This window comes from Mycetohabitans sp. B8, assembly GCF_021991875.1.
Taxonomy (GTDB): Bacteria; Pseudomonadota; Gammaproteobacteria; order Burkholderiales; family Burkholderiaceae; genus Mycetohabitans.
Map to the genome: position 1 here is coordinate 1 of NZ_JAHLKR010000003.1, position 56,511 is coordinate 56,511.

The window sequence follows — 56,511 nt, forward strand, 5'->3', positions numbered from 1 at the left end:
TCGACAGGCTATAACCTGCGCTGGCTGCTGCGCGCCATTACCCGATTGGGCATCAAGCCCGCCTTGTGCTTTGGTGGCTGCGCTCGCTTTGGCGCTGCGCCACTACCTGTTCTGTTTCACTTCCCTCGCACGGAACTTCTCATCCAAATTTTGAATTTTGAAGGGCCGACTACTTTATCCATTTCTCCCTCTACAGTGAAATCACAGTTAGCCGGTGACGTCCAGCGGCGTTTCGATTGTCGCTGACGAGGTTTCCTGCGGTAACCCGATGATTGGAGCCGCCGACAGGTGCGTGCACCCTGTCGAACGTTTTCCATCCCCCAAGCTCTTTGAGCACTCGCAGCAGCGTGTCGCACTGTACGTGTCAGCTTGTACACGTGTGCCGCAGAGTGTGCCACCGGAACTCGCAAATACCGGCCAAGTTGATTGTCGCCGTGCAGTCACTGCTATGAGAACGGCGGTCACGCCGGCTTTATTCTGTACGTGACCGATCCAGCACAGCATCAGGGCGATATCGACGACATGCGTGCGGCGTTCAAGAGCGCGAATTGTTTGCTTTACCTAAATTCAGGAGCAAGCCGGCTCTTTAATTGAAAGTTTCCCGTGTTGTTTTTTTCCCATTTATCGCTGTTACTGGCATCGAGCCTCATGGGTATCATTTGGTCTTCGTCGTCTGAGTCATAGTCGGAATCTGCCTTGAATCCCATTCTTTCGTAAGCAGCCGCGGCGTCCCTGTCCATCGCATTCAGCGTCAGAACGGGTTGACCGGTCATTTTCACCGCATGGTTCATAGCTTGTTGCATGAACGTACTTCCAACACCTCTCGTGCGGGGATCAGTCACCATCGCCATGACTTCCATGTCTCCATCTTTCTTTTTAGGCATTTTTAATCTCACCAGTCCCACATTTTGGTCATTCAGTTGATAGGAAAATGTCTCGGTGTTTTCTATCATTTTATTATTTTTAAAATAATCCACCATTTCATTAGTACCCAGCAAGCGAAGCGGGTCTGTTTGTGGGCTGGGTGCGAGATCGTTGAGCACTCTTTCCATGCTTGTGGCAATTGCTTCGGAATCGCGTACAGTGCTCATCCCGGGCAACAAGGCGGAGCCTAGCGTCATGGGCGTTTGCATTGAGCTAGGGCCGGCGATGGACTGCGTCGGACTCGGGGAACGAAATCGAGCCCGTGTCGTTGAAGGTTGGTGTTCAAGCGCCGACAAACTTCCAGGGCTCGCTTGCCGTTTTGGCTGTGTCAGCGTACGGGTTGAAGTTTCGGATGGATGGCGTGCCGGTTGAGTATCCGAGGGAGATCCTACTGGACTTGGGCTCGGGGAGCCAATTCGTGAGGTATCCATGATGCGCCTTGTTCAATGGTTCGGGGTGACCCGCGCTTATAGTGTTAGTGTAAAATTGCCTAACTATTGCGTCCGCATCCGAAGCTTCGTGATATTTTGCGAAGCGATTACGGCATCCGTTCCTGAGGGTGGCGTAGCAGCAGCATACGGGTGTCTATCGTCGCACGCTCTTGCTCCGTGAAGGGGTTGCGGTCCATAAAAGCGGTGACTTCGTTGACCGCATCTTGCCATTTTGGGGCTCTTAGCATGGCCCCCACCTTGCTTAGCACCTCCAGCAATGCTGTTGCGCTGCTGCCGTCAAGTAACTGCAACGCACGCTGCCACACGTGCTTCGAGAGCGCGTCGTCTAGCAGGAAGGTCCATTCCAGCAAGCCCTGTGCGACCTGCACGCGCTGCTCGGGCAACACGCGCAGCAAGGCTGGCTCCAGTAATTGGAGTTCGTGCGCGTGGTGCTCGCGCGGTAACATAATTAACCCGCGTGGCAGTTTACGCAGCGCAGCGCCAAGCTGCTCGTCCGGAAGCGATAGTGCTAGCTGTCGCAGCTCTGCATAGTGCGCTGCGCGCGCTTCTCTCGGTAGCCTTTCTATAGCGGCAGCTACCATGCCGACCGGCGCACCTTGTAGCGAGGGCGGCAGCGATCGTGCTTGCTGCCGCAAGGTCGCATGGGCCAAAAGCGTTTTGCTGCTGTCGGGATCCTCCAGAGGAGAGAAGCTCAGTTTCGGAGCCAATAGCGGAATCAGTTCGGCCTTCTGGGGCGCGTCCAGGTATGGCAGTTGGTTGAGCAATACTTGATAACGTTGAATATACCGCCGAGACGGCGTCCATACATTGACAAGCGCTTTGGCTAGTTCAGGCCAAAAATTCGCTTGATCGGGACGACGCCGTTCAGCCAGCGCAGAAGCAAAATCGAACATTCGAAGTCGCATGCTTTTCGAAATACCCCCTAGTGATGCAAGCATTGTTTTTTGTAACGGAAGACCTTGTTCCGGGAGGCGGTCGGCTGCTGCAAATAACAATTTAAAGGCCTCGATTTCGTGTTTTCTAGAGAGTCCCATTGATTGAGACTGTTTCCACAGAGCGGTGAGCGGTTCGGCTCGCAGATCCGGTTCGGCCTGAATCTGCTCAATTTCGCCTATCAGTTGTTGTAGCGACGCGAGATCGGAGACGCTGCTCGCGTGCTGGTAACAGCGCCACGCCCATCGTTGTTCCTCCATCAGAACATAGGTGTTGCGATTGACACGTGAAAACTCGGGGATATGATCCAATGGTAGGTAGCGTGCGACCTCCAGAATCACTCCGCTTGGCAAAGTGTCGTAGACTCTGCGCTTTTTGACGCGTGTGTCGAGTGTGGCGTGCGCTGATCGTTTCGCGCCTGTAGGCGGTGCAGCGCTCGACCCTTGGCCGGTTTGTTCATTTGTTGCATAAATAGCGATTGGGGCGGTATCCAATGCGTCGCTGAAGTCCATTGACAATTCCGAGAGTCAGGTATGGGCCATAAAGCGGCGATCAGGGCAGGGGGCCCCTGACGCCGAGGCCAGGATAAGCGTAGGGTGCAGCTGGGCACAGATGGTCGCCATGGAACGGACGAGACAGATCATACGGTGATTCACTGCCTGCTACGCAGCAGACTAGCAAAGAATGCATGCCTAAACGCGACTGCGACTGCGACTGCGATCGGCCATCGGCTAGTTTTGTGCCGGATAGCGGCTAATGCGAAGGTGTTTGAAGTTGACCCGCGAGAACGGACACCCAATGGGGCAAATATCGTACACCGCATTTTGAAGTTGCCGCAGATGCTCGAACAGCCATAACCTCGCTTGCCCGCTTCGCGTAATTGGGTGGTTTTAGTGCATCACGCCGCCCAACTCGCCAGTCCTTGTGGCGTGGTGTCCGGGAGTTTTGCGGTGCGCGGAAATATTACGTTTTGATGCAGCAACGTGCGAATCGTTGCGCTTACAGCAGATCAGTTTTTTTGAAGAGAGAGTCGCATGCAGTTTGACGACTTGGGTTCTTGACAAGCTGTTGATCTTTGTGTGGAGCGACATTTCTTTACTTTCTCCTGCTGAGACCGCCCTGCACAACTCGCGGATCCATTTTCCGGCCGATCTGATGGGCGGAGCGTTCACGCTCTACGTCACCGAAGACCCGGTCAACGGCGGCTTCATGTTCGAGCACTGGCTGTTCGCGCAGTGCTGCATCGCATTCACGCGGCCCGGTGGTGCGACTCGGCTTTGGAGGAATGCTGCCACGTGCAATGTGTAATGGTGCTTTCTTGACGAAGATTAAAGTGTGCCACCCGCGTTTGCCGCACACTGGCATTTTGGGCGCACTGCCGCCACCGTCGAGAGGTTTCAACCGTGCTTGTGCAAAATGTCGTATGCAAACGCTTCAAGATCAAGGGCCGGACACTGTTGCCGATCGTACAGGGAGGCATGGGCGTGGGCGTGTCTGCGCACCGTCTAGCGGGAACCGTCGCATCGCTCGGTGCGGTAGGCACGATCTCGAGTGTGGATTTGCGCCGCCATCATCCGGATTTGATGGAGCAAAGCCGGCGCTCGCGCGACCGGCAACTGATCGACTCGCTGAATCTGGAGGCACTGCGCCGGGAAGTGGTGGCCGCATTGCAGCTAGCTTCGGGCAATGGCCTGATTGCGGTCAACGTGATGCGCGCGGTGTCCTCATATGCATCGTACGTCACGCAGGCATGTGAAAGCGGCGCGGGCGCGGTCGTAGTCGGCGCGGGTCTACCGTTGGACCTGCCGGAGCTGACTGCTGACTTTTCGAACGTGGCGTTGATCCCGATTCTGTCGGATGCACGCGGTATCGGCCTGGTGTTAAAGAAGTGGATGCGCAGAAACCGGCTGCCGGACGCCATTGTGATCGAGAGCCCGCGTTATGCGGCCGGACATCTCGGCGCACCAACGCTCGATGGGCTGGACCATCCGAACTATGCGTTCCAGCAGGTGTTGGAAGGCGCGCACGAGTTGTTTAAGACGCTTGGGCTGGAGGCGGAGAACATCCCGTTGATTGTCGCGGGGGGGATTCACAGCCACGAGCAGGTTCGGCATCTGCTCGACCTCGGCGCCAGCGCCGTACAACTGGGAACCGCATTCGCGGTAACGGAAGAAGGCGACGCGCATCCGAATTTCAAAAAGGTGCTGGCCGAGGCGAAGCCAGAGGACATCGTGACGTTCATGAGCGTGGCCGGCTTGCCAGCGCGCGCCGTGCGCACGCCGTGGCTGGCCAGTTATCTCGAGAAGGAACAGAAGCTGCAGCAAGCCGCCAAGCCGCGGCGATGCACGCTCGGATTTGACTGCCTGCAGCAGTGCGGGCTGCGCGATGGCATTGGCAAGCATGGGCAGTTTTGCATTGATATGAGGCTGGCCCATGCGCTCTCAGGTGACGTCGAGCGCGGGTTGTTCTTTCGCGGCTCGGAAACATTGCCGTTCGGCCATGCAATCCGTCCGGTGCGAGCGCTACTCGATTATCTACTGGGCGGCGCGACACAGGCGCGCGCGCCGGCGACCGAGGATGCCATCCTTTGGGCATCGGCACGACAGTTCACCCGAACGGTTGCCTAACCCGGCGCTCGATGCGCGTCGCGTCGTTGCCATCTGAACTGGCGGCCGGTGCGCCGCGCCGGCCGCGCACAGCCCATGGGCTACAGCATCCGGTGCAGCGTCCTGTCCCGCAGCAGCACGTGACGGCCGATCGCGGCCAATGCATGTAATCCGATCACCCAGTAGAACAGGTTGCCGATGAACTCGTGCATTGCCTTGAGCAGTGGCCGTGCGACAGGATCTGCGCCGATCAGTCGGATGTCCAGCCCGATGATTGGCAGTGAGACTGGGTTACCGCCAGCGTTGACCATCAGGATGCCGAGCAGCGGCTGCGTGAAGATGAACAAGTACAGCGCCAAGTGCATGACGCGCGCGAGGAACGCCCATATGCGCGTCGACTCGACCTCCGCGGGCACCCCATGCCACAGGCGCCAGAGCAACCGCAGCGACGCGAGGGCCAGCACCAGCGAACCGGAACAGAAATGAATCGTATTCCAGAACGCACGGCTGTCGCTGCCTTTTGGGCCGCGGACCTCGATCGCGACATAAGCGAGTGCAACGAGCAGGAAAATCGCCCAGTGTAAAAAAATGGCGGGTTTGGAATAACGATCCGTCGCGAGTGTGGTGGGCATCTCGATATCCTCATACTGGTTGGGTGGCGGACCGGGCGTGCGACGAGCGGGACGTCATTGCGAGCGCTGCACGAACATGTGTATCGCCGAGCACCTCGGTGTGCACCGCCAAGTCGCGCTTAAAGCACTCGCTCTGCTCATACTCGCTTGCGGAAGATGAGTGTGCTTCCATGGGAGAACTCCGGTTTATGGACTTTTTTGGGATCGGCTCATAGCTTATGATGCATCGGTTGCCGCCGAGCGTAGCAAACGCGGATTGACTTTCCGAGCCCCATGTGATTAATATATTAATTACATGGGGCTCTGTGACGAGGATCGCCACGTGAAGCTAAATGTTGCAGCAGGCGCCAGGATACCCGGATCGGTCGAGGTTGGAACGGTTTATGGCGTGTTATTGAATTTCCGCGGCGTGCTGCAGGCGCTTGGCGACGCGGTGAACCAGCCGCCGTACCAGCGGCCGCCACAAGCCCCGGTCCTTTATATCAAGCCGGCCAATACGCTAGCCGGCGATGGCGACAGGGTGCAAGTGCCGCATGACGATGCCGGCGCTTGTGCGGCCGCGGTCGACTCACTGGAAATCGGTGCGTCGCTGGGCATCGTGTTCGCGCGCCGCACCACGCGCGTGAAAGAACGCGACGCGCTCGATGCGGTGCTCGGTTTCACAGTTGTCAACGACGTCAGCGTGCCACACGCGAGCCTGTACCGGCCCGCCGTGCGGTTCAACGCTCGCGACGGGTTCTGCCCCCTGGGTCCGGTCATCGTGCCCACCGGGCATGTTAGCGCACCCGACGCTTTGGACATCACGGTGCGGATCAATGGCCAAGTCCGCCAGCAGGCCAATACGCGCGATGCGATCCGCGGCGTGGCGCGCCTGATCGAGGAAATCAGTGCGTTCATGTCGTTCGAGCGCGGCGACGTGCTGCTGCTCGGCGTGCCGCCGCATGCGCCGCGTGCCCGGCCGGGGGATGCGGTGGAGATCGAGATCGAGTGCATCGGCGTACTGCATAACGGGTTCGTGACGGAGACTACAGCATGAAGACCGCCCGTGTTGCCGTCGATGGCACGATCCATTTCGCCACGCCGGGCGCTGGTGACACCGTGGTCCTAGACACCGGACGCACCGTCGCGTCCGGTGACGTGGTGTGGCTGCCGCCGATCGAGCCGCGCACGACGTTCGCGCTCGGGCTCAACTACGCGGACCATGCGAAGGAACTCGCGTTCAAGGCACCGGACGAGCCGCTGGTGTTCCTGAAAGGCGCCAATACATTCGTCGGCCATCGTGCCCGCACGGTGCGCCCCGCCAACGTTCAATACATGCACTATGAGTGCGAGCTTGCCGTGGTAATCGGGCGACGCGCGCGCCGCGTGCCGAAGGAGCAGGCGTACGACTATGTGCGCGGCTATATGGTCGCCAATGACTATGCGGTCCGAGACTACCTCGAAAACTACTATCGTCCCAACCTGCGCGTGAAGAACCGGGACACCTGCACGCCGCTTGGGCCGTGGCTGGTGGACCGTGACGACGTGCCCGACCCGTTGAACCTGACCCTGCGTACATTCGTGAACGGGCAGCAGACGCAGCAAGGCAGCACGCGAGACATGATCTTCGATATCCCGACGTTGATTGCATACCTGAGCCGCTTCATGACGCTGGATGCTGGCGATGTGATCCTGACCGGTACGCCGCACGGGTTGGCCGACACGCAGCCGGGCGATGAGGTGGTGACGCAGGTCGAGGGTATCGGCCGGTTGGTCAACACGATTGTCGATGAGCGGCACTATTACGGACGCGGCCAATAGCGGCTGGATGCCGCGGCATGAAGCGCGGCGGTAACGATGTGGCGCCGCGTGAACGCGCCCGCCACGCTGGAGAGAAGACGGATGACAATCAAGCATTGGATTGGCGGCAAACAGGTCGAGAGTGTGCACACGTTCGTGACGAGCAATCCGGCCACCGGCGAGCCGATCGATGCGGTCTGCGCAGGTGGCGAGCGTGAGGTTGCGCTGGCGGTGGCCGCGGCTAAGGCCGCGTTTCCGAAGTGGGCCAATACGCCCGCCAAGGAGCGTGCGCGACTGATGCGCAGGCTGGGCGAGCTGATCGAGCAGAACGTGCCGCGATTGGCGCAACTGGAGACCCGCGACACAGGCTTGCCGATCGCGCAGACCCGCAAGCAGCTGATTCCACGCGCGTCGGAAAACTTCAATTTCTTTGCCGAGGTCTGCGTGCGGATGAACGGGCGCACCTATCCGGTTGATGATCAAATGCTGAACTACACGCTGTACCAACCGGTCGGCGTTTGCGCGTTGATCTCGCCGTGGAACGTGCCGTTCATGACCGCGACGTGGAAGACTGCGCCGTGTTTGGCGCTGGGCAATACCGCAGTGCTGAAAATGTCGGAACTCTCGCCGCTGACTGCGGACCAGCTCGGTTTGCTGGCTTGCGAAGCGGGTATCCCGGCCGGTGTGTTCAATGTGGTGCAGGGCTACGGCGCGAGCGTGGGCGATGCGTTGGTGCGCCACCCCGACGTGCGCGCCGTGTCGTTCACTGGCGGTACCGTGACCGGCAAGAAGATCATCGAGCGCGCCGGGCTGAAGAAGTTTTCGATGGAGTTGGGCGGCAAGTCGCCGGTGCTGGTGTTCGACGATGCCGATCTAGAGCGCGCACTGGACGCGGCGCTGTTCACGATCTTTTCGATCAATGGTGAACGCTGCACGGCCGGCTCTCGGATCTTCGTGCAGCGCACCGTGTACGACGATTTTGTGCGCGAGTTTGCGCGGCGCGCGAACCGGTTGATCGTTGGCGATCCGATGGACGAGCAAACCCATCTCGGTGCGATGATCACTCAAGCGCACTGGGAAAAAGTCACCGACTATATCCGACTGGGCGAGCAGGAAGGCGCTACGGTGCTCGCCGGCGGCGCGCACAAGCCGCCGGGGCTGCCTGCGCACCTGAGGTGCGGCCACTTTGTCCGTCCAACGGTACTGGCTCATGTTGAGAACCGGATGCGGGTCGCGCAGGAGGAGATCTTCGGGCCGGTCGCGTGTTTGATCCCGTTCGACAACGAGGACGACGGGCTGGCGATGGCCAACGACGTGAAGTATGGTCTGGCCTCGTATATCTGGACGCAGGACGTAGGCAAGGCCCATCGGCTTGCGCGCGGCATTGAAGCCGGCATGGTGTTCGTCAACAGCCAGAATATGCGTGATCTGCGCCAACCGTTCGGCGGCGTGAAGGCATCCGGGACAGGCCGTGAAGGCGGCGAGTACAGCTTCGAGGTCTTCGCCGAGGTCAAGAACGTCTGTCTCTCGATGGGTTCACATCATATTCCGAAATGGGGCATGTGACATGGGCAAGCTCTCGCTCGCAGCCAAGGTCACCCACGTGCCGTCGATGTACCTGTCGGAGTTGCCTGGCAAGCATCACGGTTGCCGACAAGCGGCCATTGACGGCCATCGCATCATCGGCGAGCGCTGCCGTGCGCTGAACGTCGATACCATGATCGTTTGCGATGTGCACTGGCTGGTCAATGCCGGCTACCACGTCAACTGCAACGCCCGTTTTCGAGGAACGTACACGAGCAACGAGTTGCCGCACTTCATCCAGGACATGACGTATGTGTACCCGGGCAATCCCGCGTTGGGACGATTGATCGCGCAGACCGCGACCGAGTACGGTGTGCACACGCACGCGCACGAGATTGACAGCCTGGAGCTCGAATACGGCACGCTAGTGCCGATGCGGTACATGAACAGCGACCAACACTTCAAGGTCGTGTCGATTGCCGGTGGGTGCGCATGGCATACCTTAGATGAGAGCCGGCGCTTCGGCCACGCGTTGAAGGAGGCGATCGCGCGCAGCGACGCCAATGTCGCGTTTCTGGCAAGTGGCTCGCTGTCACACCGCTTCAACGACAACGGCTCGCCGCAGGAGTCGATGCACGATATCAGCCGGGAATTTTTCCGTCAGGTGGACCTGCGCGTGGTCCAGTTGTGGAAGCAGGGTGATTTCGCCACCTTCTGCAAAATGCTCCCCGAGTACAACACCCATTGCCATGGCGAGGGCGGCATGCATGACACCGCGATGCTGCTGGGGCTGCTCGGCTGGGACCGCTACGACCAGGCAGTCGAGATCGTGACCGATTACTTCGCCAGTTCCGGCACTGGCCAGATTAATGCAATCTTTCCGCTGCCGTGGTGACCCGGACCGTTGACTCAGGAGTGGATCGATGCCTCATGTCATTGTTGAATATACGGCCAATCTGCGCGCCGATGCCCGCATTGGCGAGCTCCTTGCCACGATCAACGACACGCTGATTGCGCAAAGCGGGGTGTTTCCAATCGGCGGCATCCGTTCGCGGGCGATCGCACTGGACGACTATCGGATCGCAGACGGCAGCGGCGACGATGCGTTCGTCCATGTAACGTTGAAGATCGGTGCGGGTCGCGACGAGGCGACGAAGAAAAAAGCATGCGATGCGCTGTTCGCGGCGATCGACGCCCATTTTGCCGCGCTATTCGCCACACGCTATCTGGCGCTGTCGCTGGAAGTGGTCGAATTCAGCGAAGCCGGCACCTATAAGCACAATAACCTTCACGCGCGCTACCGCCGTGCGTGAGCCCGACCTCCTTCTAAATCCTGGACGCCGCATGGAAGAGACCCTCATTGAGCGCATTGCGACGCAGTTGGACGAGGCCGAGCGTTCGCGCACGCCAATCCGGCAGATTTCGCTCGACTATCCGCAGATCACCGTCGACGACGCCTATGCGATTCAGCGCACATGGGTCGCCAAGAAGCTGGCGCGCGGACGCATAGTCAAAGGGCACAAGATCGGCCTGACATCCAAGGCCATGCAGCACTCGTCGCAGATCGACGAGCCGGACTATGGAACGCTGCTCGATGACATGTTCTTCGGCGAAGGCTCGAGCGTGCCGGTCGATCGGTTCATCGTGCCGCGCGTGGAAGTCGAACTCGCGTTCGTGCTGGGTAGGCGACTCAGCGGTCCGGCATGCACGCTGTTCGACGTCTACGACGCGGTCGACTACGTGATCCCGGCGCTGGAGATCATCGACGCGCGCAGTCACACGATCGACCCGGACACGAAGCGCCCGCGCAAAGTGTACGACACGATCGCGGACAATGCCGCGAATGCCGGCGTGGTGCTCGGTGGTCGGCCGGTCAAGCCACGCGACGTCGACCTGCGCTGGGTTGCCGCGATCATGTCGCGCAACGGTGCGATCGAGGAAACCGGCGTGGCCGCTGGTGTGCTGAACCATCCCGCCAACGGCGTCGCGTGGCTGGCGAATAAACTCCATCCGTTTGACGTCGCGCTGGAGCCAGGCCACGTGGTGCTTGGCGGCTCGTTCACGCGGCCGTGCCGGGCTCGCAAGGGCGATACATTCAACGTCGACTACGGACCGCTTGGCGCGATCTCATGCTACTTCGGTTGAGCGGAACCGGCCGGCAATGTCTTTTCGCCGCGTGCTGTGGCGCGAGCGGTGGTAGGGGCATTGAGTGTGGCAGTGGCGGCGTGCGGCGGTAACCAGGTGTCACCCACGGGTATCGTGGGTCTGTATTCGGGAACCGGGAACGGGCAGTCCGCCCGGATCCTGGTGCTGGACGATGGCCGTTTCTATGTGCGATACATGAAGGCCGACATACCGAGTGCGCTGGCCGGCGTGGTCGCGGGCACGATCCCACCGATCGACGAGAAAGTTGCCCAGGGCAGCGGCATTGACTACAACTACGGCGAGCCAGCCGTAACGGCGCTGACCTGGAGCGGCATGTACGCGGCCCGCCAAGCGATCACGGCCAAGGCGTCCTATGCGGTCGGCAGAACGGTGCAACTGGATGCGCGCTACGATCCGCGCTGGGCTCAGGCGACGTTGGTGACCATGATCGGCAGTTTTTGCGGCGTGGGAATGACTCACCGGGGGACACAAGCCGATTTTGATGCCCTGCATTTTACTGTGGACGCCAGAGGGGGAGTCGCCGGCCTAGCACAGCAGTGTCGGTTTTCCGGTACGCTCGCGCCGCGCGCGTCCAGCAACGTCTATGACGCGACGCTGAATTTTGATGGCGGTGCCGGTTGCGCCTACCCGAATACCCCGGCGAGCGGTATCGCCATGATGTACGATACGCAACTGGAAATATTTGTCCAGACCCCTGACAAATCCAGCATTCTGCTCGTCGTGGAAAAGCAGTAGCGGAACCACGTGCCCGTGCGCGTCCGATCCGCGCGTCGCGACGTGCGACGTGCGACGTGCGACGTGCAGCGGCAGCGGCAGCGGCAGCGGCAGCGATTGTTGCGACGATGATGCATCCTGCAAGGATCTTGGACGCTGGAAAAACGCCGGGATTTATGCTAACCTTCCAAGCTTTGAAGCGAGAAGGGTGTCCCGGTTGACCTGTTCCGGTGTTCCACCGCTTCTCATCGCGCCCGTCTACGCGTTTGCTTCCCCCGTATTCTTTGAGGGCCCGGCTCGCCATCGTGCGGTCGGCGCAGCTGTGGTCCGATTCTCCAGACGCGTCAATATTGCTGTGGTGCCCATCGGGCCTACCCATGTCGACGCGTCGTTGCGTGAGCGGGATGCGAGAAGCGACGATGCAAGGCGACAGGGCGATGAACGTATTGAATCAGCCAGGGACAACATGACCACGATTGTTATCAAGGAAAACGAGCCGTTCGAAGTGGCGATCCGGCGCTTTCGCCGAACCATTGAACGCAATGGCCTGATCGCCGAGTTGCGCGAGCGCCAGTCGTACGAGAAGCCGACGACGGTGCGCAAGCGCAAAAAGGCCGCCGCGGTCAAGCGCCTGCAGCGTCGCCTGCGTAGCCAGCAACTGCCGAAGAAGCTCCACTAGACGGCTTGCCGGTCCGCCAGCAGGCGGATACGCATCGATTCAAACGGCCCATGTCCCCGGACATGGGCCGTTTGTCGTCTGTGCATCGATGATGCGTGGCTCAAGGGCGCGCGAATGCGCCATAAGCACAATCGTAGGTACACGCGATACCCGCCGACAATACGTCATTCGCCATGTTGGGGCAGTGCTGACGCATACCTTCCATGCGTTAAAGTGGTATGCTTGAGCGCGTTTCACGCGCGCCGCTTGCACGCGGCTGTGCATGCAAGCCGTACCTCGCCGGCGTGCTTCGCTCTTAGTGACCTATCTATGTACCAAGTCATTGCCACTGATCTGGACGGCACGCTGCTCAATAGTGATCATCAGGTTGATCCGTTTACTGCCGCCACACTGCAGCAGCTGCAGGCGCGCGGCTTGCATTTCGTGATCGCGACCGGCCGGCATTTCCGCGACGTCGCGGGGATCCGCGACCGACTTGGCATCCGGCCGTATCTGGTAACGTCCAACGGCGCGCGCGTGCACGATGCGTGGGACAACCGCATCCACGCACACGACCTGCCCGCGGATATCGTCAAGCGGCTGGTGGCGCCCGATATCGCTGGCACGCACGGCCGTGTCATTGTCAACTTGTTTGTCGACGATGCATGGCTGATCGATCGCGAGGCGCCCCAGTTGTTGATGTTCCATCAAGATTCCGGATTTCGCTACGAGGTCACCCACCTCGCGGCACATGATGGCCAACAAGTGGCGAAAGTGCTGTACATCGGGGACGCCGCTGACCTGAGCATGGTCGAGCGGAACCTGGCCCGGCATTTTGGTGATGCGTTGTACGTAACGTATTCGCTGCCTGATTGCCTTGAGGTGATGGCCGCCAGCGCATCGAAGGGACGTGCGCTGGCATTCGTGCTCGAGCAGCTTGGCCTGCCCGCCGAACGGTGCATCGCATTCGGCGACAACATGAACGACATCGACATGCTGGAGTCGGTCGGGCACCCGTTCATGATGGGCAACGCCAATCCCAGATTAATCGCGCGGCTACCCCATGTCCCGCGCATCGGCAACAATTTCGAGGCGGGTGTCGCCCACCATTTGCGCGCATTGTTCGCGCCGCAGCGCGAGCCCGCTTAAAGCGCTGAGCATCGTCATCACGCAGCTACGGTACACAATCGCCGAGTACCGACTCACAGCCCGCGACCTGTACTTGGACGGCTTGCGTGGCTGCCGCTTGCTGGCCAAGCCGCCCGTTCCACTCAAGTATCAGGACCCACGCACTGGCAAGACGTGGAGCGGCCGCGGCAAGCCGCCCAAATGGATCGCGGGCAAGAACCGTGAGCGCTTTCTGATTCCATGACACCGCCAAACGGGCGCCGCTGTCAGCCGGCCGCGACCTTGCGCAGCATCGGCTGGCGCGCGCCACGCGCCAGCGACGCATACACATCGACGTAATGTTGTGCCATGATCCGCGCCGTAAAGCGCTGCTCGAAGCGCGCGCGAATCTGTTCGCGGGACAGCACCTCTACCCGTGACAACGCGGCCACCGCGCCGTCGACATCCTCGCAAATGAAGCCGGTTACGCCGTGCTCGACCACCTCGGGCACTGAGCCGCGGTTGAAAGCGATCACCGGCGTGCCACATGCCATCGATTCGATCATGACCAGCCCGAACGGCTCGCACCAGTCGATCGGGAACAACAGCGCTTTCGCACCGGACAAGAAAGCCGGCTTCTGTGCTTCGTTGATTTCGCCAATGAACTCGACATCGCCGAGTGAAAGCAGGGGCTCGATTTCGTTTTTAAAGTATTCGCGATCAACCTTGTCGACCTTGGCGGCGATTTTCAGCGGCAGGCCGGCCTGCGCGGCGATGCGGATCGCGTGATCGACGCGCTTTTCCGGACAGATGCGGCCTAGGAACGCCAAGTACGTCGGCTTGATATCCGTTTGCGGCACAAGCAGATTTTCCGGTAATCCGTGATGGATGGTATCGACCCACCCGGCACGCGGCAGCGGCCCGCGCTGCGAATCCGAAATCGAAATGACGTGCGCCTGCGCAAAGCTGTCGAAGATCGGTTGCAACTCCGGCAGATCTAGACGCCCGTGAAGCGTGGTGACGAACGGCGTGTCGATCTGCGAGAACAGCGGAAACGGCAAATAATCGAGGTGAAAATGTAGGATGTCAAACTCGTGGGCCACGCGGCGCACCTGTTCGAGCATCAACATATGCGGCGCCATCCAGTCGCGGATGGACGGGTCCAGACGCAATGCGCGGGGCCACGCCGCTTCAAGGCGTGCCGAAGTACGCGAATCGCCGCTCGCGAACAGTGTCACATCGTGCCCCAGCTCCACCAGCCCTTCCGTCAAGTAGGACACCACGCGTTCGGTGCCTCCATAGAGTTTGGGCGGCACAGCTTCGTGCAGCGGTGCGATTTGTGCGATACGCATTGCGTGCTCTCCTTACGAAAAATCGCCCTGCGCCTCGTTGCTGAAGGCGCTGCGTGTGGGCAACGCAGAAAAAATCGGCGAATCGGGCCACTGGCATGCCGCAGTCGCGGTCAGTCCGGCGAGGCGCGATATCGCGATCGGAAGTTTTATTATCGAGGCGAGAGCGAGGAATTCGAGCAATTTTTCAAACCCTTAATATTGTTACAGCGCGAAACATCGGCGCAACATCGCATTCCGATCCATTGCGTCGCATTAACACAGTGTGAGGCGCGACGAACACCGCTTGCGAATCACGATGCGTCGCCAGCGAAGGCGCCGAAAAGCACTGTCCGTCGCCATGCAGATTCAATGGGCTCTATCATGCCGGCTCTCAACCGCGAGGTGGAGCGATAGCAAGGTTCGGTCCGGCTTGCGAGTGTATTGCCAATTTATTGTTTCTTAGAGTTTTAAGCATTGTGCTACGCGTGACTGGCATATCGCTGGTGCGTAATTTGCACCGCGCTCGTGTAGAAATATTTTCTACCTATATCGTGGCATCCTTGGTGTCGGGGCGGCGGCCGTGGATTGCGGCAACCGATGCGCGACCAATGCGGGCGCCAGTTCCTACTTCAATTGCGCGAGTGCGTTCAACTGCATGCAAACTGTCGTGCCGCTTGCCCAACAGATCGCGAACCCGGAGGCGAACGTGCCGGTCGACAACAATGGTGTCATCGTCGATATGCCCGCGATCGGCCCCTGGGGACAGCCTTCTGTCAGCGGCACCTTGTTGCTGGGTATTGGCACCGCGTCCAACAACCGACTGGATAGCAATGCGATGGTATTGACCACCGATGATTCCGGTAGCTTCAGCGCGACGTACAACGGCTCGACGATCACCGGGTTCACCGATACCGGCTCCAACGGCTTGTTCTTCACCGACGCGTCGTTGCCCGCGTGCGGCTTTGGCAACCCGCTCTATTGTCCGCCCGGCCAACAGGTCAAGACCGTTACCGTGAAGGGCGCGAATAGTGCCATCCAGGCCGTCAATCTCAATGTGGGCAATGCGTCGATGCTGCTCAGCACGCCTAATACGTTTGCGTTTAACGGTCTGGCCGGACCGATGCCTCGCTACTTCGATCTAGGCATGCCGTTTTTCTATGGGCGGCGCGTGGCGGTGGCCATCAGTGGCAGGCCCACGCCATCGGGCAATGGTCCCTATGTGGCATTTTAACGTGATGCACTGAGTGAGCGGTGCCTATGCGGGTGCATGGCCACCGGTCTTGCTGCTGGCCGCCAGCTTCGCGGCGGCCTTTGGGGTCTGTCTGGCCCGATTGGCGCACAACTGGCCGACATGCGGCGCGGCACGCTGACCTTCGACCACGCGTTGGCGCTCGACACGGGCTGGTGGCGTGCGCGGGTGCGGCCAGCCGTGCCGGCCTCGCTGCGCTGGCACCGGTCCGGTGCTGGCGCTGACCCGTGTCGCCGCGCTCGCTGTGCCGCTCACGCTGGGGTGGGGGCACGCAGCCGCTGGACCGGGTGCACACGAAAAAACCGGAACGGCTTTGCCGTTCCGGTAGTTTCTTCAATAGAGTGAGCGAGGATGGCGGCGATTCGCCGCGGGCTGGTATGTCAGCCGACAAAGGCCTTCTCGACCACATAGTGGCCCGGAGCCGAATTGCTGCCTTCGGTGAAGCCCATGCCATCGAGCAGTTGCCGTGTGTCGCGCAGCATGTGCGGGCTGCCACACAGCATGATGCGGTCATGGTTGTTCGAGAACGCCGGCACGCCGAGCCGCTCAAACAATTCGCCCGTTTCAATCAGCGCCGTGATGCGACCGCGATTCTGGAACGGCTCGCGCGTCACGGTCGGGAAATACATCAATTTGTCGCGGATCAGCTCGCCGATGTGCTCGTGTTGCGGCAAGTGCTCGGTGATGTACTCCTTGTACGCGAGCTCGTCGACGAAACGGCAGGTATGCGTGAGCACGATCTTCTCATAGCGATCGTAGACATCCGGGTCCTTGATGACCGACATGAACGGAGCCAGGCCCGTGCCGGTGGACAGCAGCCACAGCGTCTTGCCGGGCAACAGGTTGTCGACTACCAGCGTGCCGGTCGGTTTCTTGCCGATGTAGACCTGATCGCCCACCTTCAGGTGCTGCAGCCGCGACGTGAGCGGACCGTCTTGCACCTTGATGCTCAAAAATTCGAGGTTTTCCTCGTAGTTCGCGCTCGCCAGGCTGTACGCGCGCAACAGTGGTTTGCCATCCACCTCCAGACCCACCATCGTGAACTGGCCATTATCGAACCGAAAGCCCGGATCGCGTGTGCAAGTGAAGCTGAACAGCGTGTCGGTCCAGTGATGCACGCTGAGAACGGTTTGTTGAGTCAGGTTGCTCATGGTGTTTCGGTCGGTTCGATGGCCGTCGGGTCCGGCACGCGCGACGGTCTGGCTAAAAATATCGGGCAAGCGCTTATTTTACCGCGTTGCGGCTAAGTTACTCGATGTTTGAACAATAGCGCGTCGACAGACGTGACGATCGGCACGCGGTGACGGGTAGTGGGATAGTGTGCCGCATCGATCAATGCGGGTGCCGGCGTGAATTGACGTCAATTCGACGCCTTGTTCTATGTTTGCCCCAAGCCTGCCATCCTACAGTCCGAGGATATTACATAAAAGTCGCCGCATAGGTAGTTAACAAAATAAAACAAAAGGCGGACCGGCAACCTTAAAGCAACCCTGCGTTGGCCTGAACCTGTTGGTTTAACGCACGCGCATTGCAACGTCGTGGGTCCGCCCTACTCTAGCCGTAGCTGCGCCATGTACGGCAAGTGGTCCGATAACCACGCGGTGCGGGGCGCGGGCTCGAGCCATTGCACTGGCGTAACGCCCCGCACGAACATCTTGTCCAGCGCCAGTGCGGGCGAGAATGCGGGAAACGTCTTACCGGCCTCGCCCAGCGTCGAGGCCACCTCGCGCAAACCGATCTCGGCGAACAACGGCTCCGAGTCGTTCTTCCAGTCGTTGAAATCGCCGGCGAGCACCAACGGGCCGGTTGCCGCCTCGCGGGCAATCCAATGCGCGATCCAGTTCATCTGGCGCAATCGCGACTGGCGGGTGAGCGCCAGATGGGCGCATAGCAACGTGACCGGCGTGTTGTAAAGCGTGGCGCGCGCCACCAGCAAGCCCCGCTTCTCGAAGCGGTGCGCGGATATGTCCCAACGCCCTCCCAGGTCAAGCGGATGCGGCGACAGGATTGCATTGCCGTGTCGCCACGATGGCTTGAACACGTTTGGCCCAAGCGCCAGCTGCAAGCGCAATGCTTGCGCTATTTCGGTAGCCTGACACTGCCACACGTCGGTGAGCGCGCCCTGCAGTGGCTCGCCGAAGCCATTGCTGGCCAGCACGGGCGCGGGCATCCGACGCGCCATGGCCTCCTGCAGGAAATATACGTCGGCCGGCGTTGCCTGCATCCAGCGTTGCATTGACTGCCATGCTTGCAGGCCGAGCGGCGAGCGGCCCTTGTGCAGATTCCAACTGACGGCGACGAATTCCTTGCCGCCGGTACGCGGCACGCTGGGCAAGATATCGTCGTGTCGCATCGGTCGCCCCTTTTCACGCGAGTTCATCACCCGCTCACTGGTCCACGATGCTCGCCTGCACGCGATAGACCAGTTGCGGGGCGTGGTCCACCAGCTTCCACGATACTGTTTGCCCGGGCGGCACGACCAGGCCGGGATGGACAGCGGTGACTCGGCGCGGCTGCGGTGGCAGCGCGCAACCCTCAGCGGTCTGCGTGGCACGCGTATCCTCGAAGATCTCCTGCACGTCCAGCGACAGGACCGCGTTGCCGCCGTCAACGCGGGTCGGCGACACGGTCAGCGTGCGCGACAACTCGATGCTGGTCACCGGTTGGCTCTGGCAACCGAGCTCATGCACGACGCTGCGCTTATGCGTCTCTGACTTCGCTTGGCCGAGCGTGGTCGTTGCGCCAAAATGGTCGACGCTGCGTCCGTCCTGCACGACTTCGACGTCCCAGTGCACCTTCGGCGGGCCATTCTGTGCGCATGCCACGGCGGCGACCGAGGCCAGTAGCACGCCGGTGGCGAGTGTACAAAGGACATTCGAGAGGCTTGTCATAAGGGATTCCGACCTGGCTCGCCGCGATGGGTTCATGCCCCGCACGGCGGTCCAGTTCTGCATGCACGAAACGATCATGATAACGGGATTTGGCCACGCGCGCGGGCACGACGCAGCGTTGGCAGCAACGCCGCGCGACTGCTAGCTTGCACAACTTATCGACGCCGATACACTGAATTGGCGCCGCGCGGGGCGGCATGGCAGCAAAGGAGGTGAATATGACGACCGCAATGGTCAAGCAGGAAATCGCGGTGGCGGCTTTCAAGCCGATCTATGACTTAAGTCAGATCGAGACGGCCTTGCATGACTTGTCCGATGGCGCCAGTGAGGCGTTGCGAAGCACATACGAGAAAATGCTGAAGGTCGGCGCGTTGCGCTTTTGCGTCAAGCCCAACCGGTTGCCGTCGATCGACGCGCTCGTTGACGAGTCCCCGAACTTTAGCGAGCCGCTGGAGGATGTGCGCAAACAGATCGCGCTGGTGGCCGAGACCGACGATAGGCTCGAGTTGATGCCCATGTTGCTGCTGGGCGAACCCGGCATCGGCAAGACGCATTTTGCCCGGCAACTTGCGCGTCTGATCGGCACCGGCTATCACTATGTCGCGATGAGCTCGCTCACCGCGGGCTGGATCCTGTCCGGGGCGTCGTCGCAGTGGAAGAACGCCAAGCCGGGTAAGATCTTCGACGCGCTGGTCAACGGCGCCTATGCGAACCCACTGGTGCTGGTCGACGAAATCGACAAGGCTGGCGGCGATGCGCAATACGATCCACTCGGCGCGTTGTATGCACTGCTCGAGCACGACACCGCGCAGTCGTTCATCGACGAGTTCGCCGAAGTGCCCATCGATGCATCCAGTGTTCTTTGGATCGCGACGGCCAACGACGTGCACCGCATCCCGGAACCGATCCTGAACCGGATGAACGTCTACGAGATCCCGGCGCCGGATCGCGATGGCGCGCGCCGTATTGCCCAGTTGATCTACTCAGAGATTCGCGAATCGCACGCATGGGGCGCGCGTTTTCCGCAAACGCTCGACGAGGCGCCGCTGGACGTGCTGTCGACCTTGTCGCCGCGCGCGATGCGGCGCGCCATCGTACATGGCTTCGGCAATGCGCGGCTGGCGGGACGCGACGCGGTGAGCGCGCACGATGTGGTACTCGATCGCCAAGCGCGTAGACGCTCGATCGGGTTCTGACGCCGTCCGGGCCGCGCGCGCTGTGGATCGCGGTGGCAATGAAGGGGGTCAGCCGCCAACGGAACATCGACAGGCCAGCCTCATGAGTCACAGCATGTGCGAACGGTCGCCGCGCTCAAACGCGCCGGGTGCGGCATCCAAACCGCGGCAAAACGCGATCACCTTGAACAGCTCGCCCATCTCCGCCTCGGACAGCAGTTTCTGTACCGCATTGGCCGCGGGCAGGAAGCGAGCCGGGTCGGCCGGGTCCAGTTGCGCAAGCGAGTCCGTGATGCCTGCGTTCATCAGAAAGCGCGCTTGCGACGTATATCCGAGCCAATGCGCGCCTGCGTCGTGGGCAGCCTGCCCGATGGCGCTGAACTGCACATGCGCGGTGATGTCCTGCAAGCCGGGGTAGAGGAACGGGTCGCCGTGTGCGCGGTGCCGGTAGTGGCACATCAACGTGCCTTCCGTGCGCTGTGGATGGTAATACTCAGCGGCCGGGAAACCATAGTCGACGAACAACGCGGCGCCGCGGTCAAGCACCGAGCACACGGTGCGCACGAACGCGGCGGCCGCCTCGTGTGTCTCGGTCACGTAGTCGTGCCGGCCAGGAACGCACGCGAGTGCGGCCGGCACAGCGGCGGCCGCCAGTGGCCGATCGGCAAACACGAAGCGGCTCGCATCCGCCACAGCGACGCCGCGTTCATGCCACAGGCCGTCCTGCCGCGCAAACAGACGCACCGGCATGGCGTCCAGCACTTCGTTGCCGACGATTACGCCCTCCACGCGCTCGGGCAGCGTATCGACCCACTGGACGCAGGAGGCGAACTGCGGTGCAGTTTCCGCAATGCACTCACGCTGGCGCGCGCGCAACTCGCCAGACAATTCTACGATCGTGTAGCGCGCGCACCCGACACCCAGCGCATCCAGCGTGCGCAGCAGTCCGGCGGCGAACTTGCCCGTCCCCGCCCCGAATTCGACCACGTGGCGTGTGCCGGTGGCACCGAGTAGCTCGGCCACCGGCTTGGCGAACGTCTGCGCAAATAGCGGCGAGAGTTCCGGCGCGGTGATGAAGTCGCTCCCGTCGTCGGGACCGCGGCCGAACTTGACTAGACCACCGCTGTAGTAGCCTAGGCCCGGCGTATAAAGCGCGAGTTCCATGTACCGGTCGAATGGCAGCCAGCCTCCAGCCGCAGCGATTTGCCCGGCAATATGCTGCACTAACGTGCGAACGTGGGCGAGCTCGGTATCGCCAGGAACGGGTAAACTATCGGGCTGCGTTGAATTCGGCTTCATTCCGGCATTGTAAATGAGCGACCCGTCGTGCGCCGGTCAGCATCCGGCTTTCTCCTCTTGCGCGCCGCCCGTGCGCCGTGTCGCACTGGTGACCGGCGCGGCACGGCGCATCGGCCGTGCACTGGCGCTCGGCATGGCCGCGCGGGGCTGGGACATTGCGCTCCACTACCATACGTCCGAGACCGACGCGCAGTCGCTGACTGCCGACATCCAGGCGCTGGGCCGGCGTGCTGTTGCGTTGCGCGCCGATCTGGCCGACGAGGCGCAAGTGCGGCGCCTGGTGCCTGATAGTATCGCTGCGCTCGGACGCATCGAATGCGTGGTGAACAACGCGTCGCTGTTTGACGAGGATACGGCAGCCACGTTCGGATACGACACGTTGTTGAACATGACGGCGATTAATGTCGGCGCGCCGCTGGCGCTAGCGCGGGCGCTGCACGAATCGATTCCGGAGGCGGCGCGCGAAGACGAGATGTTGCGCGGCTCGGTCATCAACGTGCTCGACCAGAAGCTGTACAACATGAATCCGGACTATCTGTCCTATACGTTGACGAAAGCCGCGCTGCAGGCGGCCACCGTGGCGCTGGCCCAGGCGCTCGCGCCGAAGCTGCGAGTCGTGGCCGTCGCGCCCGGACTCACGCTGCGCTCCGGTAGCCAGACCGATGAAAGCTTTGTCGACGCGCACCGGCGCACACCGCTTGGACGCGCATCGACGCCGGCCGACGTGGTCGATGCGGTGTGCTACCTGGCTGACGCACGCGGTGTAACGGGTGCGACGCTGCTGGTCGATGGCGGCCAGCACCTCGTGCCGTCGCCGCGCGACGTGATGTTTATGACGGGTGCGTGAGCGTGATGCGTGCGTGCCTACTGCCGGGCCGGACCGTGCGACGCGGCCACCGCCCCCACTTTTGACTGGATCGCCCATGCTCTCCGCCCTTTCGCACCCCAGCCTCGCAAACTGTCGGCGCCTGTTCCTGCGCAACTACGAAATTTCCATCAACATTGGCGTGCATGATTTCGAGAAACGCGCCGAGCAGCGCGTCATCGTCAACATCGACCTGTTCGTGCCGCTGGCCGAGTCGACACCGCGTGCCGACAAGCTGGCCGAAGTCGTTGACTACGATTTCATGCGTTCGACGATTGCCCAACGGGTCTCGCGCGGACACGTCCATCTACAAGAAACGTTGTGCGATGACGTGGCTGCTGCGATGCTGGCGCACCCGAAAGTGAGGGCGGTGCGCGTGTCGACCGAGAAGCCGGACGTGTACCCCGACTGCGAGTCGGTGGGCGTCGAAGTCATTCGTATCAAGGAAGCCTGACATGAATGCACCCGAGAACGCCGTGCGGGCCTTGACCTGTTGCGAACAGAAACAGGCCTACGAAAACAACAAACTATTTAAGCGGCTGGCCCGACAGGTTGGCCAAGCCATTGCCGACTACAATATGATCGAGGCCGGCGACAAGGTGATGGTCTGCGTGTCCGGCGGCAAGGACAGCTATGCGTTGCTGGACATCGTGCTGCGGCTGCGCGAGCGCGCGCCGATCGATTTCGACATTATCGCGGTCAACTTGGACCAGAAGCAGCCCGGGTTTCCTGCCCATGTGCTGCCCGAGTATCTCACGGCACGCGGCGTGCCGTTCCATATCGAAAATCAGGACACGTACAGCATCGTCAAGCGCCTCGTGCCCGAGGGTAAGACGACGTGCTCGCTGTGCTCGCGGCTGCGACGCGGCATCCTATACCGTGTTGCGGGTGAGTTGGGCGCGACCAAGATCGCGCTTGGCCACCACCGCGACGACATCCTGCAGACCGTGCTGCTGAACATGTTTTACGGCGGCAAACTCAAGGGCATGCCGCCGAAGCTGCAGTCCGACGATGGCAAGCATATCGTGATCCGGCCGCTCGCCTATGTGAAGGAGCATGATCTGGAGAAATATGCGCAATGGCGTGAATTTCCGATCATTCCGTGCAATCTGTGCGGCAGCCAACCGAACCTGAAGCGTGCCGAGATGAAGTCGTTGCTGCAGGAATGGGACAAGCGCTTCCCCGGGCGGGTGAACAACATGTTCAGTGCATTGGCCGACGTCGTGCCATCGCACCTGATGGATCATCGGCTTTTTCCGTTCGCCGGGCTGCACGCCACAGGCGTGGCCGATCCGCATGGCGATATCGCGTTCGATGACGAACCCTGTGCCACGCCCGACAGCGGCACCGTGCCGATCGTGCCATTCGACGCACTATGAAGCCGCGACGCCGGCGCGCCGTGTGTGGGTTGCATGACGGAATGCAGCAAGCCCGATGCTAAAATCGGCCCTTCGAGACTCGTTGGACGTTGACGCCGTGAATATCGTCATTCTTGCAGCCGGCATGGGCAAGCGCATGCATTCCGCGCGGCCAAAGGTGCTGCATTCACTGGCGGGTCGGCCATTGCTGTCCCATGTCATCGACACAGCACGTGCGCTGGCGCCGAGCCGGCTCGTCGTGGTGGTCGGTCATGGCGCCCAGGCCGTGCGCGAGGCCGTCGCCGCACCCGATATCCAGTTTGCGCTGCAGGCCGAGCAACGGGGTACCGGTCACGCGGTACAACAGGCGCTGCCGTTCATCGATCCGGCACTGCCCACGCTAGTGCTGTACGGCGACGTGCCGCTCACGCGCGCCTCGACGCTGCGGCGGCTGGTCAACGCGGCGGCCAACGGCCGCTATGGGGTGTTGACCGTCACGCTGGACGACCCGCACGGTTATGGTCGCATCGTGCGTGATGGCGCCGGGCGCATCACACGGATCATCGAGCAAAAGGATGCCGACCCGTGGCAACGGGAAATCTGCGAGATCAACACTGGCATTGTCATCTCGCCGAGCGGTCGACTCGACGCGTGGCTGAACTCGTTGACCAACGACAACGCGCAGCGCGAGTTTTATCTGACCGATGTCGTCGAACGCGCGATCGAAGACGGTGTCGAGGTCGTCGGGGCACAGCCGGACGACGTATGGGAGACGCTCGGCGTGAACAGCAAGCGTCAATTAGCTGACCTGGAGCGCGTCTACCAGCGCAACGAGGCACTACGACTGCTAGACGCTGGCGTCACGTTGACCGATCCGTCGCGCATCGACGTGCGCGGCACGCTGGAGTGCGGCGCTGAGGTGTCGATCGACATCAACTGCGTGTTCGAAGGACGCGTCGTACTGGGTGACCACGTCAGCATCGGGCCGAACTGCGTGATCCGCGAGGCGACGATCGCCGCGGGCACGCGTGTGGACGCGTTCACGCATGTCGACGGCGCACGCGTGGGCGAGAACGTCGTGCTCGGCCCCTATGCGCGGCTGCGTCCCGGGACCGTGCTGTCCCACAACGCGCATGTGGGCAACTTCGTTGAGGTCAAGAACGCGGTGCTCGGGCATGGCGCGAAGGCTAACCATTTGAGCTATATCGGCGACGCCGACGTCGGGGCGCGCGTCAACATCGGCGCCGGGACGATCACCTGCAACTATGACGGCGCGAACAAGCATCGCACCATGATCGGCGATGACGTATTCGTTGGCTCCGACACGCAGCTTGTCGCACCGGTCGCCGTGGGTTCGGGGGCGACGATCGCAGCCGGCACCACCATTTGGCGCGACGTGCCCGCCGGGGCGTTGGCGTTAAACGAGAAAACGCAGGTCGCGAAGCCAGAGTACGCGCGAGCGGCCAAGAAAAAAGCCTGAATGCATGGCGCCCGATGAGGCGGCCCGGCGATCATCCTCCATTTTCCACGGACAAACATCATGTGCGGCATTGTCGGCGCGGTAGCGCAACGTAACATCGTCCCGGTCCTCGTCGAGGGGTTGCGACGTCTCGAATACCGCGGCTACGACTCGTGTGGCGTGGCCGCCATCGTCGAGGGCGCCGCTCGGCGCGCCCGCAGCGTATCGCGCGTGGCGGACCTCGACCAGCAGATCCGCGACACGCAACTGGCCGGGGAAACCGGCATCGCGCATACGCGCTGGGCGACGCACGGGGCGCCGGTCACGCACAATGCGCATCCGATCTTCTCACACGACACGATTGCGCTGGTTCACAACGGCATCATCGAAAACTATGAAACCCTGCGTGAAGGCTTGCGCGCGAACGGTTACGAGTTCGTGACGCAGACCGATACCGAGGTCATCGCTCACCTCATTTACAGCCTTTATCGCGGTGACTTGTTTGCCGCTGTACGCGAAGCGGTGAAGCAACTGCATGGCGCCTACGCGATCGCCGTGTTCTCGAAAGACCAGCCACATCGGGTATGCGGCGCGCGCGCCGGCTCGCCGCTGGTGGTCGGGCTGGGCCAACAGGAGAACTTCCTGGCCTCGGATGCGCTCGCGCTGGCGGGCAGCACCGACCGCTTCATTTTCCTCGAGGAAGGCGACGTGGTCGAATTGACGCTGGACGGCGTGCGCATCGCGGAGCGCGACGGTGGCCTCGTGCAGCGGGAGGTACGCACCGTTCACGCGTATGGCGGCGCGGTGGAGCTCGGGCCGTACCGGCACTTTATGCAAAAGGAGATTTTTGAGCAGCCGCGGGCGATCTCCGACACGATTGCGCCGACCGACGCATTCGATCCCGAGTTGTTCGGCGCTGGCGCCGGCGACGTATTCAATAGGATCGACAGCCTGCTGATCCTTGCGTGTGGCACCAGCTACTACTCTGGCTTGACGGCGAAGTACTGGCTCGAATCGGTCGCGAAAATCCCCACACAAGTTGAGATCGCGAGTGAGTATCGCTATCGTGACTCCGTGCCGAACCCCCGGTCACTGGTCGTGGTGATCTCCCAGTCCGGCGAGACGGCAGACACACTTGCCGCGCTCAAGCATGCGCAGGCGCTCGGGCACTCGCATACGCTGGCGATTTGCAACATGGCGACCAGCGCGATGGTGCGGCTCACCGCGCTGCGCTTGCTGACGCACGCAGGCACTGAAATCGGCGTGGCATCGACCAAGGCGTTCACCACGCAACTCGTCGCCCTATTCGTTCTCGCGGTGACGCTGGGACGGCTACGCGGTCATGTCGACGCGCGTCTTCAGGCGCAGTATCTCAAGCAGTTGCGGCACCTGCCGGCGGCGCTCAATAGCGTACTCGCACTCGAGCCGCAGATCATCGCGTGGGCAGAGGAATTTTCGCGCAAGGAAAACGCGCTGTTTCTTGGCAGGGGCATGCATTATCCGATTGCACTCGAAGGCGCGTTGAAGCTGAAGGAAATTTCGTATATCCACGCCGAGGCGTATCCGGCGGGCGAACTCAAGCATGGGCCGCTCGCGCTGGTGACCGAAGCGATGCCGGTGGTCACCGTCGCACCGAACGATGCCCTGCTGGAAAAACTGAAGTCCAATATCCAAGAAGTCCGCGCACGGGGTGGCCAACTGTACGTGTTTGCTGACGCGGATACGCGAATCGTCAACGACGAAGGCCTGCATGTAATCCGGATGCCCGAGCATTATGGGTTGCTGTCGCCGATCCTGCATGTGGTGCCGTTACAATTGCTCGCGTATCACACTGCCTGTGCGCGCGGCACCGACGTGGACAAGCCGCGAAATCTGGCCAAGTCGGTGACGGTGGAGTGATGATGGTGGGGATGGGGGTCACCGGAGCCGGCGCGGCGTGGGTTTGCTGCAATTCGTTAGGTTGAAGCGTACGCTGCTGTAGCGCGAATCAAACGGCTGTGATCGGTTTCGCACACTGCTAGCGTTTTCGGTGGTGCAGGATAGGGACCGAGGACAGCGCGCGGGCCACATCGTGCGCCATCTGGGTCGAGGAGACCCAAGAAAGCAAGATAGGCAAGACGATGAATGCGCTCATTAAAGACTCGGAACTGGGCTCAGCGATACTGCCGGTCGCGCTGCGAGCAGCAACGCGTGAGGATTACGGATACTTCTTCCACCTGTACCGGGATGCTCTGAGCGGCTACTTCAAGCAAACACTGGGTTGGGAGGACGATTTCCGCCGGGCGGCTTTTCGAGTGAGCTACCCGGTTGCGCGGTGCCAGGCCATCGTGCTCGACGGTGTATCGCGAGCAGCGGGGGTACTGTCCACGCAAGTGTGTGAAGACGGCGAGGTAGAGGTCGCGCTCCTGCTGGTGGATCCGGCATTCCAGAGCCGGGGGACGGGCGCGGCCCTACTGCGCCGCATAGGTGACGCCGCCCATCGTGAGGGCCGCGCGGTCAAGCTGCAGACTTTTAAGCTCAACGAGCGCGCCGCGCGGTTCTATCTGCGCCAAGGGTTTAGGATCGTCGCCGAGGATCAGTATTACCTACACTTCCGGCGTGCGCCATCCGACGCCGCCCCGGCGATCTCTGTCATCCAGACCGCATCCGGTGGCGCGCTGCCGCGTTGACGCCTGGCTCGATGTGGGCCGTGGTCGACGCAGCCGCCGCACGGTCAGCCGAATCGGTGACCGACGCGTCCACGACGCACTTGGCATCGAGCCGTTTTGCCAGTTCGAGTTTGTCCGGCGTGACATCAACAGCGGCCACATAAAGGCCCATCGCTTGCGCATATTGCAGAGCAACGCGCCCCAATCCGCCGATGCCTAATATTGCCAGTCATTGGCCTGCACGCGTGTCGGTGACCCGTCTGCCCTTGTAGACGGTGACGCCGGCACACAGAATGGGCGCAATCTCATCGAAGGCGACCGGGCCCGGGACCCGGCGTCGGCACCGCGACTTCTTCAATCCGCAGCGGCTCACCGAATGCATGCACGAGCGCGGCCTTCATCGATTGCCCGATGGAACACTCGTGGAAAAACGTTCCGTTAGTATTGGCGGCCCAGGCCGACATCGCGGCGCCCCCGGCACGTCACGGCTATGACGGCTCGTCGATCTCCTTGCGCTCGCGCCGCGCTTCGTTGCCGCGTCGCGCCCGCAGCCGCTGCCGGGACAACACCGTGATGACTTGCTGCGTCGTCGCACCGGCCGGGATTTCGTTGCGGATCGTATCGGGTCGCATCGGCAGGCCGACGCGCTGCCGGCGCAGTGCCTTAGCAATGGCTCGTCGGCATGGTTGGCCGTAGCAATTCCATTCGTCGCGGATTTTTCCGCAGTAACGGCATTCGTCCATATAAATAGTCTACTGCCAAACCTGCCGATAGCGTTTGCGCGCGTCGTGGTATGGGCTTCGGTCCGTCTGTCGACGTATATCGCATAAATTGCAATGATCTGCCCGTCATTACCCGACACCGGCGTCGCCGTCGCGCCACGGCCCGCATTCTTAACCCATCGACAGTCACGGCCGTCAGCGGTACGGAACTTGCGATGGCGCCGTCACGCGCCAAATCGAACCGGCTTCTATGACTTCGTCCGCTTTTGTAGGTACGGCCCGCGTTGGCGGGTTGCGCGCCCGGATCGTCACCGACCTGTGGCATGCCATCTGGCGCCACAGGATGCGCGTGCTGGCCGCCGTATCGTTGCTACTGCTCGCCAAAGCGGCTGCGGTGGCGGTCCCGCTGCTGCTCAAGGATATCGTCGATGCGCTGAGCAACGTCACGAGCCGGCCGACCGCGATGCCTATCCTGCCGTCACTGGCGACGCGGCGACGCTGCGGCGCTTCATCTGGCAATTGTGCCGTACCGGCATTGAGCCACGACAACGATGCACGCGTGTCGATTTGCACGCCAGATCTTGAGACGCCGGAGTTGTCATGGCTGGATCTGGAGTCACTCCAGGCCGTGCTCGAGGAGCAGCATGGGTACATTTTGCGCAGCCGAGACGATGCCGGTTCCACGATCCCCATCACGTTGCCACTGCGGGCCGTCGCAGAGTTGCCCGCCGCTGACGGCCTCGCGCCGCAACCGCTGCAGGCGCTCGGCGCCGCGCGACTGGCCGGCGTACGCGTGGCCTGTGTGGATGATCACGAGGAGGCGCGCGACGCGCTGTCCGCGCTGCTCAACAGCGCCGGAGCGCAGGTCGCGGCGTTCAAATCCGGCCAGGCGCTGCTGGACTACCTCAGGCACACGCGGCGCGACGGCTGGCCGGCCGTGATGGTCTGCGACATCGACCTGGGCGAGGAAAGTGGATATTCGATGATGGCCCGCGTTAGGCAGCTCGAGGCGGCGCGTCCAGACGACGCCGCGCGTCGGATCGAAGCGATCGCGCTGTCCGGCTACTCAAGCGAGCATGAGCGGGCGCGTGCCGTCGAAGCCGGTTTTCGCGGCTATCTGACCAAGCCGGTCAAGGCGGTCGATTTGATTGCCGCACTCAGCGCATTAGCCACTCATTAAGGAGAAACTTATGAGCTTGACGCCCCCCAGCATGCTAGGGAACCTATCCACCCCGCGCCGCACCGGTAGTCTGTATGCCGACCGCAGCGCGGCCAGCGCCGCGATCGAGATGTTGCTGCCGACGCTGTCGGCGGCGCTGCACAACACAGTCGTCGGCGACAGTGGGTGCTTGCATATCGTCGTGATGGATCCGGCACTCGGTCCTGGCGACACGTGCTTCGAGGACGCGATCCTGTACGAGCATTCGATGCCGGACCCGGCGCAGTGGGACGCCGACTACCGCGCGTATGCGCGAGCCAAAGCGCGGCTGTCGTGGGAACACGGCATGGACAGCCGGCTGGTTCAGTCCAGCCAGCCGCACCGTTTGCGCCGCGGCGATACAAACTTGTGGGGCAGCGTGGCTCAACACGGCATCGTGGTGGGCGTCTCGGGGGCCCAACCGTGGTTCGACGAAGCGCTGGCCGGATGTGTCGCGCATTGCCTGCGCGCTATCGCGCGGCACCGCGCTGAAGCAGCGGCGGGCACACTAGCGCTGTAATCGCCGCAGCAAGGGCTGCACCACGCATCCTGCCGTACCGCACCTGGGCGTTTTTGCCAGAGCCATTATAAAAATGGGTGTCGGGTCGGACCGGCGACCTATCTGAAATGGCGGTTTTGCAAGCTTGATCGTCTGTGGCCGCTCTTAGTAGGGCCGGGCACGCTGTTCGCTCAACAGGAGCCAGAACGTTTGTCTCGACAACCGTCTGACTGACTGAAGGAGCGAACTTGGCACACACTGCAGACTTATCCAACCCGGTTCTCGCCGGCAAGACAGCGTTGATCACCGGAGGCGCCCGTGGCCTCGGCGCGGCGATATGCGAGGAGCTGGCACGCGCCGGCGTCAACATCGTCGTGGCCGACCTTCACGAGGACTCGGCGCGTGAAACTGCGGACAAGTTAGGCCGGTACGGCGTCAAGGTCGCGTGGCAACGGATCGACGTCAGCGACGAGGCGTCGGTGCAACAGGCGATGCACGCGATACGCGAGTCGGTGGGCGAACTCGATGTGGTCGTCAACAACGCGGCAATCGATGTGACGGCCGCAATCGAGGAAGTCGACGTCGCCACATGGCAGCGCGTGCTGATGACGAACTTGTTCGGCCCCTATTTGATATGCCGGGCGGTGGTGCCGATGATGAAGGCTCGAGGCGACGGCCATATCGTCAATATCGCATCGACCGCTTCAAAGCGCGCATGGCCGAACGCTTCCGCGTACCACGCGACCAAGTGGGGGCTGCTGGGCTTCTCGCATGCAATGCATGCAGAGTTGCGCTCGGCGGGGGTGCGCGTGTCGGCCATTGTGGCCGGCGGCATGCGCACACCGTTCCTGCTGGACCGATTCCCTGATATCGACGTCGACACCCTGCAGCCACCCCAAAACGTGGCCGCGGCCGTACGGTTCGTGTTGACGCAGCCGCCCGGCACGGTGATCCCTGAAGTGATGGTGCTGCCGATGAAGGAGACGTCATGGCCGTGACGCGCGGAGCCAGTCGCGGCGCGGTATTGTTGGACAAGGACGGCACACTGCTGAAGAATGTGCCCTACAACGTCGACCCAGCACGCATAGTGCTGGCGCCGGGCGCCGCACAAGCACTGTGCCGGCTTGGCGCACTGGGCATGCCACTCGCGGTGGTGTCGAATCAACCTGGTGTAGCGCTTGGCTGTTTTCCCGAGGTGGCGCTGTGCGCCGTGCGTGAGCGGCTTGGCGCGCTGTTTCGCGAGCACGGTGCAGTGCTGGCGGGGTTCTTCTATTGCCCGCACCATCCGAAGGGGGCGGTGGCGCACTATGCGATCGAATGTGATTGCCGCAAGCCGCGATCGGCGTTGCTGACGCAGGCCCTTGCGTTTTTGGGCGTCACGCCGCAGCACAGCTGGATGGTCGGAGACATTCTCGACGATATCGAAGCGGGTCGTCGCGCAGGTTGTCGCACGATCCTGGTCGATTGCGGCAACGAAACCGAATGGCGGCACGGCCCACAGCGTGAGCCGGACTTCGTGGTCGAGCGGCTCGACGCCGCGGCCCAGATCATCGCCGCACGGTGCAACGGCACACCCGCCGAGAGGATCGGACAGGAGGCGGCAACATGAGCACAGGCTGGAGCAACGCGCGGCGCATTCTGTGTGTCCGGCTTGACAACATGGGCGATGTGCTGATGACCACGCCTGCGCTGCGTGCGCTCAAAGGCGAGGACGGCCGTCGCCATCTGACGTTGCTCACCTCCAGTGTTGGCACCGCGCTGGATGGGCATCTGCCCATGGTCGACCAGGTGTGGGGATACGATGCACCGTGGGTCAAGAACCCGAACGCGTCGTCGGACGCAGCGCCGGACTTGGCGATGATTGAGCGGCTGAAGGCCGGCCGGTTCGATGCCGCGGTCATCTTCACGGTCTACAGCCAAAGCCCGTTGCCGGCAGCAATGATGTGCTGGCTGGCGGGTATCCCGCTGCGCTTGGCGCACTGCCGCGAGAATCCGTACCGCTTGTTGACCGACCGCGTCGTGGAAACCGAGCCGCACCAGCGCGTTCGCCACGAAGTGGTCCGGCAACTCGAACTGGTCCGCTCGATCGGTGCGACGACAACCCATTGGCAAATGGAATTTGCCTGCAATGAACAAGATCGACGGTCATTGCAGTGTCGGCTGCAGGCCGCTCTGCGCCGGCAAGGCGCGCCGTTCACGCAGCCTGGCCTCGGGCGCTGGCTGGTGGTTCACCCTGGGGCCAGCGCGCCGTCGCGGCGGTGGCCTGCGGAGCGCTTCGGCGAAGTGGCCGCGCAACTTGCACCGCAGTTCGACGCGGTTGCGGTGACCGGCAGCGCGGCGGAATCTGCGTTAGTCGACTCGGTATGCGCACGTGCCGGCAAGCGCGCGGTGCCGCTGGCCGGCCGGTTGTCGCTGGGCGAGATGGGCGCGTTGATCGGCGCAGCGGATGTGCTGATCACCAACAACAGTGGGCCGGCGCATCTTGCTGCCGCCGTCGGCACGCCAGTCGTCGATCTTTATGCATTAACCAACCCGCAACATACGCCATGGCGCGTGCCACACCGCGTATTGTCTGCCGACGTTCCGTGCAAATACTGCTACCGCAGCGAGTGCAGCGAACCGGGACACCCGTGCCTGACTGGCGTGGGGATCGACGAGGTCGTCGCGGCTGCGCGCAGCTTACTGGACGGACACGATGCTGCCCAGGCCGAGCGCTGGGCCACACATCGTTGGCAACTGGGCAGCCCGTCTGCTGCCAACGTCATTCCAATCGCAACCGCGATAGCGAGGGCCTGACTATGCCAGACACCCATACTCCACTTTATACCCTGGGGATCAATGCCGCATTTCACGACAGCGCCGCGTGCCTGGTGCGCGACGGCGTAGTGGTCGCCGCCGCCGAGGAGGAGCGCCTCACGCACATTAAGCATGGCAAGCGGCCGTTGCCGTTTTCGACGTGGGAATTGCCGTATCATGCGATCGACTACTGCCTATCGGAAGCGGGCATCGTACTGCGCGACGTACACCACGTCGCGTATTCCTATGACCCTTGGCTGCAGATCGATCGCGGGCAACAAGAGCCGGTGTTCACGTTGCCCTTGTCCCCGTCCGCCCATCGCAAGGTAAGTGGACACGTATCGCCGTGGGACCCGCTGTTCCTATCCTACATTGTCAACGCGCCGCGGCAACTAGCCGACGGGGTGCCGCACCATTTGCAGAAGCGCTGGCGCGGCGTGACGTCGGATGGACCCTTCGAATGGCATTTTGTCGAACACCATTTGTCACACGAGGCGAGTGCGTTCCTGGCTGCACCGTTGCAGCGCTGTGCGGTGCTAACAATGGATGGCCGGGGCGAAAAAGCCACCACCAGCTACGGCGTGTTCGACGGACACCAGTATCGACGCATCAAACAGGTCAATCTGCCCCATTCGCTGGGATTACTTTACGAGCGCGTGACGCGCTATCTCGGCTTCCTGCACTCATCGGACGAGTACAAGGTGATGGCGCTCGCGTCGTTCGGCAAACCGACCTATATGGACGCGATGCGCCGCCTCGTGCGCTATGTCGACAATGGCGACTACGAAGTCGAGAGTATTGACCTCGTCTCGCTGTTCGGACCAGCTCGCGAGCGCGGCGGCCCGCTCGAGCAGCGGCACTATGACATCGCCCATTCGCTGCAGACAATGCTAGAAGAAGTCGTGCTGCGCATGGTGCAGTGGCTCGCGCGCACCACGGGCGAAAAGCAGCTTGCGATGGCAGGCGGTGTGGCGCTCAATTGTGTCATGAATGCCAAGGTCCGCGACAGCGGGTACTTCGACGACGTATGGGTCCAGCCTGCCGCGGGCGATGCCGGCACGGCGTTGGGCGCCGCGTTGTGGACGGATTTCCAGCAGCGCGGCGTGCGCGGCGGCAAAGCGATGGACCACGCGTACCTCGGTCCGGCGTACGACGAGGCGACCATCCAGGCATTGCTAGAGGAGGCGCAACTACCCTACCGACGGCTGAACGATGTGGCAGCCGAAACCGCCGCGTTGCTGGCCGACAACCGGATCATCGGATGGTTCCAGGGACGTATGGAGTTTGGTCCGCGTGCGTTGGGCGGCCGCTCAATCCTGGCCTCGCCGATCGACCCCGGTATGCAGCAGCGCCTGAATCGCATCAAGGATCGAGAGGATTTCCGTCCGGTGGCGCCCGCTGTACTGGAGGAAAAAGCGCATGAATGGTTCACTGCACGCAAGCCAGGTCGGCTGCGTGCCCCGTTCATGCTGTTCGTGTGCGACGTGGCGCCTGGCCGGGAAGAGGCGATTCCGGCAGTACGCCACGTCGATGGCACCGCGCGGGTACAAACGGTCAACGCCGATCAGCACCCGCTCTATCACAAGCTGCTGACAGCGTTTGACCGGTTGACCGATGTGCCGGTGTTAGTGAACACGTCGTTCAATACGCGCGGCAAGCCGATCGTGTGCTCGCCACGCGATGCGCTAGAGTGCTTCTGGACCTCGCCACTTGACGCGCTGGTGATCGGCCCGTTTCTGTTGGAGAAACACCGATGACCCCTGCCCCGGACACGGCATCGCGGATCATTGTGTCGGTGGTTGTGCCAACCTATCGACGTCCCGATCTGCTGGCACGGTGCCTGGACGCGCTGTGTGCACAGGTGTTTGATCCGAGTACCTTCGAGATACTTGTGGTCGATGACGACCGCGCGCGTCATAGCGCACAAGACGTGGTCCACGCGTTCGCGCAGCGCAGCAGCGGCATGCCACGCGTGCGCTACATTCCGGCCTGGCGCACCCGCGGCCCAGCGGGCGCGCGTAACGCGGGCTGGTGCAGCGCGCAAGGAGCGATTATTGCGTTTACCGACGACGATACGATTGCCGATCCGATGTGGTTGCGAGAAGGATGCGATGCGCTGGCGCGCGATCCGATGGCCTGCGCGGTTGCGGGACGCATCGAAGTGCCGCTTGGCGATGCGCCGACTGATTACGAGCGCGACGCCAGCGGCTTGGCGCATGCCGAATTCGCGACGGCGAACTGCTTCGTGCGCCGTGACGCGCTCGTGCAGGTCGGCGGCTTCGACGAGCGCTTTACACGCGCTTGGCGCGAGGACGCTGACCTGATGTTCGCGCTGCGTGAGCAGATCGGACCCATCATCGACGCACCGCAGGCTCGGATCCTGCATCCGGTGCGCCCGGCCCCTTGGGGCGTGAGCATCGGCCAGCAGTCCAAAGTGTTCTTCGATGCGTTGCTCTACAAGAAGCATCGACGCGTGTACCGCCAGCACATTCGTCGGGTGCCACCCTGGCATTACTACATCGCCGTGGCGGCGTTTTTGTCGGCTGTGGTCTTGCTTGGCGCCGGGCAGCGCGTCGCGGGCAGCGTGGCGCTGAGCATTTGGGCAGTGGTGACCGCCTGGTTTTGCTGGCGACGGTTGCGCGGCACCTCACGCGCTGCCTCCCATATTGCCGAAATGATCGTCACGTCAATTGCGATTCCGCCTGTATCGCTGTATTGGCGGCTGCGCGGCGCGATTCACTTCAAGGTGCTTTTCTTATGACACCCGATACAGTGGAACAGGCCGGCGAGGCAACGCGCGAGCCTGCCGGACACGCGCGCATAGCGGTATTTCGCGCGTTGCAGTTAGGTGACATGCTGTGTGCGGTGCCCGCGCTGCGTGCGCTGCGGCATGGCGAGCCCCACGCCAAGATTACGCTAATCGGCTTACCCTGGGCGGCGCAATTCACGCAGCGCTTTGCCGAGTACATCGACGACTTCGTACCGTTTCCGGGGGCGCCCGGATTGGCTGAACAGCCGGCCGATGCGGCGCGCCTTGCGGCGTTCTTTGAGCAATGCCGTGCCCGGCGTTTCGATTTAGCGATCCAGTTGCATGGTAGTGGCACACATACCAACCGTATCGTCGCACAGCTTGGCGCAGCCCAGACGGCCGGATTCATGCCCCAGCCCGGTAGCGTGGCAGCGGGCGGCACAGCACACCCGCTCGACAAGACGATCCCGTGGCCCGAGTCGGTCCCCGAGATCGTGCGCTATACGCGGCTCATGCAGGCACTGGGCTATGGTGATTGGGGCGAGCACTTGGAGTTTCCGCTTAGTCGGCTCGACCATGCGGCATGCCGCGTGCTTTGCGAGCAGCACGAATTGCTGCCACAACAGTTCGCGGTCTTTCATCCCGGAGCACGCATGCCCTCCCGGCGATGGCCGGCACAGCGGTTTACATCGGTGGCCAACTGGCTGTCGCGACGCGGCATACGCATCGTCGTGACCGGTACGGCATCCGAGGCAACGCTTGCCGACGAATTGGCCCACCGGCTCGATGTGCCGTGTGTCAATTTGTGTGGGCGTACGTCACTCGGCGTTATGGCCGCCTTGATCGGACGAAGCAAGATGCTCGTATGCAATGACACCGGGGTGTCACATATTGCGGCGGCATTGCGTACGCCCAGTGTGGTGATCGCCTGCGGAAGCGATGTCGCCCGATGGGCGCCGTTGGATCGGGAGCGCCATCGTGTCTTGGCTAACTATCCGGCATGCAGGCCGTGCATGTTCGACGTCTGTCCATACCAGCACGCATGCGCGACAGCGATCGACGTACGGGATGTTACGCATCAACTCGAGCAGATGCTCGAATCGGAGGCTTACAATGCCGCATAAACGTTTGCGGGTTCTCACTTGGCATGTTCACGGAAACTACCTCTATTATTTATCGCAGGCGCCGCATGATTTCTACGTTGTAACTAAGCCCGGCTCGCCGCCCGGCTATGGCGGCTGCGCAGGAAACCTGCCGTGGGGCCCCAATATGCATGAGGTGCCGTACGATCAGGTGCGCACGGCTTCGTTCGACTGCGTGCTGTACCAGCACCACCAGCACTATGCTGAAGACCGGCAACACGCACTCAGCGAAGCACAGCGGCAATTGCCAACGCTTTTTATCGAACACGACCCACCGCGGGAACATCCGACCGATACACTGCATCCGGTTCAGGATCCGAATGTTTTGCTGGTGCACGTCACGCCGTTCAATGCGCTGATGTGGGACAGCGGCGTAACACCCACACGCGTGATTGAGCACGGTGTGCTGCTGCCGGACGGTGTTGCGTATCGCGGCACGCTGGCCAAGGGCGTGACGGTCGTCAATCATCTGCGCAAGCGCGGCCGACGTCTGGGCGCAGATATATTCGAAGCGGTACGCGAGGCGGTGCCATTAGATCTGGTCGGAATGGGGTCCACTGAACTGGCGGGCATCGGCGAAATCCCGAACTTAGCATTGCCTGGCTTCGTCGCGGATTATCGTTTCTTTTTCAACCCGATCCGCTATACGAGCCTGGGCCTGGCAGTGGTGGAGGCGATGATGCTTGGGTCACCGATCGTTGCGCTGGCAACGACTGAGATGGCGCAGGTGGTACGCAGTGGCCACAACGGCATGGCTGATACGCGGCCCGCCGTACTGGTCGACACGATGCACCGCTTGCTCAAAGACCCGGCGCTGGCTCGTCAGTGGGGTGACGCTGCACGGCGCGATGCGCAGGAACGGTTCAACATCGCACGCTTTGCCGCCGACTGGGATCGCGCGTTACGCGACGTCGCTGCGTGAGGCGGATGACCAGCCGCTATCCACCGGCTTTGGCCGCCTCGACGCAGCGACGCATCTGATCGACGTGCGGCGGGATCACGTGGCGCTCGCTGAGCACCCATCCGAGCCCGCGCAGCGCCTGCCACCAGCCCGTTAAGCCGCCGCCTTCCTGCCATACGCGCGGTGCCAATTGCAGCGTGCGCTGCAACGCGGCACCGGCCGGAAGACGCAGCCAGGCGGCCCATACGGCGTTGCGCGCCAGCAGGCTGCGTCGCCGGCCTGCGTCGCGGACCGGCGACGGATAGTGGCACACGGTTAATTGCGGGGCGTACACGAGCGACCATCCGGCACTGGCCAAATCGAGCGCCAACACCGCCTCTTCACCGCCAATGAATAAGCGTGGATGGTATCCGCCGGCAGCCAGGAACGCGTCGGTGCGAAAAGCGCTAGCCCCCGCAAGCAGACCTAGGATCGGTGGGCCGGGAAGGGCGCAAGGTGGCGCAATCGGGCTGGTGCGCATCAGCTCGCAGACTGGGTCCTCGCGCCGCTGCGGGCCGACCAGCACGCGAGCGGTCAGGGAACCGACTTGTGGATAGGTGTCCAGCAAATCGGCGGCCAGTGATAGCGAGCCGGGCTCCCACCACGTGTCATCGTCACAAAAAGCAATGTAGCGGGTACGCGCGGCGGCCGCGCCGAGATTACGACCAGCCGCGCCGAGATTGCTTGGCGCCTGGATCAGCGTGACATGCGCAAAGCGCTGCGTGAGCGCTTGCGCGGTGCCATCACGCGAATCGTTGTCCACTACGATGATGGGCACGCGCTCGGGTAGCGCAGTCAGGCGGGTCAACGTTCGAGCCAACTCGTCGCGGCGCCGGTACGTGAGCATGATGACCGTGATGCGATCCTCGTGGTGCGCACTGACCATCGACGCACTCACGATGCGGTAGGAACACGTTGCAACTGCCAGTAACACTCCGCGCGCTCAAGGTCCAGCAGCGTATCGGGCCTGAACAGCGCGACCTGGCTCCGGTACGCCCGCACGGCCTTAGCTTTCGCGGGCGCGCTGCCGTCCGTTGCGTCCTCGTCCACCAGCGCTGCCCGTTGCGCTGTCCAACCTTGTGTTTTCCAGTTAGCCAGCCGTTGTTCCATCAAGCCTTCCTTGCGCCGATACAGTGCATCCTCATAAAAGAACCAACGTCGGGTGGCAGGTTGTTCGCCAAGCAGCGCCAGCATCGCGTGCTGCACCCGGAGGTGGTCGCGGTGAAACAAGCCGGCCGGCGCCAGCACGCCCATCTGCGCATGTGTATCCAGCAGCGAGCGAAGCGCGTCGAGCAACGCATCATCGGGTACGGCGCATCCGTACTGGTCATCCAAGAAGTCTAGCCAATGAGGTTCGGCGCGAAGGATCGACAGCGCATGCCGATCCTCGACGCGACGGGCCTGCATCGCTTCGTGCGCAGAATCGAAGCCTGCGTCGCGATCCCATGGCGGCGTCGGCATCGCGCGGGGCGGTATGCCAGCAAAGACGGTCGCGACAATCGAGCCGGGCGCCTGGGCAAGTAACCGACCGCACCCGAACACCGCGTCGTCCAGATGCGGCGAAATGACGAGCCAACGTGTGGTCATGCTCGTACCTGCTGCGCCCGTTCGCCGGCCTGCCCGACACGGGCAGGCGCGGCGGACACCGCCCGCTGCTGCACGTCGGCAGGGACGCCACTCGGGCCGCCGGGCGGCCGATGAACGCTCGGCGCGGCACGTTGGACGAAATAGCGCACAGTGCGCGCGAGTCCGTCCGCCAACGTCGTGGCCGGCGACCAGCCGAGGCGCCGGGCGGCTAGCGTCAGGTCCGGACAACGTTGCCGCGGGTCGTCCGCCGGTAGCGACGCGTGTTGGATTGGCACACGGGCCCCAGTCACGCGGATGACCTCGCGAGCGATCTCGCCAATGGTCACTTCGGCGGCGTTGCCCAGATTAACGGGCTCCGCAAACGGGCTCGGTGCCTCCATCAAGCGGATCAAGCCATCGACCAGATCGTCCACATAGCAGAACGAGCGCGTCTGGGTCCCATCGCCGTAGACGGTCAGCGCTTCGCCGGCAAGCGCCTGGGTGATGAAATTGGAGACCACGCGTCCGTCGGCTGGATGCATGCGGGGACCGTACGTATTGAAGATCCGCGCGATGCGGATATCGACGCGATGCTGCCGATAGTAATCGGCGAATAGAGTCTCGGCGCACCGCTTACCTTCGTCATAGCATGAACGCACCCCAATCGGATTGACATTGCCCCAATACTGCTCATGCTGCGGATGCACCGACGGGTCGCCATAGACCTCGCTAGTCGATGCTTGCAGAATCCGCGCCTTCACGCGCTTGGCTAACCCGAGCAGGTTGATCGCGCCATGCACGCTGGTCTTGGTGGTTTGAACCGGGTCCTGCTGATAGTGGACCGGGGAGGCGGGACACGCAAGATTATAAATTTCGTCGACCTCGACGTACAACGGAAACGTCACATCATGACGCATCATCTCAAAATTCGGCGCATCGAGCAGATGGGCAATGTTGTCCTTGGTGCCGGTATAAAAGTTGTCCACGCATAGCACGTCGTGGCCAGCCGTCACCAAGCGCTCGCATAAGTGTGAGCCAAGAAAGCCGGCGCCGCCGGTGACCAAAATCCGCTTGCGGCTATATTCTTTCATTACCCATTCTCCTTCTGGTTCGGGGTGGCGGTTGCCGGCATGACGGGCGAGCGCCGACCGCTCCCCAGCGAGGCACCCGCGCACGCAGGCCGCCGTGCTGTGTCGCGCAACTCGTCATAGACTTGAGCCAATCGCGCGGCAACGCTCTCCCACGTATAGTCGCGTTGCACGCGCTGGCGGCCCGCCAGGCCCATCGCCACCGCCTGTTGCGGGTCGCTGCGCAGCGCTACCAATCTACGGGCCAGCGCCGCGGGCTCACGCGGCGGCACCAGGTAGCCCGTTACGCCATCCACCACGGTGCTGCGGATGCCACCGACATCACTGCCGATCACCGGCGTGGCGCAAGCCATCGCCTCCACTGGCGTGATGCCGAAAGGCTCGTACCAGGGCGTGGTCACGAATACATCGGCCGCACTGTAGAACAGTCGCAACACGTCCCGGTCGCGGCGGCCGACGAACGTCACGCGCTCGGCAACGCCCGCCTGCTGGGCGACGCGCATCAGCCGCGCCAATTCGGGACAGCGTTCCGGGTCGGGCGTATAGTCGTCGCCCCCGACCACATACAGCCGCGTGGGCTGAGCAGGGTGTGCCGGCAAGTGGGCAAGCGCTTCGATCACGTTGTCCACGCCCTTGCGCGGCACCAGCCGTCCCAGCTGCAATATGGCGAACTCGTCCGACTGCCATCCGAGTCGCGCTCGAGCCTCGAGCCTGGGTACCGGTTGAAATTCATCGCTGTCAAAGCCGCATGGAATGACTCGGATGCGTCGCGGGTCACCCGGATACAACGTCGTCAGGTCGATTTGGTCTTGCGGGCATTCAGCGATCACCCGGTCCGAGCGCTGCACCAAGCTATCTTCTATCGCAAAACGCTCGTCCGGAAACGCGTCGGCCATGCCTTGGTGCTGCCGGCGTACTCGGCCTAACGCATGAAAAGTGGTGACTAGTGGGATACCGAGCCGTTGCTTCACGCGCAGCGCCGCCTTACCAGACATGAAGAAGTTCGCGTGCATTACGTCGTAGGGCACGGGTTGCCGTCTGAAATAGTCGACGAGGAAGTCGGCAAAGCACGCCATGTACGGCAGCAGCGCCTCTTTCGGCATGTCGCTGGGTGGCCCCGCGGGCACGTGGATGACCTGCATCCTGGGACCTATGCGCATCACCTCCGGCAAGTGGGGGTTGTCACGTCGGGTAAAGACGTCAACGTGCCAGCCGCCCAATGCCAATTGCTTGGCCACGTTAGCCACGTAGATGTTCTGGCCGCCTGAGTCAATGCCGCCGATCACACCCAGCGGCGAGGCATGCTCGCTGATCAGAGCGATTTTTTGCATGGTGACTGCTCCCGATTGATGAAGGCAGCGGTGCCTTTCTCGGGGGCAGTACGCAAACGATGTACCTGCGCGTTAATCCGACCCTGTCACCCGCATTGAAGTGCGCCGAATCGGGGCAGGCCTCAGCAGGGCTCGAAAAAGTTACAACCACGTGACGCAATCGGGGTATTGCTCAAGCGCGTTGCTCGGCGGGTGCAGCAGTGTGGCAATGTGCGCTGGGGAACACCGTTTGCGGCTTGATGGACACGCGGCGCGTGCACGCCTGCCGCGCCCATTATGGGTCATCGGCTTTCAAAGGAGATCGTTATGACTTCCCGTCATCCTCACACCGGTCACGAATTGAGCCATGCGCGAGCGCATGAAGGCGACCGCGTCCAGCAAGACCATGACAAGGGCGGCCACCAGAGTGGGCATGGCAAGGCGCCAAGTCCGGTGGATATCCAGAAGGCACTCAAGGGCATAGACTACCCGGCTAGCAAGGAAGACGTCATTCAATGCGCACAACGCTCGCATGCCGATGGCAGCGTGCTGGAGATGCTCAAGCGTATTCCAGATCGGGAGTACGGTACACCGGCTTCGGTATCCAAGGAAGTCGGCAAATTGATGTGATCTGTACGAGGCCGCTGGCCAGCGCGCCTGCCACGTTGGCGCGTGAGGCCAGTAGCGTCACCGCGCCAGCATCGGAACTGCGCCGATGCTCACTGCGCTGACGCTATTAAGGGCCGCGGCCCCAGCCTCCTGCTCAATTCCCAGCTTCGGCATAGGCATAGGCGGCGTTGTCCGCAAAAGCGGGAATGTCCTCGAGCATCCTGCAGCCTAGGATGTCCACCAAGCGCAGCAGAAAAGCGGCCTCACCGACGATCGACCGCTTGTCCCGTTAATACAATAGTGTAAATGATCGGTGCCGCGTAAGCGTGTCGCCACGCGCGGTGCGTCTATTGCGGCGTCAGTTCTTGGGCGGACGTATCGGCATCGTTGCCCTGAGCGACCAGGACATGGATGTTGCCCGGCACGACGTCGCCGATACCGCCGGACGGGATCGTCAAGATGAGCCAGTCGGCGTTATCGGCCAATTTGACCGGCGCGCTTGTCAGGATCGGCGTCTTCGTGTCAGCGCGGGTGACGATGACCTGATATGTACCGCCGGACAGGTACACCGAATCCTGACCTGATGCGGGTACCGCGTGCTGATAGGCGATGGAGGATAACGTGGGTGCCACGCCGGAGATGTCGGTTCCAGGCGCCACGACGTAGACGTCCACGTTCGGCGCGTTAAACGACGCATTGAATCCCCGTACGCGTGCTTTGTCCGAAAGCAAGCCCTTGTCATACGGATCGTCGATCACGGAGATCGCGGACGACGAACCCTGGATTGCAATCGTCGTGTAATGGTGTCCCTTGGCTGCATTGAACGCCTGCGAGGCCACGGCCAAAGACGTGCCGGTTGCATTGTAAGTGGCGGTCTGGGTGCCCGCGCTGACATCGCGATAACGCGTGACGCCCTTATACTGGACGTTGGTCGCGTTCGCTTGCCCGTTTAGGTAGTAATCCAAATTCGGGCCGATCGGAAGAGCATTGATGAACCTTGCCTGCGCAGAGGTCAGACCCAACTCAGTACCCAGGTCTTTACCTCCCCTTCCACAAGCGCCCAACGCCAGCGTGGCGAGCGTCAACATGGCAACGGTACGGATCGATTTCATTATGTCCTCTCAATGATCACTAGAACAAAGCGAACGAATGCTGAATTTTGCTGTTGCAACGGCGTTTTGCTTGACGTCGCACTCGTGTATGGCTTTGTTCTGGTATTTCAAAACAGCCGCATCGTATGCCCAACGGACATACCGACGTCGATCCAAGCAAGCAAGCCTTGTTCCCGGACGGGATGGCGCCACGCAGCCAGCTGGTACGTAAATTGCAGAACCGGAACGCTACGGCAAACGGCGATGAAGCCGACAATACGGCGCGCGTGCGCCGCTGGATCACACGAAGGAGGCTCCATGGCGTCAAGAATGATCTGGAAAGGCGCGATCAGTTTCGGCCTCGTGCATGTACCGGTGCAGTTGTATCCGGCCACCCGGACGGTGAAGCCATCGTTCCGAATGTTGGACAAGCACTCGATGGATCCGATTGGCTATCGGCAAGTTAATAAGCGCACAGGAAAAAAAGTGTCGCGCGAGGATATCGTGCGCGGCTATGAGTACGACAAAGAGCGCTATGTGGCACTGACTGACGAGGAAATCCGCGCGGCTAATCCGGACTCGACGCAGACGGTCGATATCCTGACCTTTGTTGATTCAGATGCCGTTTCGTTTCTATACCTTGATACGCCGTACTATCTCGTGCCGGACCGGAAGGGTAAAAAGGTCTACGCGTTGCTCCGCGAAGCGTTGAGAGGGACCGGCAAGATTGGTATTGCGTTTGTCGTCATACATGGCCGCCAGCACCTTGGCGCACTGATTCCGGTGGGCCCATTGCTCGCGCTGGACACGCTGCGCTGGAAGGACGAACTACGGGCGCTGGCTGAACTCCCGCTGCCGGAGGGCGACGCGAAGAAGGCGGGCGTCACGGCCCGTGAGTTGGAAATGGCCAAGAAGCTTATTGACGACATGAGCGGTGCATGGAAACCCGAGGACTACCACGATACGTTCCGGGATGACATCCTGGCCTTGGTGAAAAAGAAGATCCGAGCGGACAAGGCGCAGGCAATCCCCAATATCGAGGCTCCGGCAAAAAGGCGGACCGCCGATGTAGTTGACTTGTCCGAGCTACTGCGGCGCAGTCTTGGGCAGCGCAAGAGCAGACCGAGCATCGACGAGGATACGGCCGGTGCCGACAAGCGAAAAAAAACGACAGCTCGTAAGACGCTCGTTACGAAAGCGAGCAAGAGCAGGGTAAGAACTGCAACAGCATCAAAAAGAACTTCTCCGGGCAAGCGCCGCGCCGCGTGATCGGCATAAAAAGTGTTTTGTCTTGTTGTGGACGATGACCATAACGCAGTGCTTCGTATCACGACGGATCATCTCGTATTTTGTGACACAATTGATGGGCGTTGGTCACTATAATTCTGGTCCGCCAACGCCACCCGCATAAGCAACGCATTTAATCGCACAGCATTTTATGAGATCACCGATCACGCACGCTATATTTTTGGTTTTGTTGTTTAGCAGTTCTTCCGAAATATTCGCCAATCCAGCCAATCAGGGACACCAAGAAAAACAGATTATTATAACTGGAAAGATCAATCCCGGCGCATGTGAAATAGCTGAACTGGCCCCTTCTCGAGTCAACCTTGGCACCCTGGATTCACTTCATCTGGAGAGAAACGCAGTGACGCGGTTGGAGTCGCACGATGTCAAAATCGGTATCCAATGCACCGCGCCTACATCGATAGTGATTCGATCGAGCGATGACATGGGTGTGATCAATCCGTTCGCGACAGGCGGTGTGCTACTGGACACAGTAGCGGCCCCTCTAATCGAAAGACTTGAATTTCTAAGAGGTACGCTCGCTTCCAATGGCAAAGCGATTGGCGTATACGCAATCGAGTTGCATGATATGCGTTACGCGAACGAACGGGATGAAGGCGATGCGGAACCTTTGGGAAGAAAAAAGGGGATGGAACAGTGGGAAGCGCTCGCTAGCGGTACGGACGAGGTTCGACTACTTAATGGCTCATTCGATGAGTTAACATGGTCGTCGGACGGGATGAGTCCTGCCAATGGCATGCGTTTCGACGCGACGCTGAAAATCGTGCCTTACATTATACCAACCAGTCATTTGAATCTTACCGAGAGTATCGAATTTGAGGGCAAATCTACTATTACGCTAACGTATTAGCCTGTATCAAGCAGTGTTGTTTAGACGGAATTTCAAATTGAACGTACTGAAGTATTGGCGCGCGGGAGTCTGCGCGATCCAGGCGCTTGCATGTGCCTATCTCGGAATGGGGCCGCACTATGCCGCCGCAGTCGGTGTCGTGCCGGAAACATCCGCTGTACTGATTGACGAAAACAGCGGCGAGGCGGCGATCAAAGTGCGCAACGCCGATGCTCATCCAATTATCTTGCACACGGCCATCATTGATACAAAAGAGGATACTGACAAGCTAATCGTGGCCACGCCTTTGGCGGCCAGGCTTGAGCCGGGTGAGTCCCAGTTGGTTCGCTTCATGTTGATCAACAAGGAGCCGCTAAAACGCGAGCGGATGAAGCGGGTCGTATTCGAGGGACTGCCGCCCAATCTATCCAGCCAGAATGCGGTCGATTTGATCGTGCGGCAAGACCTTCCAGTCATTGTCAAGCCAGCCGCGTTGCCCATGGACAAGGAGCCGTGGAAACGATTGACGGCACAGGTGCGGAACGGCGTGGTCACTTTATCGAACCCGTCCGACTATGTCGTACGGCTGGAACAGCGTGCCCAGATTCTGCCGCAAAAGACCGCGGTTACATTATCCCGTCGCTATATTCTGCCCGGTGAACAGATCCGGGTCGGGGACGTGGGCCAAGCTGGCGCCACGACGATTCGATTATTCCCGATGACACGCTACGGCTATACTGCCCGTGCATATGATCTGCAAGTAACGGCTTCGCACTAAGCTTGGGCGGGAACCCATCGTGCAGCACCGCAACACCGTCTCAGGGCACGCTTGGCCGGGTGTGCGATGCGCCCCCGCTGTATTGCTGTGTGCCGGCATCATGAGCGCGAGCGCCGCTGCTTGGGCCACCGGGACTGAAGTCAAATTTGATCTGGATCGGCTGCGCGCTCGCGGTCTGCCGGTGGAACTCGCGAATTACTATGAGCGTGGCGCCCACTTCGATCCCGGTTACAACCGCGTATCGCTTTCGGTAAACGGTTCGTCACGAGGAGAAGTCGACGCATATTTTAAGCCAGACGGCAGCCTGTGCGTGACGCGTGAACTGCTCGAGCGCGCCGGCTTGAATGTTCCCGAGCGTTTAGCGAGCACGGCCGACGTGAGTTCCAGCTCCGGGGCGTCCCGTTCGTCACCGTGCATCGACTATCAAGCTGCGTTCCCGCAGACGTTGATAAAACTGATTCCACATGCTTCCCGCATCGAGTTGATTGTGCCGCCGCAGGCGGTTCGTCGTAGAGCACGCGTACCGAAGCAGTTCGATGACGGCGGTGTCGCAGGCCTGCTCAATTACGACGCTTATCTATCTCAATGGCGTCACCCGGCCGGGGCAAGCCGCAACTTCAATGTGCGCTCGGAGGGCGGCTTCAATGCCTATGGTTGGATCGTGAGGTCGCATCAGTCGCTACGCGAATCGCGGCGCCGCCGATACGTGTTCCACGATAGAGCGTATGCGCAACGAACGTTGCCGAATATGCAAAAGACGCTGCAAGTTGGCCAAATCCTCGTGTCAAACGGGGTGATCGGCGGTATCCCGCTCGATGGCCTACAGCTCACACCGGACACCGCGTTGCTTCGCACGCGGTTGCGTGCACCCCGTGTGGAAGGCATCGCTTCGTCGCAGGCAAGCGTCGTGATTCGACAAGCGGGTCGCCAGGTTTATTCAACGATCGTTCCACCCGGTCCGTTTGTGATAGACGACGTGGAACTGTACAGCGATATGTCCGACTTGACCGTGACGGTCATCGAGGAAGACGGATCTCGGCGCGAGTTCGTTGTGCCCGTTACGCCGCTTGGCGCGGGAGCCACGGTCGATGCACCCGGATTTTCGTTGGCGCTAGGCAATTTCAACAGCCGCGCGACAGCATTTCCTGGGGCCGTGCTGACAGGCTCAGGCTCGCTGGGCCCGGCTACCAGCGCGGCAGCCGCCGCAGTCGTGGCACACTATTACCAGGCCGTGGGAGCGGCGCTGACTATCTTGCCACGGCGTGGCTCGACGCTTGCGACGCGACTGCTCGCCTCACGGCATTTACTGGGAGCCGCTTCCGGCATTCGTGCCAGCATACGCGTGAGCAGCCGCCTAGGCCGCGACTTTTCCGCCAGTGTATCCGCTGGTGCCCGCAGTGCGGGCTTTCGCCATCTCTTTGATTCGAGGGCGAACAGCCGGCGATGCAGTACGATGGACTATTCGGTCCAGTTGAACTATGCGGCCCCCTATGGATCGGTCGGCCTTGGATACGGACAGTCATTTGCTGCCGGCAGCACGACGGGGCGCTACGTGAACGGCGCGATCTCAATGCAGGCGGCCGGCGTGTCAGTCGGGCTCATAGCACGATGCGATTCATCCCGTTTCGGCAAGACACGCACTTCGACATACCTGAACGTCAGTGTTCCACTGGGCCGCACAGGCATTCGCGCACACGGGTCGCTGACAGACTCGGTGCTCCGAAGCGGCATTCGGATGAACCATTCGCTGGGCAGCAGAACGCACTATAGCGGGTCATTTCAACGCGACCATGCGCGCGGCGACACGTCGGCCGACGTGGACGTGAGTCATGGCAACCGTTTTGCACGTATGTCGGCCAGTGTGTTGCGTTCGTCACGGACATTATCTTATTCGGCGGCATTGAGCGGCTCATTGGCGGTGCACCGCGACGGGTTCGGATTCTCTCCTTACCGGATCGGCGATACATTCGGCGTTGTATCGACATCCGGCGTGCCCGGCGTAACGATTTTCACGCGGGCGGGGGCCGTGGAGACGGATCGCACTGGCCACGCGATATTGCCGTCACTACCCGCCTACGCGGCCTCGCCCGTCGAGATTGCGACACACAGCTTGCCGCGCAACGCCGATGTGGACAATGGCTATAGGGCCGTACAGCCCGCACGAGGTTCAGTGCAAAAAGTCCGATTCAACGTAACGACGGTACGCCGTGTGCTGCTGGAGGTATCCACGCAGGGCGGCTCGACGCTCCAGCGCGGCACGCCCGTGTTGGATGGCACGGGCAATATGGTTGCCACCGTACTGGACGATCGGCAAGTGTTCCTGTCACGTGCGACACCCAATGAACCCTTGACCGTCCAACTCGCGGATGGTGGACGTTGCCAGCTCACCTACACGTTACCCGACGCGCCGGATTCCGGGCGCACGTTCGAGCGTGTGTCGGCGCACTGTATACCCGTCCCGGCGGACCGGTAACGGTCCGCCTTCATTTTCTTTATTTATATGTATACGTCTGTAATGGTAGTTAACAAGGATCGCGTCGCGCTGTGGATAACTGCAAAAATGCTTTAGCGGATCAATACGATACTGTTGTGATAATGCTATGCAGGATCATAGGATAGTGCGGGCAACAGTGGGATAACGTGTCCGTGGTCCTATGCCGTCAATGAGTTATCCAGATTTTACGCAACGGCTGTGCATCCGGCTATCCAGAGGTTGTCCAACGCCATGAGTGGATAACTGTCCAGCATGGGTGCCGGTCGGCTGCGCTGGAGGTGGACCGCGCAGCGGCCCGGACGGCTAAGCAGACAAGGGCGACGACGCGCGCTAATGGACGGCGCTGGGCGAGCACGCTACTCTCCCTATAATGGCAGTTCGTATGCACTGGTTGACGCAGATCTTCGCAGCGGTTACGCGGTTGGCTGCACGACCGTACGCCCTCACCACGTCAATGGAGGCCTGATATGTCGATTCGCATAGGCGACGCAGCACCCGATTTCACCGCCGACACCACGCAAGGTCAGATTCGGTTCCACGAATGGATCGACGACCAGTGGGCGATTCTGTTCTCACACCCGAAGGATTTCACACCGGTGTGCACGACCGAGTTGGGCTACGTTGCGCGGCTGAAACCCGAATTTGACAAGCGCAACACGAAGGTGATTGGCCTGTCGATCGATCCGGTCAGCGACCACAAGCGTTGGGTGGGGGACATCGCCGAGACACAAGGCTATCCGATCAACTATCCATTGATCGGCGATGACAACCTGAGCGTCGCGAAGTTATACGACATGATTCACCCCAATGCGAGCGCCGGACCGCGCAATGCGAACGACAACGCGACCGTGCGCGCGGTGTTCATCATCGGTCCGGACAAGAAAATCAAGGCCACGTTCACCTATCCGATGAGCGCGGGGCGCAACTTTGACGAAATACTGCGCTTACTCGATGCGTTGCAACTGAACGCGAAGCATGCTGTGGCGACGCCAGTCAACTGGAAGCCGGGCGACGACGTAATCATCCCGACGTCGGTATCCGACGAAGAAGCGAAGAAAAAGTATCCGGAAGGCTTCAAGACGCTCAAGCCGTACTTGCGCACCGTTGCGCAGCCGAAGTAACCTAGACGGGTGGCCTTTCATCCGAACCGTTGCAAAGGCGCACAGGGGGTTTGCGTTTTGGGAGGATCAGGGTTTATACTTAGAACCGTCTCCTCCATGTCTCCTCCGATATGGATTCAGCCCGCCGCATTGGCGGGCTTTTTTTCATCCTCGTATTATTCGACCCTAATAAGAGAACGCTGTGACACTCCATACGTGGTGGCTTTTCGTGGCAACCGTGTTTGTTGTATCGGCCATTCCGGGGCCGAACATGCTGTTGATGATGTCCAGCGGCGCGCGGCACGGCTTGCGCCGAAGCAGTTGGACGATGGCCGGCTGCTTGTCGGCGCTGGTGCTGATGCTGTCCATCTCGGCCGCTGGATTGGGGGTATGTTTGCAAGCTTGGCCGGCGATGTTCAACGCATTGCGCGTGGCAGGCGCTACTTACTTAGTGTACCTAGGGATCAAGGCGTGGCGCGCGCCAGTAGAGGCGCCGCCGCACGGTGCGGCCGATACGCGACCGCTTGAGCGTGATGCGGCGCATTATGTTACGCGCTTTGCGATGTTTCGCACGGGCTTTCTGGTGGGCGCGAGCAATCCGAAGGCCATACTTTTCGCTGCCGCACTGTTGCCGCAGTTCATGAACGCCGCTGTGCCGACGTGGCAGCAGTTCAGCGTGCTGGTGCCGACGTTCGCGGTCATCGAGGTGGGTTGGTACGTGGTCTACGCCGGATGCGGCTCGCGGATCGGAGAACGCCTTCGCAGCCGTAGCATGGCGAAGGCGTTCAATCGGCTCACCGGCGGCGCATTCGTCGGCTTTGGCGCGCTGATGGTGCTGGTGCGGCACTGAACGCCGGTTCAGTATGTGAAGTACGGGCCACTGCCCTAGCGATGCGTGGGCTGGCGCCGCGAGATCGGCCGACAGCATCGCGGCCGCAATGGGGCGCGCCAACGCGCAATCAGTGATTGATTTCGCTTTTTTCTTGCAGTCGGGGACGTGTGCATTGGGTGCCGGAAATCGGCAATGCGCGAGACGTCGTGAACGCATGGGTGCTTAGAAAGGAATGGATCGGCGCGGCGTAGGAGTGTTGTGAATTTGCAACATTTCGCAGGAAAGCTCGGTTGCGGGCAGAAGTATGTTGCAATGCACCAAACAACTTGCTATAGTCAAGTCGTCTCCTCCATGTCTCCTCTGATATGGATTCAGCCCGCCGAATGGCGGGTTTTTTTTATCGCGCGTCACAGTGGCAGTGAAGCAACTGCGGTGACCCGGCGCGCGTCGCGTGCCAGAATGGATATGTTAGCGTCAGGCCAGTCAGAAAGAAAAATCGGAACATTACTAAGGCCCTGATATGTCGCGCGGTTGTTTTAGCTGGAATCGACAGGCAGTGGTAACGACTTACAGCACGTAAAAAGATAAAAAGAGAAAGCAGTGTTATTCAACTCACGTGGTGCAAATCCGCGTGCTGAAATAAAAAAGCCGATACGGCTAATTGTATCGGCGTGATGATGCAAATGGGGCATGCATGCCCCACGCTGCCCGCAACGTCAAGCCGTCAATCCGATCCGTTCGTCTGCGCCGATGGCGAGGTTCATGCACTGCACAGCAGCGCCGGATGCGCCTTTGCCAAGATTGTCGAGCCGCGCGATCGTCATGATGCGCTCTTCATTGCCAAAGACGAACAGGTCGACGCGATTGGTGCCGTTATTGGCTTGCACATCAAAAAAGCCATCGTCCAAGTTCTCCGGCGCACCCAATGGCATGACCCGAACAAACGCTTCGCCGGCATAGTGATCGGCCAGCACGGCATGAACGTCAGCCGGTGCCACCCGGCGTGCCAATTGCGTCGCGGGAAGGTAGGTCGTAACCGCGAGCCCCTTGTAGAACGCGCCGACGATCGGTGTGAACGCCGGCATCACCGTTAGCCCGGCATGGACCGTCATTTCCGGCAGGTGTTTGTGCGTTAGCGCGAGCGCGTACGGGCGCGGACTCGACAACGCGGGAGCTGGGTTGCCCTCGTAGGCCGCGATCAATTTCTTGCCGCCACCACTGTATCCGGTGATCGAATAGGCTGTCGCGACGAAGCTGGCCGGCACGATACCGGCATCGACCAGCGGGTGCATGGCCAGCACGAACGCCGACGCATGGCATCCGGGCACCGCAATGCGCTTGCTCGCGCGGATTTTTTCCCGCTGCGCGTGGTTCAGCTCGGGCAGCCCATACGCCCAGTCCGCTTGTGTGCGGAACGCGGTGCTGGTGTCGATGATGACCACGCGGTCGCTGTCGACCAGCGACACGGACTCGCGCGATGCGGTATCCGGCAGGCACAGGAACGTGACGTCGGAGGCGTTAATCAGCCGGCGCCGCTCGTCAGGATCCTTGCGCTTCGCTTCGTCGATACGCAATACCTCAATGTCGCGCCGTGCCGCGAGGTATTCATTGATCTTCAGCCCCGTTGTGCCGTCCTGTCCGTCGACAAAAACTTTGGTTGTCATTGCGCGCCCGCCTTGTACCCCGATACCGTTAAACAGGTATTTTAAGGCCCTAGGCGGGACAGATTCGTGGCGGTTGCGAAAAAAATGCCGTTATCGAGTATAGGTCACGATGATCCGCGCGGTGGCGAGGGCGGCCACCGAGATTTCGTGCTCGAACATTGCGGCAGGACGCCCGCTGGCCAGCCGCAGGTCCTGGGTGCGCAGCGCCCACACGGTGACGATATAGCGATGCGCTTTGCCGGCCGGCGGACATGGGCCGCCATAGCCGTCATCGCCGAAGTCGTTGCGGGCCTCAATGGCGCCGATTGATTTTAGGAAGCCCGATCCGCTGGCATTGGCCGGCAATCGATGGACGTTAGCTGGAATGCCGGCGACGGCCCAGTGCCACCAGCCGCGACCTGGTGCATCGGGATCGAAGACCGTCACCGCAAAGCCCCGGGTGCCGGGCGGCGCGTTACGCCACGACAGGTCTGGGGAGTGGTTGGATCCGCTGCAGCTGCCCTTGTTGTGGATTTGCGCATGCGGCACGGCCTGGTTGGGGCGCAACGCCGCGCTGTGCAACTCGAACGGGCGGCTCACGCCGCCCGCCGACGTGGGTATGGCGTTGACCGACGCGTTGTCCGCCTGGGCGAGAGGCTGTGCGACCAGCAGCCACCCGGCCATGGGCAAAGTCTGCCACGCGCGGACATGCGAACGACGGGATGCTCGAGGCTGCTGGCGACGCGGGCGCATGGGCCGGAAACCTCCTGTCCTTGACGCAACGTTGTTGTAACGAACAGTCAGGCACAGCGCGCTTGGTGCCGATCGGCCGGAGCGGGACCGGGGCAGCGCCGGCAAACACGCAGGTAGTCTATCATCCGGATCCGTTTGCAAGGTAGCCGCGGCGTCGGCGACCGAGGTCGAAGGCCTTCCAGATGCGACAAAGCCGCCCGTGAGGGCGGCTTTGTCGCATCTGGCATCGGCCCCGATGGGTTCCGCTATTGCGGCGTGGACGTCGCGCCGCCATGCGCGGCCGACCATTGAGCGGGTGCGTTCAGGAACTTCTCGACTTCGTCCAGCGTTTTCGTGTCGAAGTATCCCTTATCCTTAGCCACGCGCAGCACGTCCCACCAGGTCGCCAGCGCGTGCAGATCGACGCCGACATCCTTGAGCACCGACACGCTTTCCTTGAAGATGTTGTAATGGAACAGCACGAAGCAGTGCTCAACGCTCGCGCCGGCGGTGCGCAACGCATTGATAAAGTTGATCTTGCTGCGGCTATCGGTCGTCAGGTCTTCGACCAGCAGCACCCGCGAACCTTCTTGCAGAAACCCCTCGATCTGCGCATTACGGCCGAAACCCTTTGGCTTTTTGCGAACATATTGCATCGGCAAGCCCATGCGATCGGCAATCCATGCGGCGAACGGGATGCCGGCAGTTTCGCCGCCCGCCACCGAATCGACCTGCTCGAATCCGACGCCGGCATAAATCGTCGATTCGGCCATGTCCATCAGCGCGTTGCGTACGCGAGGATAGGAAATCAGCTTCCGGCAATCGATATAGACCGGACTCGCCCATCCGGACGTGAAGATATACGGCTTTTCGGCGTTGAAGTGGACGGCCTGAACCTCGAGCAGAATCCTGGCGGTGGTGTCGGAGATCGTTTGACGATCGATGCCTATCATCGGGAAAATCCTTGGAATCGGGGGTGGGTCGGGCAGGAGTGCGCGACACGCGTAGCCCGCTATTATACCTCAGTCGGACGCCATGCTGGCTGACCGCGCTTAGGGTCACGGTACGCGCCGCGAGTTTATCCGCCGTACCTATGTTATCGGACACGGACAGCAGTTCATGGGGTGTACACTTATCGCCCCCACCATATCCAATTTCCATCTACCTACACGTCGCACCATGGACGAACAACTGAAGCAAAGCGCTCTCGCCTATCACCAGAATCCAAAGCCCGGCAAGATCTCGGTCACCCCGACCAAGCCGCTGTCGAACCAACTCGATCTGTCGCTCGCCTACTCTCCGGGCGTCGCGGCCGCGTGCGAGGCAATCCATGCTGAGCCGCTTGATGCGCAGAAGTACACGTCGCGCGGCAATTTGGTCGGCGTCGTCACGAACGGCACGGCGGTACTCGGGCTTGGCAACATCGGACCATTGGCCGCCAAGCCGGTGATGGAGGGCAAGGGTTGCTTGTTCAAGAAATTCGCCGGTATCGACGTGTTCGACATCGAGCTTGCGGAATCGGATCCGGACAAGCTGGTCGAGGCGATCGCGATGCTTGAGCCGACCCTGGGCGGCATCAATCTGGAGGATATCAAGGCGCCGGAGTGTTTCTATATCGAGCAGAAGCTGCGCGAGCGGATGAAGATTCCGGTGTTCCACGACGATCAGCATGGTACGGCGATCATTGCGTCGGCGGCGATTCTGAATGGCCTGAAGGTCGTCGGCAAGCACATCGCCGACGTGAAGTTGGTCGCCTCGGGCGCGGGCGCAGCGGCAATTGCGTGCCTGGACCTGCTGGTCAAGCTCGGTCTGAACAAGGACAACATTCTTGTGGCCGACTCCAAGGGCGTGATCTATGAGGGACGCGGCCACCTCGATCCGTCCAAGCAACGCTATGCCGCGCACACCGATGCGCGCACCCTAGCTGACGCGATCAAAGGCGCCGATGTGTTCCTTGGTTGCTCAAGCGCCGGTGTGCTGAAGCCGGACATGGTCCGGGAGATGGCTGGCAAGCCGTTGATTCTGGCGCTGGCTAATCCGGAGCCGGAGATCCGGCCGGAGGAGGCCAAGAAGGTCCGCCCCGATTGTATTATCGCCACGGGCCGCTCTGATTATCCGAATCAGGTCAATAACGTCCTATGTTTCCCGTTCATCTTCCGCGGTGCGCTCGACGTGGGGGCGACCACGATCACCGAAGAGATGAAGCTCGCCTGCGTGCGCGCGATCGCGGAGTTGGCCGAGGAGAGTGACCAGGGCGACGAGGTGGCTAAGGCGTACGAGGGCCATACGCTCGAATTCGGCCCTGAGTACCTGATCCCGAAGCCGTTCGATCCGCGACTGATCATCAAGATTGCGCCGGCTGTCGCGCAGGCGGCGATGGATTCACGCGTCGCGACGCGTCCGATCGCCGATATGGAAGCCTATCGGGAGCAGCTTGCCACGACGGTGTACCACACCGGCATGGTAATGCGCCCCGTATTCGCCGCAGCCAAGGCGTCCAACGCACGGATCGTGTTTGCCGAGGGCGAGGACGAGCGCGTGCTGCGCGCCGCGCAATTCGTGCTGACCGAGCGCATCGCCAAGCCGATCATCGTCGGGCGTCCGGCCGTGGTCGAGATGCGTTTGAAGAAGATGGGCTCGAAGTTGCGCGCCGGCCAAGACTTCGAGGTCGTCGATCCGGAAGACGATCCGCGCTACCACCGGTGCTGGCAGGCCTATCACGAGCTCGGAGCGCGCGCGGGCGTGACGCCCGAAGTGGCCAAGGCCGCGATGCGCAAGTCGAACACCTTGATCGGGGCCATGCTGGTGCGGCTCGGCGACGCCGACGGCATGGTGTGCGGCTTGATCGAATCGTTCCATAGCCATCTGAAGTACATTGATCAGGTGCTGGGCCGCGCTGGCGACGCGCAGCACTATGCGGCGATGAACTTGCTGATGTTGCCCGGCCGCAACCTGTTTATCTGCGATACTTACGTGAACGAAGTGCCGAGCGCGGAGCAGCTTGCCGACATGGCGATCCTGGCGGCACGCGAGGTCGAGAAATTCGGCATCGTGCCGAAGATCGCCTTGCTGTCGAACTCGAACTTTGGCAGCGTGCCGACGGCTTCCTCGCAGCGCATGGCCCACGCCCGTGCGTTGATTGCCGAGCGTGCCGCGCACCTGGAAGTCGACGGCGAAATGCACGGCGATGCAGCGCTGTCCGAAGTGATTCGCAAACAGGCGATGCCAGGCACGACGCTCAGCGGCGAGGCGAATTTACTGATCATGCCGAACGTCGAGGCAGCCAATATCACGTACAACCTGCTGAAGATGATT

At 61.4% G+C, this 56,511-nt stretch carries 56 protein-coding genes and 1 pseudogene (1 of these 57 only partly in view); 38 read left to right on the forward strand and 19 right to left on the reverse strand.

Annotated elements, in window-relative coordinates:
• On the forward strand, window positions 1-246 hold a 246-nt coding region (locus tag KQH60_RS01290), incomplete at its 5' end, for a hypothetical protein (protein WP_237574771.1).
• 311 nt (window positions 247-557) lie between these two features.
• Here the strand turns inward: KQH60_RS01290 and KQH60_RS01295 are convergent.
• Window positions 558-1,121, reverse strand: a complete 564-nt coding sequence (locus KQH60_RS01295) for a GNAT family N-acetyltransferase (RefSeq protein WP_237574772.1) — start codon at window positions 1,119-1,121, stop codon at window positions 558-560.
• A 341-nt stretch (window positions 1,122-1,462) separates the two neighbouring features.
• Window positions 1,463-2,821, reverse strand: coding sequence for a hypothetical protein (locus KQH60_RS01300; RefSeq protein WP_237574774.1), 1,359 nt, complete (start codon window positions 2,819-2,821; stop codon window positions 1,463-1,465).
• A 481-nt stretch (window positions 2,822-3,302) separates the two neighbouring features.
• Between KQH60_RS01300 and KQH60_RS01305 the strand changes: the two genes are divergently transcribed.
• Both KQH60_RS01305 and KQH60_RS01310 read left to right on the forward strand, forming a co-directional pair.
• On the forward strand, window positions 3,303-3,617 hold the full coding sequence (locus tag KQH60_RS01305; protein ID WP_237574776.1) for a hypothetical protein: 315 nt from the start codon (window positions 3,303-3,305) through the stop codon (window positions 3,615-3,617).
• A 170-nt stretch (window positions 3,618-3,787) separates the two neighbouring features.
• A complete protein-coding gene (locus tag KQH60_RS01310; protein WP_237574862.1) occupies window positions 3,788-4,936 on the forward strand; it encodes a nitronate monooxygenase family protein in 1,149 nt (382 codons plus the stop codon).
• A gap of 80 nt (window positions 4,937-5,016) precedes the next feature.
• Here KQH60_RS01310 and KQH60_RS01315 read toward each other — a convergent pair whose 3' ends face one another.
• Window positions 5,017-5,547, reverse strand: coding sequence for a cytochrome b (locus tag KQH60_RS01315; RefSeq protein ID WP_237574777.1), 531 nt, complete (start codon window positions 5,545-5,547; stop codon window positions 5,017-5,019).
• Window positions 5,548-5,869: 322 nt separating this feature from the next.
• Here KQH60_RS01315 and KQH60_RS01320 point away from each other — a divergent pair, with 322 nt between their 5' ends.
• The 10 genes from KQH60_RS01320 (at window position 5,870) to KQH60_RS01365 (ending at window position 13,760) form a co-directional block, all read left to right on the forward strand.
• Complete coding sequence (locus KQH60_RS01320) at window positions 5,870-6,583, forward strand: fumarylacetoacetate hydrolase family protein (protein ID WP_237574779.1); 714 nt, start codon at window positions 5,870-5,872, stop codon at window positions 6,581-6,583.
• Window positions 6,580-7,347: a fumarylacetoacetate hydrolase family protein gene (locus tag KQH60_RS01325; protein WP_237574781.1), complete on the forward strand. Its 768-nt coding sequence runs from the start codon at window positions 6,580-6,582 to the stop codon at window positions 7,345-7,347. Before KQH60_RS01320 ends, KQH60_RS01325 begins: the two co-directional genes overlap by 4 nt.
• Before the next feature lie 81 nt (window positions 7,348-7,428).
• Window positions 7,429-8,892 carry a 5-carboxymethyl-2-hydroxymuconate semialdehyde dehydrogenase gene (gene hpaE, locus KQH60_RS01330; protein ID WP_237574783.1) on the forward strand — a complete coding sequence of 488 codons (1,464 nt, stop codon included), beginning with the start codon at window positions 7,429-7,431 and terminating at the stop codon, window positions 8,890-8,892.
• Window position 8,893: 1 nt separating this feature from the next.
• Window positions 8,894-9,745 carry a 3,4-dihydroxyphenylacetate 2,3-dioxygenase gene (hpaD, locus tag KQH60_RS01335; RefSeq protein ID WP_237574784.1) on the forward strand — a complete coding sequence of 284 codons (852 nt, stop codon included), beginning with the start codon at window positions 8,894-8,896 and terminating at the stop codon, window positions 9,743-9,745.
• A 28-nt stretch (window positions 9,746-9,773) separates the two neighbouring features.
• Window positions 9,774-10,163: a 5-carboxymethyl-2-hydroxymuconate Delta-isomerase gene (locus tag KQH60_RS01340; RefSeq protein WP_237574786.1), complete on the forward strand. Its 390-nt coding sequence runs from the start codon at window positions 9,774-9,776 to the stop codon at window positions 10,161-10,163.
• A 31-nt stretch (window positions 10,164-10,194) separates the two neighbouring features.
• Window positions 10,195-10,995, forward strand: a complete 801-nt coding sequence (gene hpaH, locus KQH60_RS01345) for a 2-oxo-hept-4-ene-1,7-dioate hydratase (protein WP_237574788.1) — start codon at window positions 10,195-10,197, stop codon at window positions 10,993-10,995.
• A 60-nt stretch (window positions 10,996-11,055) separates the two neighbouring features.
• Entirely contained in the window at window positions 11,056-11,751 is a 696-nt protein-coding gene (locus KQH60_RS01350; RefSeq protein WP_237574790.1) for a hypothetical protein, read from the forward strand.
• Window positions 11,752-12,196: 445 nt separating this feature from the next.
• Window positions 12,197-12,409, forward strand: coding sequence for a 30S ribosomal protein S21 (rpsU, locus tag KQH60_RS01355; protein WP_237574791.1), 213 nt, complete (start codon window positions 12,197-12,199; stop codon window positions 12,407-12,409).
• 309 nt (window positions 12,410-12,718) lie between these two features.
• Window positions 12,719-13,537: a Cof-type HAD-IIB family hydrolase gene (locus tag KQH60_RS01360; protein ID WP_237574793.1), complete on the forward strand. Its 819-nt coding sequence runs from the start codon at window positions 12,719-12,721 to the stop codon at window positions 13,535-13,537.
• A complete protein-coding gene (locus KQH60_RS01365; protein ID WP_237574863.1) occupies window positions 13,497-13,760 on the forward strand; it encodes an H-NS histone family protein in 264 nt (87 codons plus the stop codon). The genes KQH60_RS01360 and KQH60_RS01365 overlap by 41 nt, the downstream gene beginning before the upstream one ends.
• Before the next feature lie 22 nt (window positions 13,761-13,782).
• On the opposite strand, the gene KQH60_RS01370 is transcribed toward KQH60_RS01365, so the two are convergent.
• Window positions 13,783-14,847 (reverse strand): glycosyltransferase family 4 protein, encoded by a 1,065-nt coding sequence (locus KQH60_RS01370; protein WP_237574795.1) that lies wholly within the window; start codon window positions 14,845-14,847, stop codon window positions 13,783-13,785.
• 535 nt (window positions 14,848-15,382) lie between these two features.
• On the opposite strand from KQH60_RS01370, the gene KQH60_RS01375 reads away from it, so the two are divergent.
• Window positions 15,383-16,057 (forward strand): DUF3443 family protein, encoded by a 675-nt coding sequence (locus KQH60_RS01375; RefSeq protein WP_368669310.1) that lies wholly within the window; start codon window positions 15,383-15,385, stop codon window positions 16,055-16,057.
• A gap of 24 nt (window positions 16,058-16,081) precedes the next feature.
• Here the strand turns inward: KQH60_RS01375 and KQH60_RS01380 are convergent, their stop codons facing one another.
• From KQH60_RS01380 to KQH60_RS01395, 4 genes are all read right to left on the reverse strand, one after another.
• Window positions 16,082-16,330, reverse strand: a complete 249-nt coding sequence (locus KQH60_RS01380; RefSeq protein ID WP_237574799.1) for a hypothetical protein — start codon at window positions 16,328-16,330, stop codon at window positions 16,082-16,084.
• Window positions 16,331-16,455: 125 nt separating this feature from the next.
• The gene (locus KQH60_RS01385) at window positions 16,456-17,226 is read right to left on the reverse strand and encodes a ferredoxin--NADP reductase (protein ID WP_237574801.1); all 771 of its coding nucleotides are present in this window, start codon (window positions 17,224-17,226) and stop codon (window positions 16,456-16,458) included.
• 398 nt (window positions 17,227-17,624) lie between these two features.
• Window positions 17,625-18,428: an endonuclease/exonuclease/phosphatase family protein gene (locus tag KQH60_RS01390; protein WP_237574864.1), complete on the reverse strand. Its 804-nt coding sequence runs from the start codon at window positions 18,426-18,428 to the stop codon at window positions 17,625-17,627.
• Window positions 18,429-18,462: 34 nt separating this feature from the next.
• Complete coding sequence (locus KQH60_RS01395; RefSeq protein ID WP_237574802.1) at window positions 18,463-18,966, reverse strand: hypothetical protein; 504 nt, start codon at window positions 18,964-18,966, stop codon at window positions 18,463-18,465.
• 218 nt (window positions 18,967-19,184) lie between these two features.
• Between KQH60_RS01395 and KQH60_RS01400 the strand changes: the two genes are divergently transcribed.
• Window positions 19,185-20,162 carry an AAA family ATPase gene (locus KQH60_RS01400; protein ID WP_237574804.1) on the forward strand — a complete coding sequence of 326 codons (978 nt, stop codon included), beginning with the start codon at window positions 19,185-19,187 and terminating at the stop codon, window positions 20,160-20,162.
• Between the two features lie 87 nt (window positions 20,163-20,249).
• On the opposite strand, the gene KQH60_RS01405 is transcribed toward KQH60_RS01400, so the two are convergent.
• Window positions 20,250-21,440, reverse strand: coding sequence for a class I SAM-dependent methyltransferase (locus KQH60_RS01405; RefSeq protein WP_237574805.1), 1,191 nt, complete (start codon window positions 21,438-21,440; stop codon window positions 20,250-20,252).
• 13 nt (window positions 21,441-21,453) lie between these two features.
• Here KQH60_RS01405 and KQH60_RS01410 point away from each other — a divergent pair, with 13 nt between their 5' ends.
• From KQH60_RS01410 to KQH60_RS01435, 6 genes are all read left to right on the forward strand, one after another.
• Entirely contained in the window at window positions 21,454-22,287 is an 834-nt protein-coding gene (locus tag KQH60_RS01410) for an SDR family oxidoreductase (RefSeq protein ID WP_237574807.1), read from the forward strand.
• Window positions 22,288-22,363: 76 nt separating this feature from the next.
• Window positions 22,364-22,759, forward strand: coding sequence for a dihydroneopterin aldolase (locus tag KQH60_RS01415; protein ID WP_237574809.1), 396 nt, complete (start codon window positions 22,364-22,366; stop codon window positions 22,757-22,759).
• Window position 22,760: 1 nt separating this feature from the next.
• Window positions 22,761-23,684, forward strand: a complete 924-nt coding sequence (ttcA, locus tag KQH60_RS01420) for a tRNA 2-thiocytidine(32) synthetase TtcA (protein ID WP_237574811.1) — start codon at window positions 22,761-22,763, stop codon at window positions 23,682-23,684.
• Window positions 23,685-23,781: 97 nt separating this feature from the next.
• Window positions 23,782-25,143, forward strand: coding sequence for a bifunctional UDP-N-acetylglucosamine diphosphorylase/glucosamine-1-phosphate N-acetyltransferase GlmU (gene glmU / locus KQH60_RS01425; protein ID WP_237574813.1), 1,362 nt, complete (start codon window positions 23,782-23,784; stop codon window positions 25,141-25,143).
• A gap of 60 nt (window positions 25,144-25,203) precedes the next feature.
• A complete protein-coding gene (gene glmS / locus KQH60_RS01430; RefSeq protein WP_237574815.1) occupies window positions 25,204-27,021 on the forward strand; it encodes a glutamine--fructose-6-phosphate transaminase (isomerizing) in 1,818 nt (605 codons plus the stop codon).
• Window positions 27,022-27,242: 221 nt separating this feature from the next.
• Window positions 27,243-27,791, forward strand: coding sequence for a GNAT family N-acetyltransferase (locus KQH60_RS01435; protein ID WP_237574817.1), 549 nt, complete (start codon window positions 27,243-27,245; stop codon window positions 27,789-27,791).
• Between the two features lie 61 nt (window positions 27,792-27,852).
• Here KQH60_RS01435 and KQH60_RS01440 read toward each other — a convergent pair.
• Together KQH60_RS01440 and KQH60_RS01445 are read right to left on the reverse strand one after the other, a co-directional pair.
• Window positions 27,853-28,183: pseudogene (locus KQH60_RS01440) on the reverse strand (zinc-binding dehydrogenase); the annotation flags it as partial.
• Window positions 28,184-28,258: 75 nt separating this feature from the next.
• Window positions 28,259-28,513, reverse strand: coding sequence for a hypothetical protein (locus tag KQH60_RS01445; RefSeq protein WP_237574819.1), 255 nt, complete (start codon window positions 28,511-28,513; stop codon window positions 28,259-28,261).
• Between the two features lie 229 nt (window positions 28,514-28,742).
• On the opposite strand from KQH60_RS01445, the gene KQH60_RS01450 reads away from it, so the two are divergent.
• The 9 genes from KQH60_RS01450 to KQH60_RS01490 all read left to right on the forward strand — a co-directional run bounded on the left by KQH60_RS01450 (window position 28,743) and on the right by KQH60_RS01490 (window position 37,798).
• Entirely contained in the window at window positions 28,743-29,672 is a 930-nt protein-coding gene (locus tag KQH60_RS01450) for a response regulator (RefSeq protein WP_237574821.1), read from the forward strand.
• Between the two features lie 10 nt (window positions 29,673-29,682).
• Window positions 29,683-30,210 (forward strand): hypothetical protein, encoded by a 528-nt coding sequence (locus KQH60_RS01455; protein ID WP_237574823.1) that lies wholly within the window; start codon window positions 29,683-29,685, stop codon window positions 30,208-30,210.
• Between the two features lie 227 nt (window positions 30,211-30,437).
• The gene (locus KQH60_RS01460) at window positions 30,438-31,187 is read left to right on the forward strand and encodes an SDR family oxidoreductase (protein WP_237574825.1); all 750 of its coding nucleotides are present in this window, start codon (window positions 30,438-30,440) and stop codon (window positions 31,185-31,187) included.
• Window positions 31,178-31,798 (forward strand): HAD-IIIA family hydrolase, encoded by a 621-nt coding sequence (locus KQH60_RS01465; protein ID WP_237574827.1) that lies wholly within the window; start codon window positions 31,178-31,180, stop codon window positions 31,796-31,798. Before KQH60_RS01460 ends, KQH60_RS01465 begins: the two co-directional genes overlap by 10 nt.
• Window positions 31,795-32,985 (forward strand): glycosyltransferase family 9 protein, encoded by a 1,191-nt coding sequence (locus KQH60_RS01470; RefSeq protein WP_237574829.1) that lies wholly within the window; start codon window positions 31,795-31,797, stop codon window positions 32,983-32,985. Before KQH60_RS01465 ends, KQH60_RS01470 begins: the two co-directional genes overlap by 4 nt.
• Before the next feature lie 2 nt (window positions 32,986-32,987).
• Window positions 32,988-34,742 (forward strand): carbamoyltransferase C-terminal domain-containing protein, encoded by a 1,755-nt coding sequence (locus KQH60_RS01475; RefSeq protein ID WP_237574831.1) that lies wholly within the window; start codon window positions 32,988-32,990, stop codon window positions 34,740-34,742.
• Window positions 34,739-35,746 (forward strand): glycosyltransferase family 2 protein, encoded by a 1,008-nt coding sequence (locus tag KQH60_RS01480; protein ID WP_237574833.1) that lies wholly within the window; start codon window positions 34,739-34,741, stop codon window positions 35,744-35,746. Before KQH60_RS01475 ends, KQH60_RS01480 begins: the two co-directional genes overlap by 4 nt.
• Window positions 35,743-36,858 carry a glycosyltransferase family 9 protein gene (locus tag KQH60_RS01485; protein WP_237574835.1) on the forward strand — a complete coding sequence of 372 codons (1,116 nt, stop codon included), beginning with the start codon at window positions 35,743-35,745 and terminating at the stop codon, window positions 36,856-36,858. Before KQH60_RS01480 ends, KQH60_RS01485 begins: the two co-directional genes overlap by 4 nt.
• The gene (locus KQH60_RS01490) at window positions 36,848-37,798 is read left to right on the forward strand and encodes a glycosyltransferase (RefSeq protein ID WP_237574836.1); all 951 of its coding nucleotides are present in this window, start codon (window positions 36,848-36,850) and stop codon (window positions 37,796-37,798) included. Before KQH60_RS01485 ends, KQH60_RS01490 begins: the two co-directional genes overlap by 11 nt.
• A 16-nt stretch (window positions 37,799-37,814) precedes the next feature.
• Here KQH60_RS01490 and KQH60_RS01495 read toward each other — a convergent pair whose 3' ends face one another.
• From KQH60_RS01495 to KQH60_RS01510, 4 genes are read right to left on the reverse strand one after another with little or no spacing between them, the layout of a single operon-like run.
• Window positions 37,815-38,702 carry a glycosyltransferase family 2 protein gene (locus KQH60_RS01495; protein WP_237574865.1) on the reverse strand — a complete coding sequence of 296 codons (888 nt, stop codon included), beginning with the start codon at window positions 38,700-38,702 and terminating at the stop codon, window positions 37,815-37,817.
• Between the two features lie 8 nt (window positions 38,703-38,710).
• On the reverse strand, window positions 38,711-39,403 hold the full coding sequence (locus KQH60_RS01500) for a PIG-L deacetylase family protein (RefSeq protein ID WP_237574838.1): 693 nt from the start codon (window positions 39,401-39,403) through the stop codon (window positions 38,711-38,713).
• Window positions 39,400-40,473 carry a UDP-glucuronic acid decarboxylase family protein gene (locus KQH60_RS01505; protein ID WP_237574839.1) on the reverse strand — a complete coding sequence of 358 codons (1,074 nt, stop codon included), beginning with the start codon at window positions 40,471-40,473 and terminating at the stop codon, window positions 39,400-39,402. Before KQH60_RS01505 ends, KQH60_RS01500 begins: the two co-directional genes overlap by 4 nt.
• The gene (locus KQH60_RS01510) at window positions 40,473-41,801 is read right to left on the reverse strand and encodes a glycosyltransferase family 1 protein (RefSeq protein WP_237574840.1); all 1,329 of its coding nucleotides are present in this window, start codon (window positions 41,799-41,801) and stop codon (window positions 40,473-40,475) included. The genes KQH60_RS01505 and KQH60_RS01510 overlap by 1 nt, the downstream gene beginning before the upstream one ends.
• A gap of 306 nt (window positions 41,802-42,107) precedes the next feature.
• Here KQH60_RS01510 and KQH60_RS01515 point away from each other — a divergent pair, with 306 nt between their 5' ends.
• Window positions 42,108-42,410, forward strand: a complete 303-nt coding sequence (locus KQH60_RS01515) for a DUF2795 domain-containing protein (protein WP_237574841.1) — start codon at window positions 42,108-42,110, stop codon at window positions 42,408-42,410.
• Window positions 42,411-42,736: 326 nt separating this feature from the next.
• On the opposite strand, the gene KQH60_RS01525 is transcribed toward KQH60_RS01515, so the two are convergent.
• A complete protein-coding gene (locus tag KQH60_RS01525) occupies window positions 42,737-43,501 on the reverse strand; it encodes a DUF4397 domain-containing protein (protein ID WP_237574842.1) in 765 nt (254 codons plus the stop codon).
• 297 nt (window positions 43,502-43,798) lie between these two features.
• Between KQH60_RS01525 and KQH60_RS01530 the strand changes: the two genes are divergently transcribed.
• From KQH60_RS01530 to KQH60_RS01555, 6 genes are all read left to right on the forward strand, one after another.
• On the forward strand, window positions 43,799-44,749 hold the full coding sequence (locus KQH60_RS01530) for a Ku protein (RefSeq protein WP_237574843.1): 951 nt from the start codon (window positions 43,799-43,801) through the stop codon (window positions 44,747-44,749).
• Between the two features lie 199 nt (window positions 44,750-44,948).
• The gene (locus KQH60_RS01535) at window positions 44,949-45,638 is read left to right on the forward strand and encodes a DUF1120 domain-containing protein (protein WP_237574844.1); all 690 of its coding nucleotides are present in this window, start codon (window positions 44,949-44,951) and stop codon (window positions 45,636-45,638) included.
• A 37-nt stretch (window positions 45,639-45,675) separates the two neighbouring features.
• Complete coding sequence (locus KQH60_RS01540) at window positions 45,676-46,395, forward strand: fimbria/pilus chaperone family protein (RefSeq protein WP_237574845.1); 720 nt, start codon at window positions 45,676-45,678, stop codon at window positions 46,393-46,395.
• Between the two features lie 100 nt (window positions 46,396-46,495).
• Complete coding sequence (locus KQH60_RS01545) at window positions 46,496-48,868, forward strand: fimbria/pilus outer membrane usher protein (protein ID WP_237574846.1); 2,373 nt, start codon at window positions 46,496-46,498, stop codon at window positions 48,866-48,868.
• A gap of 488 nt (window positions 48,869-49,356) precedes the next feature.
• Window positions 49,357-50,010, forward strand: coding sequence for a peroxiredoxin (locus tag KQH60_RS01550; RefSeq protein WP_237574847.1), 654 nt, complete (start codon window positions 49,357-49,359; stop codon window positions 50,008-50,010).
• A 181-nt stretch (window positions 50,011-50,191) separates the two neighbouring features.
• Entirely contained in the window at window positions 50,192-50,839 is a 648-nt protein-coding gene (locus KQH60_RS01555) for a LysE family translocator (RefSeq protein ID WP_237574848.1), read from the forward strand.
• 698 nt (window positions 50,840-51,537) lie between these two features.
• On the opposite strand, the gene argC is transcribed toward KQH60_RS01555, so the two are convergent.
• The 3 genes from argC to KQH60_RS01570 all read right to left on the reverse strand — a co-directional run bounded on the left by argC (window position 51,538) and on the right by KQH60_RS01570 (window position 54,149).
• Window positions 51,538-52,485, reverse strand: a complete 948-nt coding sequence (gene argC / locus KQH60_RS01560) for an N-acetyl-gamma-glutamyl-phosphate reductase (protein ID WP_237574849.1) — start codon at window positions 52,483-52,485, stop codon at window positions 51,538-51,540.
• 90 nt (window positions 52,486-52,575) lie between these two features.
• On the reverse strand, window positions 52,576-53,148 hold the full coding sequence (locus KQH60_RS01565; RefSeq protein WP_237574850.1) for a YbhB/YbcL family Raf kinase inhibitor-like protein: 573 nt from the start codon (window positions 53,146-53,148) through the stop codon (window positions 52,576-52,578).
• A 314-nt stretch (window positions 53,149-53,462) separates the two neighbouring features.
• Window positions 53,463-54,149 carry an orotate phosphoribosyltransferase gene (locus KQH60_RS01570; RefSeq protein WP_237574851.1) on the reverse strand — a complete coding sequence of 229 codons (687 nt, stop codon included), beginning with the start codon at window positions 54,147-54,149 and terminating at the stop codon, window positions 53,463-53,465.
• 226 nt (window positions 54,150-54,375) lie between these two features.
• Here KQH60_RS01570 and KQH60_RS01575 point away from each other — a divergent pair, with 226 nt between their 5' ends.
• Window positions 54,376-56,511, forward strand: the 5' portion of a protein-coding gene (locus tag KQH60_RS01575) for an NADP-dependent malic enzyme (protein WP_237574852.1). It continues 135 nt past the right edge of the window; the window shows 2,136 of its 2,271 coding nt (coding positions 1-2,136); the start codon lies at window positions 54,376-54,378; its stop codon lies beyond the right edge, outside the window.

Excerpts from the sequence above, each read along its gene's own strand:
- KQH60_RS01295 (WP_237574772.1), bottom strand. The coding sequence starts at position 1,121 with ATGACGCTAGGCTCCGCCTTGTTGCCCGGGATGAGCACTGTACGCGAT.
- KQH60_RS01300 (WP_237574774.1), bottom strand. The coding sequence starts at position 2,821 with ATGGACTTCAGCGACGCATTGGATACCGCCCCAATCGCTATTTATGCA.
- KQH60_RS01310 (WP_237574862.1), top strand. The coding sequence starts at position 3,788 with ATGGGCGTGGGCGTGTCTGCGCACCGTCTAGCGGGAACCGTCGCATCG.
- KQH60_RS01315 (WP_237574777.1), bottom strand. The coding sequence starts at position 5,547 with ATGCCCACCACACTCGCGACGGATCGTTATTCCAAACCCGCCATTTTT.
- KQH60_RS01325 (WP_237574781.1), top strand. The coding sequence starts at position 6,580 with ATGAAGACCGCCCGTGTTGCCGTCGATGGCACGATCCATTTCGCCACG.
- hpaE (WP_237574783.1), top strand. The coding sequence starts at position 7,429 with ATGACAATCAAGCATTGGATTGGCGGCAAACAGGTCGAGAGTGTGCAC.
- hpaD (WP_237574784.1), top strand. The coding sequence starts at position 8,894 with ATGGGCAAGCTCTCGCTCGCAGCCAAGGTCACCCACGTGCCGTCGATG.
- KQH60_RS01340 (WP_237574786.1), top strand. The coding sequence starts at position 9,774 with ATGCCTCATGTCATTGTTGAATATACGGCCAATCTGCGCGCCGATGCC.
- hpaH (WP_237574788.1), top strand. The coding sequence starts at position 10,195 with ATGGAAGAGACCCTCATTGAGCGCATTGCGACGCAGTTGGACGAGGCC.
- rpsU (WP_237574791.1), top strand. The coding sequence starts at position 12,197 with ATGACCACGATTGTTATCAAGGAAAACGAGCCGTTCGAAGTGGCGATC.
- KQH60_RS01360 (WP_237574793.1), top strand. The coding sequence starts at position 12,719 with ATGTACCAAGTCATTGCCACTGATCTGGACGGCACGCTGCTCAATAGT.
- KQH60_RS01370 (WP_237574795.1), bottom strand. The coding sequence starts at position 14,847 with ATGCGTATCGCACAAATCGCACCGCTGCACGAAGCTGTGCCGCCCAAA.
- KQH60_RS01385 (WP_237574801.1), bottom strand. The coding sequence starts at position 17,226 with ATGAGCAACCTGACTCAACAAACCGTTCTCAGCGTGCATCACTGGACC.
- KQH60_RS01390 (WP_237574864.1), bottom strand. The coding sequence starts at position 18,428 with ATGCGACACGACGATATCTTGCCCAGCGTGCCGCGTACCGGCGGCAAG.
- KQH60_RS01395 (WP_237574802.1), bottom strand. The coding sequence starts at position 18,966 with ATGACAAGCCTCTCGAATGTCCTTTGTACACTCGCCACCGGCGTGCTA.
- KQH60_RS01400 (WP_237574804.1), top strand. The coding sequence starts at position 19,185 with ATGACGACCGCAATGGTCAAGCAGGAAATCGCGGTGGCGGCTTTCAAG.
- KQH60_RS01405 (WP_237574805.1), bottom strand. The coding sequence starts at position 21,440 with ATGAAGCCGAATTCAACGCAGCCCGATAGTTTACCCGTTCCTGGCGAT.
- KQH60_RS01410 (WP_237574807.1), top strand. The coding sequence starts at position 21,454 with ATGAGCGACCCGTCGTGCGCCGGTCAGCATCCGGCTTTCTCCTCTTGC.
- KQH60_RS01415 (WP_237574809.1), top strand. The coding sequence starts at position 22,364 with ATGCTCTCCGCCCTTTCGCACCCCAGCCTCGCAAACTGTCGGCGCCTG.
- ttcA (WP_237574811.1), top strand. The coding sequence starts at position 22,761 with ATGAATGCACCCGAGAACGCCGTGCGGGCCTTGACCTGTTGCGAACAG.
- glmS (WP_237574815.1), top strand. The coding sequence starts at position 25,204 with ATGTGCGGCATTGTCGGCGCGGTAGCGCAACGTAACATCGTCCCGGTC.
- KQH60_RS01435 (WP_237574817.1), top strand. The coding sequence starts at position 27,243 with ATGAATGCGCTCATTAAAGACTCGGAACTGGGCTCAGCGATACTGCCG.
- KQH60_RS01445 (WP_237574819.1), bottom strand. The coding sequence starts at position 28,513 with ATGGACGAATGCCGTTACTGCGGAAAAATCCGCGACGAATGGAATTGC.
- KQH60_RS01450 (WP_237574821.1), top strand. The coding sequence starts at position 28,743 with ATGACTTCGTCCGCTTTTGTAGGTACGGCCCGCGTTGGCGGGTTGCGC.
- KQH60_RS01455 (WP_237574823.1), top strand. The coding sequence starts at position 29,683 with ATGAGCTTGACGCCCCCCAGCATGCTAGGGAACCTATCCACCCCGCGC.
- KQH60_RS01465 (WP_237574827.1), top strand. The coding sequence starts at position 31,178 with ATGGCCGTGACGCGCGGAGCCAGTCGCGGCGCGGTATTGTTGGACAAG.
- KQH60_RS01470 (WP_237574829.1), top strand. The coding sequence starts at position 31,795 with ATGAGCACAGGCTGGAGCAACGCGCGGCGCATTCTGTGTGTCCGGCTT.
- KQH60_RS01475 (WP_237574831.1), top strand. The coding sequence starts at position 32,988 with ATGCCAGACACCCATACTCCACTTTATACCCTGGGGATCAATGCCGCA.
- KQH60_RS01480 (WP_237574833.1), top strand. The coding sequence starts at position 34,739 with ATGACCCCTGCCCCGGACACGGCATCGCGGATCATTGTGTCGGTGGTT.
- KQH60_RS01485 (WP_237574835.1), top strand. The coding sequence starts at position 35,743 with ATGACACCCGATACAGTGGAACAGGCCGGCGAGGCAACGCGCGAGCCT.
- KQH60_RS01490 (WP_237574836.1), top strand. The coding sequence starts at position 36,848 with ATGCCGCATAAACGTTTGCGGGTTCTCACTTGGCATGTTCACGGAAAC.
- KQH60_RS01495 (WP_237574865.1), bottom strand. The coding sequence starts at position 38,702 with ATGGTCAGTGCGCACCACGAGGATCGCATCACGGTCATCATGCTCACG.
- KQH60_RS01500 (WP_237574838.1), bottom strand. The coding sequence starts at position 39,403 with ATGACCACACGTTGGCTCGTCATTTCGCCGCATCTGGACGACGCGGTG.
- KQH60_RS01505 (WP_237574839.1), bottom strand. The coding sequence starts at position 40,473 with ATGAAAGAATATAGCCGCAAGCGGATTTTGGTCACCGGCGGCGCCGGC.
- KQH60_RS01510 (WP_237574840.1), bottom strand. The coding sequence starts at position 41,801 with ATGCAAAAAATCGCTCTGATCAGCGAGCATGCCTCGCCGCTGGGTGTG.
- KQH60_RS01515 (WP_237574841.1), top strand. The coding sequence starts at position 42,108 with ATGACTTCCCGTCATCCTCACACCGGTCACGAATTGAGCCATGCGCGA.
- KQH60_RS01525 (WP_237574842.1), bottom strand. The coding sequence starts at position 43,501 with ATGAAATCGATCCGTACCGTTGCCATGTTGACGCTCGCCACGCTGGCG.
- KQH60_RS01530 (WP_237574843.1), top strand. The coding sequence starts at position 43,799 with ATGGCGTCAAGAATGATCTGGAAAGGCGCGATCAGTTTCGGCCTCGTG.
- KQH60_RS01545 (WP_237574846.1), top strand. The coding sequence starts at position 46,496 with ATGAGCGCGAGCGCCGCTGCTTGGGCCACCGGGACTGAAGTCAAATTT.
- KQH60_RS01550 (WP_237574847.1), top strand. The coding sequence starts at position 49,357 with ATGTCGATTCGCATAGGCGACGCAGCACCCGATTTCACCGCCGACACC.
- argC (WP_237574849.1), bottom strand. The coding sequence starts at position 52,485 with ATGACAACCAAAGTTTTTGTCGACGGACAGGACGGCACAACGGGGCTG.
- KQH60_RS01565 (WP_237574850.1), bottom strand. The coding sequence starts at position 53,148 with ATGGCCGGGTGGCTGCTGGTCGCACAGCCTCTCGCCCAGGCGGACAAC.
- KQH60_RS01570 (WP_237574851.1), bottom strand. The coding sequence starts at position 54,149 with ATGATAGGCATCGATCGTCAAACGATCTCCGACACCACCGCCAGGATT.